The organism is Stenotrophomonas sp. TWI587, assembly GCF_039674145.1.
GTDB lineage: Bacteria > Pseudomonadota > Gammaproteobacteria > Xanthomonadales > Xanthomonadaceae > Stenotrophomonas > Stenotrophomonas maltophilia_AY.
The window spans coordinates 282757-340427 of the sequence record NZ_JBDJMW010000001.1 but is presented as its reverse complement, the minus strand read 5'-3'; the positions used below and the strand labels follow the sequence as shown (position 1 = coordinate 340427).

The window sequence follows — 57671 nt, the reverse complement described above, 5'->3', positions numbered from 1 at the left end:
CCCCAGCACCACGCCCGCCAGCCCATAGGGCGGCGGCAGCACCATCGCGAAGGCGATGCCGGCCAGAATCGCCTGGGTGGTGGCAATCCCGTTGATCCCATCCATGAAGTTCCAGATGTTGATCAACGAGGTGATAAACAACAGCGCCAGCAGGGCCTGCCAGGGATTGCCCGTGGCATGCAGCACCAGGCCGGCCAGCAACGCCGCGGCGACAAGATGCACCAGCAGACGGCGGATCGCGGGCAGCGGGCGATGGTCGTCCCACCAGCCGATGCCGGCCACGAGCACCAGACCCAGCGCGAACACCGCCAGCGCGCCCCAGGCCTTGGGCCAGATCACAGCCGCCACGACCGTCGCCAGCAGCAGGGTCAATACAATTGCAATGCCACCGCCGCGCGGCGTCGCCACCCCGTGGCTGCGGCGCTCGCCGGGCTCATCCAGCAGATTGCGCCGCAGCGCATAGGCGCGGGCGCCCCAGGTAAGCCCCGCCGATACCGCCAGCACTGCCAGCAGACCCGCCATCCACGCGACCATCATGGTTCAGAGCACCGCGTAGTTGAGCAGCGGCTTGACGGTGCCCCATTCCTTGCAGCTCGGGCACTGCCAGTGATGCGTGCGCGCGCCGAAGCCACAGCGGGTGCAGCGGTAGGCCGGGTTGCGGACCAGCAACTGATCGGTGATGTGCTTGAGGTCGTGCAGGGTCGCGGTCGAATCCGCGCCCTCGGCCAGGGTCAGGTCGATCAGCGCCGACTCACCACGCACCGACGGACGATCCTTGAGCTGACGGCCGAGATAGGCGCGTGCCGGGGCGACGCCCTCCTGCTCTTCCATCAGCTGGGTCAGGGCCAGCACCGGGGCGATGCCGCGATAGTGCTCGGTCATCTCCGACAGGAACGCGCGCGCGCCACCCAGGTCACCGACCTTGCGGTAGTTCTGCATCAGCGACTGCAGCACTTCGGGCAGATACTCGGGATCGTTGCGCGCAGCGCGTTCATAGGCACGCACGGCCGCTTCGGCATTCCCGGCGTCGTTCTCCAGGCGCCCCTCGATGATGCCGGCGCGCACCGACATCGCATCGGCCTGGTAGGCACGCGCGATCGCCGCGCGCGCTTCCTCGATCTTGCCGGCACCGCGGTAGCGCTCGGCCAGCTCGCACTCGAACTGCCCGATCAGCTTGCCCATCGGCTCGCCGGTGACTTCTTCGAAGCGGCTGGCGTTGTCGATCGCCTTTTCCCAATCGCGCTCGGCCTGGTAGATGCCGATCAGATGCTTGAGCGCCTGCGGGGCACGCTGGTCGATCTGGGCCAGCTCGGTGAACACGGTTTCGGCGCGATCGAGCAGACCGGACTTCATGTAGTCCTCGCCCAGCGCCAGCAGCGCCTGGACACGCTGCTGATCGGTCAGGTCGGCGCGGTTGACCAGGCCTTGGTGCAGGCGGATCGCACGATCCACCTCACCGCGGCGGCGGAACAGGTGGCCCAGCGCGACCTGGGTCTCGAAGGTTTCCTTGTCCAGCTCGGCGATGTGCAGGAACAGCTCGATCGCCTTATCCGGCTGCTCGTTGAGCAGATAGTTCAGGCCACGGAAATACGTACTGGACAGATGACTGACCTGGTTGTCGCCATGGCGTTGACCGCCGCGACGCCCGATCACCCAGCCGGACAGCGCGGCCAGGGGCAGGAACAGGAAGAACCAGAACCACTCGGAGACAAATTCCATCGGCGCTCAGCGTCCGTCGAATGTAGAAGAAGAAGGGGGAGCCACGACCACGGCAGGCGCGGCCTTCTGCGCACGGCGCAGTTTGGCGTACAGCGGGATCACCATGCTGGCCAGCACGAGGCCGCCGCCGATGAGCGCACCGGACAACAAGGCGATGATGATCGCCACGCCGGTGGTGGAATTGATCTGGGTAAAGCCCAGGCTGATGATGATCGGCTGCGAGTTGAGGGCACCGATGATCAGACCCACGACCAGAACCGCCAGCAGGATCAGCAGACGTACGATGTTCATGCAGCAGCTCCAGTTCCGTAGGGCTCAAGAGTAGCGGACTAACGCTCCGCTCTACCAGCCGACTCCGTGGAAATCACGCATCCGCCCCTTGGCGGATGGACACTCAGGCAGGATCGCTTTCCAGCGGCACCACGGCGCTGACGCGCTCACGCAGTTCCTTGCCCGGCTTGAAGTGCGGGACATGCTTGCCCGGCAACGCGACCGATTCCCCGGTCTTGGGATTGCGCCCCAGCCGTGCAGGCCGGTAATGCAACGAAAAACTGCCGAACCCGCGGATCTCGATGCGATCCCCGCCGGCCAGCGCCCCACCCATCATTTCCAGCAACGACTTCACGGCCAGATCGACATCGTCCGACTTCAAATGCGCCTGTCGGCGCGCCAGGATTTCGATCAGCTCGGATTTGGTCATTACGGGCTCTTGGGGAGGAACTCAGACCCTGAAACGGCCCGGACTGATGTCCGGGCCGCCCAGGAAACTACGACAGCGACAGACCGATTACTCGGACTTGTTGCCGTTCAGCTGTGCACGCAGCAGCGCGCCGAGCTGGGTGGTGCCGCTGGAAGCCGAAGAGGACTGGTATTCCTCCAGCACTTCGCGCATTTCCGCGTCGTCCTTGGCCTTGATCGACAGCTGCAGGGTACGACCCTTGCGATCCATGCCCACGAACTTGGCTTCGACCTTGTCGCCGACCTTCAGGAACTGGGTCGCGTCGTCAACGCGCTCGTTCGCAACGTCGCGAGCGGCCACGTAGCCTTCGATGCCGTCAGCCAGTTCGATGGTAGCGCCCTTGGCGTCCACTTCCTTGACCACGCCTTCGACCTTCGAACCCTTCGGGTTGGCAGCCATGTACTGACCGAACGGATCCTGCTCCAGCTGCTTGACGCCCAGGCTGATGCGCTCGCGCTCCGGATCGACGGCCAGGACGACGGCATCCAGGTTGTCGCCCTTCTTGTAGTTGCGGACCACGTCTTCGCCGGTGGTGTTCCAGCTGATGTCGGACAGGTGCACCAGGCCATCGATACCGCCGTCCAGGCCGATGAAGATGCCGAAGTCGGTGATCGACTTGATCTGGCCCGACACCTTGTCGCCCTTCTTGTGGATGGCAGCGAAGGTTTCCCACGGATTGGCGGCAACCTGCTTCATGCCCAGCGAGATGCGGCGACGCTCCTCGTCGACGTCCAGGACCATGACTTCAACTTCGTCACCGACCTGCACAACCTTGGACGGGTTGACGTTCTTGTTGGTCCAATCCATTTCGGACACGTGCACCAGACCTTCGACGCCCGGCTCGATCTCGACGAATGCGCCGTAATCGGTGACGTTGGAGACCTTGCCGAAGACGCGGCTGTTGGCCGGGTAACGACGGGCGATGTTGTCCCACGGATCCTCGCCCAGCTGCTTCAGACCCAGCGAAACGCGGTTGCGCTCGCGGTCGAACTTCAGCACGCGCACGTCCAGCTCGTCGCCGACGTTCACGACTTCGGACGGATGGCGCACGCGCTTCCAGGCCATGTCGGTGATGTGCAGCAGGCCGTCGATACCGCCCAGGTCCACGAATGCGCCGTAATCGGTCAGGTTCTTGACGACACCCTTCAGGATCGCGCCTTCCTGCAGCTTGTCCATCAGCTGCTCGCGCTCTTCCGAATGCTCGCTTTCGACGACTGCACGACGGGACACAACGACGTTGTTACGCTTGCGGTCCAGCTTGATGAGCTTGAATTCCAGCTCCTTGCCTTCCAGGTAGGCCGGGTCGCGCACGGGGCGCACATCCACCAGCGAACCGGGCAGGAACGCGCGGACATCCTTGATGTCCACGGTGAAACCACCCTTGACCTTGCCGCTGATGCGGCCGGTGATGGTTTCGTTCTTTTCCAACGCTTCTTCCAGCTCGTCCCACACCATCGCGCGCTTGGCTTTCTCACGCGACAGGACGGTTTCACCGAAGCCGTTCTCGATGGAATCGAGGGCGACCTTGACGACGTCGCCTTCAGCAACGTCGATCTCGCCAGCGTCGTTACGGAACTGTTCGATCGGCACGATGCCTTCGGACTTCAGGCCGGCGTTGATCACCACGACATCGCCGCGGACTTCAACAACGACACCGCTGACGATCGAGCCCGGCTTCAGCTTGGCCAGATTGGCCTGACTGGCTTCGAACAGCTCTGCAAATGATTCGGTCATTAGATTTACTCTGTTGGACACATGGGCATTGGCCCCCGAGGGAACCGCTTACTGCCCGCCTGTTGGTCGACCCCGGAAACGCAGGTCGTGTGTTAAGTAGGAAAACCGCCACGCATCATTGCGGGACGGAGCTTTTGTTGCCTTGCGATGGTGCGACACCGTCGATGGATTGACGGTCCTCCTTTACAACGGATCAGGCACCCGAAACCGGAAGCAGATCCAATACCTTGGCAACGACAGCGTCGATGCCAATACCACTGGTGTCGATGACGACGGCATCGTCTGCCGGCTTCAGGGGCGCCACTGTGCGCTGTGCATCACGGGCGTCGCGGGCCATGATCTCGCGCAGGAGGTCGTCAAAGTTAACCGAAACACCCTTGTCTTTCAACTGCTTATGCCGGCGCTCGGCCCGCTCTTCGGCGCTGGCGGTCAAAAACACCTTGAATGGCGCGTCCGGGAAGATGACCGTGCCCATGTCCCGACCATCGGCAACCAGCCCGGGCTCCATCCTGAATGCGCGCTGGCGCTCTTTCAGCGCCGCCCGGACCTCGGGGATGGCGGCGATCGCCGAGGCCAGGGCTCCGGTGGTCTCCAGGCGCAGCTCGTCGGTGGCATCGGTCTCGTTGACCAGCACCCGCAGCCCGCCATCGGCCGATTCCACGAACCGGACGTGGGTGTCGAAGGTGCAGCGGACCAGCGCCGAGGCGTCGGAGGTGTCGATATCAGCCCAGCTGGCCGCCACGCCCACCGCCCGGTACAGGGCGCCCGAATCCAGGTAATGCCAGCCCAGGCGGCGTGCGACAATGCGGCTGACAGTGCCTTTGCCGGCCCCGGAGGGACCGTCGATGGTGAGCACGGAAGGAAGCTGATTCATGGGTTTCCCTGTAAAATTGACCGCCCATTCTAGCCCCTGCCCGGGGTGCCCCGAGACCTTTTTGGTGCAACCACTTGAAAGGATGGAAAAAAGCCCGGTAGAATGGCGGGCTTGAACGGGCGTCACCTGCCGATTGTCATCTGCATATCGCGGCCGCGCTCCAACCGAATCCAACGTTTACGCCGAGGTATGCAATGAAAGTCCTTTCTTCCCTGAAGTCGGCCAAGTCCCGTCACCGTGACTGCAAGGTCGTCCGTCGCCGTGGCAAGATCTTCGTGATCTGCAAGTCGAACCCGCGTTTCAAGGCTCGCCAGCGCTGAGCCGGCCGGCCTCGCGGCCGCCACCGGCCCCTCACCGGGCCGGGCGATGAACAAAAAGCCGCCTCCGGGCGGCTTTTTGCTGCCATTTTTGTTGTAATCGCCGGGTAGCCCACGGCCGTCGGTCATCAGACCTGTGACCCTGGGGCCTTCCGCATTCTTGACCACTGGGGAGTAGATCGAGATGAAGCGTTACCTGACCACCTTGCCGTTGCTGGCCGTACTGGCCGTTTCCAGCGCCCACGCCGACACGCTGCTCATCGATCGCAGCCGCGAAAAGCCTGCCGTCGCCCTGCCCGTCCGCGGCCAGAGCATGCAGCAGGTCCAGGCCCAGTTCGGTGACCCGGGCGAACGCCTGGAACCGCGCGGCGGGCAGAAGCGCCAATGGCCCACGATCAACCGTTGGGTCTACCCGAAGTTCACCGTCTACTTCGAAAAGCAGAAGGTGATCGACGTGGTAGCCAACCGCGCCGACGCCAACGAGATCGGGCCGAAACCGCCGATCCGCTGACCCCTTTCCCTTTGCCCGCCAGCCGGCGGGCCATCGCATCGAGATCATGAACGACACGCTCCGCTTTCCGGCCGAATGGGAATCCCAGTCCGCCATCCTGATCGCCTGGCCCCACGCCGACACCGACTGGGCAGATCGCCTGGGTGACGTCGAGGACACCTACATCGCGCTCGTCGCGGCCATCACCCGCTTCCAGCCGGTGGTGATCATCGTCGCCGACGACGACCTGGAGGCGTACGCCGATGCGCGCCTGCGCTCGAACCGGATCGACACGGACCGCGTACGGTTCGTCACCGCCCAGTACGATGACACCTGGCTGCGCGACTCCGGCCCGATCACGCTCAAGCGTGCCGATGGCGGCTTCCGCCTGTTGGACTTCCGCTTCACCGGCTGGGGCGGCAAGTTCGACGCCAGCCTGGATGATCAGCTGGTGGGCGTGCTGCACGCGGCCGGCACCTTCGCCAACGCCGAGCTGCAGAGCATTCCGTTCGCGCTGGAAGGCGGCGGCATCGAGACCGACGGCGCCGGCACCCTGCTGACCACCTGGCAGTGCCTGCACGAGCGCCATCCGGACCGCAGCCGCGAATCGCTCAGCACGGACCTGGCCACCTGGCTGGCGCAGGACCGTGTGCTGTGGCTGGACCACGGCTATCTGGAAGGCGACGACACCGACGCCCACATCGATACCCTGGCCCGCTTCGCCTCGACGGACAGCATCGTCTACCAGGCCTGCGACGACGCCAGCGATTCGCATTACACCGAACTGCAGGCGATGGGTGCCGAGCTGGCCGCGCTGCGGACCGGCGATGGCCAGCCGTATCGCTTGTTCCCGCTGCCGTGGGCGCAGCCGGTGATCGACGAAGGTCGTCGCCTGGCGGCTTCGTATGCGAATTACCTGATCCTCAATGGCGCGGTGCTGATGCCGGCCTACGGCGATGCGGCCGACGAAGCTGCGCGTGCGGTGTTGGCCCAGGCCTATCCGGACCGCGAGATCGTGCCGGTGCCGTGCCGTTCGCTGATCTGGCAGAACGGCAGCCTGCACTGCATCACGATGCAGCTGCCGGCGGGGTTGCTGGGCTGACAGCACAGCACGCGGCCTGAAGGCTGCGGTGGCTGGGCTGGCGGGGGCGGAGGTGCGGGACGCGCCGTAAACCCATCCCTGGGGGCTCGTGGGCGCCATCCATGGCGCCCTGACGGTCCCGCACCTCCACCCCCGCCATCCCTTCGACAGTGCACTGGCGGCCAACGGAAGAGCGACGGGCCACGCCGATGCGCCTGGCCTGACCTCTGATGACCGGATCATTCTGCGGAGCCGGCCAGCGGCCGGCACTACGGACGCGCAGGTGGTGCCTGTTTAGCAGCCAGCACGCTGCGTGCACCCATCCGCGATAAACTGCGTTTTTCCCCTTGCAGGACCGTCTCCGGATGAGCTCACGCCACACCCTTTCCGTCGCCCTGATCCAGGAGCGCAACCACGGCGATGCCGAGGCCAATCTGGCCGTCATCGAGGCGCGCGTGGCTGAAGCGGCCGCTCAGGGTGCCAAGCTGATCCTGCTGCAGGAGCTGCACAACGGTGCGTACTTCTGCCAGCACGAGTCGGTCGATGAGTTCGATCTGGCCGAGCCGATCCCGGGCCCGAGTACGGAGCGCCTGGGCGCGCTGGCCAGGAAGCACAGCGTGGTGCTCGTCGGCTCGCTGTTCGAGCGTCGCGCGGCGGGGCTGTACCACAACACCGCGGTGGTCTTCGAGAAAGACGGCACCCTGCTCGGCAAGTACCGCAAGATGCACATCCCGGATGATCCGGGCTTCTACGAGAAGTTCTACTTCACCCCGGGCGATCTGGGCTTCACCCCGATCGATACCTCAGTGGGTCGCCTTGGCGTGCTGGTGTGCTGGGACCAGTGGTACCCGGAAGCGGCGCGTCTGATGGCGCTGGCGGGTGCGGAGCTGCTGCTCTACCCCACCGCGATCGGCTGGGACCCGGATGACCAGCAGGACGAACAGGGCCGCCAGCGTGATGCGTGGGTGCTGAGCCACCGCGGCCATGCCGTGGCCAACGGCGTGCCGGTGCTGAGCTGCAACCGCGTCGGCCATGAAGCCTCGCCGCTGGGCGCTTCGGGCATCCAGTTCTGGGGCAACAGCCACGTGCTGGGCCCGCAGGGCGAGTTCATCGCCGAAGCCGGTGGCGAGCCGACGGTGCTGGTCTGCGATGTGGACCTGCAGCGCAGCGAACACGTGCGCCGCATCTGGCCGTTCCTGCGTGATCGCCGCATCGATGCATACGGCGATCTGCTCAAGCGCTACATCGACTGACGGACCAGGACACCCCCACCGTGACCGTGCAGCTGCGCGACGCCACCGATGCCGATATCGCGGCCATCACCGCGATCTATGCGGTGGAAGTGACCGACTTCGTCAACACCTACGAGTACGACATCCCGGAGGCGGCGGAGATGCTCCGCCGCATGCAGGACATCATCGGCCGCGGCTTCCCGTACCTCGTGGCCGAGGTCGATGGCCAGGTGGCCGGCTATGCCTATGCCAATACCTATCGGGGCCGGATCGCCTACCAGTGGACCGTGGAGAATTCGGTCTATGTGGATGCGGCGTTCCAGGGCCGCGGCGTCGGCACCGCGCTGATGCAGGGCCTGATCGATGCCTGCGTCGCGCGCGGTTACCGGCAGATGGTGGCCGTGATCGGCGAGCCCACCAACACCGCCTCCATCAAACTGCACGAGCGTTTCGGTTTCCATACCGTCGGCGTTTTCCGCGGCCTCGGCCGCAAGCATGGCCGCTGGCTGGATACCGTCCAGATGCAGCGCGCGCTCGGCGATGGTGCCGACAGCGCCCCTTCGAATGAATGATGCAATGACCGATACCCTGATTGACGCCGGCGACACTCTGTTCGCCGGTCAGCCCGTTCGCGTTGTCGAACGCGATGGCGTGCGCTACACCCTGCTGGGCACCGCGCACGTCTCGCAGGCCAGCGTGGAAGCCGTGGAACGTGCGATCGAAAGTGGCCGCTTCGATGCGGTCGCGGTCGAGCTGGACGCGCAGCGCCTGCAGGCGCTGACCGATCCGGATGCGCTGGCCAAGCTCGACCTGGTCGAGGTGATCCGCAAGGGCCGCGTCGCTCTGTTCGCCGCCAACCTGGCCTTGGCCGCCTACCAGCGCCGCCTGGCCGAACAGCTCGAGATCGAGCCGGGTGCCGAGCTCAAGCGCGCGGTCACTCTGGCCAACGAACGCAACCTGCCCGTGCACCTGATCGACCGCGAGGTCGGGCTGACCTTTCGGCGTGCCTCCCAGCGCCTGGGCTTCTTCGGCAAGATCAAGCTGGTGATGGGCCTGGGCGCCGGCCTGTTCGCTTCGGAAGAAGTCGGCGAAGACGAGATCGAAAAGCTCAAGCAGGGCGACATGCTCGAAGCCAGCTTCGGCGAGTTCGCCAGCGAGAGCCCGGCCCTGTACGAAACCATCATCGGCGAGCGCGACCGCTATATGGCCACGCGCCTGCGCGAAGTGCACGACCCGGCCCAGCGCGAAGTGCTGGCGGTGGTCGGTGCCGGTCATCTGGCCGGTCTGGCCAAGTACCTGGAAACCGACACCGACGCGCCGGGTCCGCTGCGCGAGTCGCTGGAAGACGTGCCGAAGAAGCGCAACATCCCGTGGATCACGCTGGCGATCCTGGCCATCGTGCTGACCGGCATTGGCGTGGGCTTCTATCGCGGCGGCCTGGGGGTCGGCAGTGAGCTGCTGGCAGTGTGGGCGATGTACACCGGCGGTCTGGCCGGCCTGGGCTGCCTGTTGGCCGGCAGCCACCCGCTGAGCATCCTGACCGCGATCGTGGTCGCGCCGTTCAAGCCGTTCCGGCTGAGCATTCCGACCGGTGCGTTCTCGGCCCTGGTGGAGGCGCGCCTGCGCAAGCCGGCCTACGAAGACTTCCTGAAGCTGCGCGACGATGCGCAGAGCGTCAAGGGCTGGTACCGCAACCGGGTGACGCGCGTGGTGCTGACCTTCATGCTGACCAACCTGGGCAGCATGCTCGGGTTGTGGCTGACCGGGTTCCAGGTGTGGGGAAAGGTCGCGGGGTGATTCCCGCGCCGGCTGTGAATCGAAAGGCCACGCAATGCGTGGCCTTTTTTGTGCCCATGGGCGCCGCGGGTAGTGCCGGCCGCCCCACGTGCGGATCCCGCCATGCGTGGATGGCGCCCATACCCGCCTGCAGATCCACGCCTCGCGTGGATGCGGTTCGCCAAAAAAGGGAGGCCCGCCCAACGGACCTCCCCGCATCCTCAAACCGATTCCGCACCCGGCTCGACCACCGGGGCATCCACGCCACGGCCACGCGCGCGCCGGATGATCCGCGACACACTGGTGCTCATGTCATCGAGCATCGCGTAGATGGTCGGCAGGAACAGCAGGCTGACCACCGTGGAGAATGCCAGGCCACCCGCGATGGCGCGGGCCATCGGGTAGTACGGCGGGCCATTGCCCAGCAGCTGGGTGTCGGTCATCGAGATCGGAATCATCGCCAGGATCGCCGTGCCCATCGTCATCATGATCGGGCGCAGACGCTCGCGTGAGCCTTCCACCAGCGCCTGGGTCCGCCCCATGCCGCGGCGGCGCAGGTTGTTGATGTGCTCGATCATCACGATGCCGTTGTTCACCACCACGCCCATCAACACCAGGATGCCGATGAAGGACATGATCCCGAACGAGGTGCCGGTGATCCAGAACAGCCAGAACACGCCGAAGATCGAGAACAGCACGCCGCTCATGATCGCCGCCGGGAACAGCAGCGACTCGAACACCGCCGCCATCACCACGTAGATCATCACCAGCGCGATCACCAGATTGAACATCATCTGCGACATCGCCTTGTCGTCGTCGCCGTAGTCACCGCCGTCGAAGCTGAAGGTGTAGCCGGCCGGGAAACTCATCGGCTTGAGCATCTCTTCCATCGCCTTGCGCCCTTCCGGCACGGTCACCTTCTCGGCCAGATTGGCCTTGATGGTCAACGTCGTCTGGCGGTTGGTGCGACCGATCTGCGTGGCCGAGGGTTTGATCGCCACATCGACCAGACTCAGCAGCGGCACCGATCGACCGTCGCCGGTACGCACGGTGTAACTGGCCAGATCCTCCGGGCTGCTCTGCTCGGCACCGGCGAAGCGCACCCATACCGGCACTTCGCTGTCGCCGCGGCGGAACTCACGCAGCGGCGCCCCGCGCAGGGCCAGGCCGACGAAGCTGGCGACCTGCTCGGCATTGAAGCCAAAGGCGGCTGCCCGCTCGCGGTCGACGTGGATGGACAGCTCGCTGCCCTTCTCACCGTTGTCGATGCGCACATCGCGCAGTTCCTTGCGCTGGGCCAGCAACGGCACGACTTCCTCGCCGATCTCCTGCAACATCTTGGTCGAGTCGCCGACCAGTTGCACCTGGACCTGGTTGTTGCCGCCGCCCCCACCTTCGCCCGAGTTGCCCACCACGTAATCGGCACGCGCCGAGCGAGGCAGCCCCTTTCGCAGTGCTTCCTGCACGGCCGGCATGTTCTTGGCATGCTCGGTATCGAAGGTCACGATCGTGCTGCTGCCTTCCTGCTCGCTGTACCAGGAATACACCTGGGTGATGTGCAGGGCCTGGCGGTTGTCGTCCAGGTAGCGTTCGACGCGCGCCACTTCCTCGGACATCTGGCCGAAGGTGTAAGCGCCCTTCCAGTTGTAGCCGATGAACACCTCGTGGCCGCCCTCGCCCCCGAACATGTCGATCTTGGTCAACTTCATCGGCACCAGGCTGATCAGCACCACCATCAGGATGCCGAACACGCTCCAGCCACGGTGCTCCAGCGTCCACTGCAGGACCTTGGCATAGCGGCGCTGCAGGCGGGCGATCACGCCCGTTTCCGAATGCACCAGCTTGGGCGTCTGCATGCGCGCGGACAGCATCGGGATCAGGCTCACCGCGACCAGCCAAGAGGCCAACAGCGAGACCGAGATCGTGATCGCGATCTGCGCCATGAAGATGCTGATGTTGTTGGTCTCACCGAACAGGTTCGGCACGAACACGATGCAGTGGCACAGGGTGCCGGCGCTCAGCGCGATGGCCACGTTGCGGGTGCCGATGATCGAGGCCAGCCGCGGCTGGTCGGGCATGCGTTCGCGTTCCTGGTAGATGCTCTCCACCACCACCACGGCGTTGTCCACCAGCATGCCGACCGCCAGCAGCAGGCCCATCATGGTCAGGATGTTGAGGGTGACGCCGGCGAAGTACATGAAGCCCAGCGTGATCACGAAACAGATCGGGATCGCCAGGGTCACCATCAGCGTGGACGGCCAGTGGCGCAGGAAGAAGAACAGCACCGTGACCGACAACAGCAGGCCCACCGCACCGGCCTCGGCCAGCTCCAGCAGCGAGGACGTCACCATCTTGCCCTGGTTGTCGATCACCTTGATCTGCACATCGCGCATCGAGGGCTGCTTGCGGATCGCCTCCACTTCAGCCAGCGCGGCACGCGAGACCTCGACCAGGTTGGCGCTGCGCTCCTTGAAGATATCCAGGCCCACGGCCGGGTTGCCGTCCAGGCGGCGGCCGTAATTCATGCGGGTGGGCTTGAGCCGGATCTCGGCGATGTCACCCAGCCGCAGCCCCTTCGTATCGATCACCAGATCGCGCAGTTCCTGCAGGTCGGTGATCTCGCCCACCGGCTGGATGCGCACGCGCTGCCCGTTATCGTCGATCTGCCCGGCCGAGATCGAGAAGTTCAGCGTGCGCAGGCGGTCGCTGAGCTCGTTGATGCTCAGGTTGTGCGCGGTCAACCGGTCCGGGCTGATCGCGATCTCCACCTCGTTCGGCGGTGCGCCGGAGATGTTCACGCGCGCCACACCCGGGATGCGCTCGATCCGCCGCTTGAACTCGCGGTCGAGCATGTCGTACGCGCCGGTCAGATCGGTGGCACTGGCCAGGCGTACCTTAAGCACCGGGTCATCGCTGCTGGACCACTTGAACACGTTGTAGCGCTGCAGGTCGTCGGGCAGATCGCTTCGGATCGCATCGATGCGCTCACGTGCATCGGAGGCCGCGATGGCGATGTCGCGATCCCAGTCGGTGAACTCGATGAAGATGCTGGCGCCTTCGGAGGTGGCCGACGAGCGCATGCGCTTGATCCCGGTCATCGTGGCCAGTGCTTCTTCGGTCGGCCGGATGATGTTGCGCTCCACCTCCTCCGGGGTGGAGCCGGTATAGGGCACCTGCACGAACAGGAACGGCGCGGAGATGTCCGGCAGCGCCTCCAGCGGCAGCCGGAACGAAGCGATCAGGCCCACCACCGCCAACGATACAAAGCACATGATCGTGGTGATGGGCCGGCGGATGGAGAACTCGGCAATGCTCATGGCGGCTCCTGCGCAGCGTCGTGGTCCGTGCCGGACACGCGCGTTTTGAGATGGCGCCCGCGCTCGCGGTAGTAGGCATCGCCACGACGGTCCAGCAGGTCGTACACCACCGGGATCACCACCAGCGTCAGCAGCGTGGAGACCAGCAGGCCGCCGATCACGGTGATCGCCATCGGCGCGCGCACTTCGGCGCCCTCGCCCATCGCCACCGCCAGCGGCAGGAACCCGAACAGCGTGCACAAGGTGGTCATGATGATCGGGCGCAGACGGGAACGCGCGCCTTCCACCAGTGCCTCGCGTTTGGGCACACCGGCCTCGCGCAGCTGGTTGACCTTGTCGATCAGGATGATCGCGTTCTTGGTCACCAACCCCACGAGCAGGATCAACCCGATGAACACCACCACCGAAATCGGCTTGCCGGTCAGCATCAGCGCCAGGATCGCGCCGACCAGGGCCAGCGGGATGGTGAACAGGATGACGAACGGGTGCAGCAGCGATTCGAACTGCGAGGCCATCACCAGGTAGACCAGGAAGATCGCCAGGCCGAAGGCGAAGAGCAGCGAGCGCGCCGAATCGGCCAGCTCCTCACCCTGCCCGCCGATGTGCATGCCCACACCCGCACCCAGCGGCTGCTTGGCGACCATGTCCTGCACTTCACGCACGGCACCGCCCAGGTCGATGTCGCGCAGGTTGGCCGAGACCACCGCCACGCGGGTCTGGTCGGCGCGATGGATCTCGCTCGGGCCGTTGGTGGCCACCACCTCGGCGACCGCATCCAGCGTCACCGGCCGGTTGCTGCCCGGATTGACGATCAGGCGGCGGATGCTGTCCACGCTGGCCCGGTCACCTTCCTGGGCCCGCACCAGCACGTCGATCTTGCGGTCGCGGAAGCTGTAGCGCGTAGCCACGTCACCGCGCACCTTCTTGACCACCACATCGGCGATCTGCCGCGTGGTCAGGCCGAGGGCACCGGCGCGCTCCTGGTCGAAGCGGATCTGGATCTCCGGGAAGCCCTCTTCCACCGTGGATTTGACGTCAGCATAGTGCGGGTTGTTGCGCAGCATCGCGGCCAGCGCCTTGCCGGCCGTTTCCAGCGTGGCCATGTCCTGGCCGCGCAGTTCCACTTCCAGCGGGGTGGAGAAGCTGAAGAGCGCCGGACGGGCGAAATCGACCTGCACGCCGGGGTGCTGCTGCATCGACTCACGCAGACGCTCGGTGATCGCCGCTTCGGTGCGGGCGTTGCCGCCACCGGCCATCACCACGGTCAGTTTGCCGATGTTCTCGCCACTCTCGGTCGGGCTGGCATCCAGGCGGGTGCCGCTGCCACTGACGCCGTACAGCGAGGCGATGCTGTCGTCCTTGGCATGGGCCAGCTGCATCTCGCGGACCAGTGCATCGGTCTGCTTGAGCGGCGTACCGGCCGGCAGCTTGGCGGTCATTTCGAAGCGGTTCTGCGCCAGCTGCGGGATCAGATCCGCCCCCAGCATCGGCACCAGCGCCATCGTGCCGATGAACGCCAGCGCCGCCAGGCCCAGCACCTTGCCCGGGTGATGCAGTGCACCCGGCAGCAGCTTGAGGTAGCCACGTTCGGCACCGGCGTAGGGCTTCATCGCCAGATCGCTGGCCTTGCGCATCACCGGGCCCACGACGGCCACCAGGCCGCGCCAGACGCGGATCACCGACCAGGCCATCCCGAAGCAGACCCAGCGCACCAGCGTGCCCACGCCACGACGGCTGCCGGCGACCGGCTTCAGCCAGCGGCTGTCCGGCTGCCACGGCTGATGCGTGGGTTCTTCCGGGAAAGCCAGCGGCGGGCGGCCCTTGAGCGAGCTCAGCATCGGGATCAGGGTCATCGAGACCAGCAGCGAGATGGCGATTGCGATCGCCACGGTCAGTGCCTGGTCGCGGAACAGCTGACCGGCGATGCCATCCACGAACACCAGCGGCAGGAACACCGCGATGGTGGTCAGGGTCGAGGCGACCACGGCCATGCTGACTTCGCGGGTACCTTCAATCGCGGCCTGCAGAATGCTCAGGCCGCGCTCGCGTGCCTTGGCGATGCTCTCCAGCACCACGATGGAATCATCCACCACCAGGCCGGTGGCCAGCGCCAGACCGCCCAGCGACATCACGTTCAAGCTCAGGCCGAGCTGGCCCATGAAGAAGAACGTGGTAATGATCGAGACCGGCAGCGACAGGCTGATCACGAACGTGCTCCAGCCATCGCGCAGGAACAGGAAGATGATCAGGATGGCGAGGATGCCGCCGATCACCGCGTCTTTCTTGACGTCGCTGATGGCATGTTCGATGAAGCGCGACTGGTCTTCGATCGTGGTCAGTTCGGCATCGCCGGGCACCTGGCCCTTGATCTGCTCCAGACGCGCACGCAGCGCCTCGGCGGTCGAGACCGTGTTGGCATCGCCCTCCTTGTAGATCGCCAGCTCGACCGCTTCCTTGCCGCCGAGGCGGATGATCGCTTCGCGTTCCTTGTAGCCCTGGCGCACGGTGGCGACATCCTTCAGCCGCACCGGCACGCCATTGGCGATGTTGGTGGAGCTGCTGCTGGACGCGCTCTGCGCAGCCGAGGCGGCGGCGATGGCGGCATCCGAGCCGGTCGACGCGGCGATGGCGAACATCTGCTGCATTGCTGCATCGGCGGCACTGCCGTTGCTGCTCTGGGTCGTGACCAGCAGGTTGCGGATGTCCTCCAGATCGGCGAACTGGTTGACGGTGCGCACCAGGTAGCGCTGCGAGCCTTCCTCCAGGCGACCACCGGAGATGTTGATGTTCTCTTCCTTGAGCCGCTTGATGACGTTGTCGATCGGCAGGTTGAGCTGGGCCAGCTTCTGCTGGTCGATGTCGACCTGGATTTCATCCTCCAGACCGCCGCCGACCTTGACCGCCGCCACGCCGGTGACCGGCTCCAGTTTCTTCTTCAGGTCTTCATCGGCGTAGCGGCGCAGTTCGGTGAGCTGGCGCACGGCTTCGGCATCGCTGGACGGATCGGTCTTGGCCGAGATCACCAGGCGCATGATCGGCTCGGTGGACGGATTGAAGCGCAGCAGCACCGGGGACTTCGCCTCCAGCGGCAGGTTCAGCGCTTCCATCTTGTCGCGCACCTCCAGGCTGGCCTGGTCCATGTTGGTGCCCCAGGCAAACTCGAGCACCACATCGCTCTGCCCGGTGCGCGAGATCGATTTGAGCTTGCGCAGGTTCTTGACCACACCGACGGCCTCTTCGACCGGCTCGGTGATCAGGGTTTCGATTTCCGCCGGGGCCGCACCGGTGTACTCGGTGCGCACGGTCAGGGTCGGGTAGCTCAGGTCGGGCAGCAGGTTGACCTTGAGATTGCCCAGCGCGATGAAGCCGAACAGCATCAGCGTGACGGTGAACATCGCGATGGTGACGCGGCGGCGGGTGGCGAATTCCACCAGGCCGCCGCCATGGGCACCCGGGTGCTCGCCCTGGTGCGGATCCTTGCCGTGGTCGTTGCCGGCCGCTGTCATTGACGGCTCTCCGCCTTGGCCGGTGCCGGCGTGGCGACGGCGGTGGCAGCCGGCTTGGCGCCGATCACCTGCACCGCGGTGCCGTCACGCAGCGCCACTTTGCCAGCGGTCACCACCTGGTCACCGGCGGCCAGACCCTCGCGGATTTCCACCCACGGGCCTTCGGCATAACCGAGCTTGACCGGCACGCGCGCGGCCTTGCCTTCGCGCACGCGGAACACCGCCGGCTCGCCATCGTCGAGCAGTGCGATGCGCGGCACCACCAGGGCATCGGCACGCTGGTCGTAGTCGATCCGGATGCGGCCGAACATGCCCGGCTGCAGGCCGTCAGCATCTTCGCCGAACCCGCTCACCACGCGGAACGTGCCGCTGCCGGCATCGACCACCGGCGAGATGCGATCCACCGTGCCCGGGAAGGTCTTGCCCGGCAGCGCATCGGCGATCAGCGTCACCGGCTGGCCCGGGCGCAGCGTGGCCAGCTCGCGCTCGGGCACGTTGAGCGTGGCTTCCAGGCGCGAGTTGTCGACGATGCGGAAGATCGGTGTGTTGATCTGCACGAAGTTGCCGGTCTTGATCGAGCGCGAGGCGATCACGCCCGAGATCGGCGCGATAACCGTCGTGTAGGACAGTTCCAGCGTCGCCAGGCGGTACTGCGCGCGGGCGTTTTCCAGGTCGTACTTGATCTGGTCGACGTCCGAGGCGCTGACCATCTGCTGGCCGATCAGCTTCTGGGCGCGCTGGTAGTTGTTTTCCAGCTTGCGCATCTGCGCCTCGCTCTGGGCGACGGCCAGGCGCGCCCGGTCCGGATCCAGCCGCACCAGCGGCTGCCCGGCGCGTACCTGCTGCCCTTCCTCGACCAGCACCGCCAGCGCGACACCGGAGGTCTTGGCGACCACCTGCGACTCACCCCGCGGTTCCAGTGCGGCCGTGCCGGTGTAGCTGGCGGCGACCGCGCGATGGCTGGCGGCGACGGCTTCTACCGGTACCGCATCGACCTTCTTGTCGGCCTTGCCGTCTTTTTCAGCGGCATTGGCTTCGGCGGGGCCGGCACCACCGCAGCCGCTGAGCAGCAGGGTGGTAGTAATCAGCAGTGCAGCGGCGCAGCGTCCGGTGCGGCCGAGCAGGAAAGAATGTCGCGACATCGTCGTGTCCCTAAGGATGCGTGGGCAGGTGTGGTAGCAAAGTAATGCACCACGTCACGACCACACCATATCCCAAAGGTCATGGTGACCTGCGGCGATGGCTTTCCCGCCCCGGTTTCAGCTAGATGAAATGGCAGGCTATACTCGGCCCAGTTCCGTACCCCACGCCGGAACGACCAGACCCGTTTATCGGAAAAGGACATCATGCGCCCGCAGCCGCTCGCCGCTTGTCTCGCTCTGGCCGTCCTCCTGCCCCTCGGGGCCGCCGCACAGGCCGCAACACCCGCTCCTGCAGTACCCGCCACCCCCGCTCCGGCCGCCACCGCGCCGGCGCCTGCCGCCGTCACCGGCCGGTTCGACAATGGCCGGGTCCTGGCGTACACGTGCCAGGGGTGCCACGGCATCACCGGGTACAAGAACGCCTACCCCAGCTACAAAGTGCCCAAGATCGGCGGGCAGACCCGTGAGTACCTCAGCCAGGCGCTGACCGAGTACCGCCACGGCAAGCGCAAGCATCCGACGATGCAGGCGCAGTCGATGAGTTTCAGCGAACAGGAGATCGCCGATCTCGCTGTTTACCTGTCCACCGTCAAATAAGCGCGCTCATGTCGAAAGCCACGCCACTCCAGCGTTACGCCATCGCCCTGTCCGTTGCCCTGCTGATGACTGCGTGTTCGCAGTCACAGGTGGAGAACAGCGCAGATTCCGCCGCCGATCCGGGCCACGCCAGTGGTGAACACGGGTCCGGCTCCTCCGCCGGCCTGCCGACCGGTCGCATCGCCGCCGGTGAGGCACGTGCCCAGGTCAAGGGCAAAGCCACCGGCCAGAGCTGCATCGACTGCCACGGGGCGGACGGCAACAAGCCGATCGATCCGACTTACCCGAAACTGGGTGGGCAGTACGGGGATTACCTGGCGCACAGCCTGCAGGCCTATCGCGCGGGAGATCGCCAGCACGCGCTGATGACGCCGCAGGCGACCGACCTGAGCGATCAGGACATCGCCGATCTGGCCGCGTATTTCGGCTCACGGCCGACCCAGCTGCGGGATCTGCACGGGTTGAAGTGACGGCAGTAGAGCCGACCAACGGTCGGCTCTACACCGATCGCCCGATCAGGCGTCCAGCTCTTCCCAGCGCGCGTACGCGGCATCCAACTCGGCCTGCACCTTGGCGAGCTTCGCATTGTGCGCGGCCATGTCGGCGGCGCTGCGCTGATAGAACGCCGGGTCGTTCATCGCGGCGGTGAGGCCTTCGACGTCCTTCTCCAGCGTTTCGATCTTCAACGGCAGCTGTTCCAGCTCACGCGCATCCTTGTAGCTCAGCTTGCGCTTGGGCTCGGCCGGCGCCGCGGCAGCCGCGGCCGCCGCGGCCGCCGCAACAGGCTTGGCCGCCACCACCGGCGCGGCCGCCGCCGCAGCGGCCACGCGTGCGGCGTGGCGCTGCCAATCGGTATAGCCGCCCACGTACTCGCCGACTACGCCGTCGCCTTCCATCACCATCGTGGAGGTCACCACGTTGTCCAGGAAGTCACGGTCATGGCTGACCAGCAGCAGCGTGCCGGTGTAGTCGCTCAGCAGCTCTTCGAGCAGCTCGAGGGTTTCCACGTCCAGATCGTTGGTCGGTTCATCCATCACCAGCAGGTTGGACGGCTGCGCGAACAGCTTGGCCAGCAGCAGGCGGTTGCGCTCACCACCGGACAAACGGGTAATCGGCGCGCGGGCGCGTTCGGGCGAGAACAGGAAGTCCTGCAGGTAGGCATGCACGTGCTTGCGCTTGCCGTTGAACTCGATGAAATCGCGGCCCTCGGCCACGTTCTCGATCGCGGTCCAGTCTTCGCGCAGCACCGCACGGTACTGGTCGAAGTACGCGATCTGCAGGTTGGTACCGGCACGCACTTCGCCGCTCTGCGGCTGCAGGTCGCCGAGCAGCAGCTTGAGCAGCGTGGTCTTGCCGCTGCCGTTCGGCCCGATCAGGCCGATGCGGTCGCCGCGCAGGATGACGGTGCTGAAATCCTTGACCATCGTGCGCTCGCCGAAGGCGAACGAGATGTCCTTGACGTCGATGACCTTCTTGCCGGAGTTCTCCGCCTGCGCCGCTTCCATGCGCACGTTGCCGCCAAGTTCACGGCGCTGCGAACGATCGTTGCGCATCGCCTTGAGGCGGCGCACACGACCTTCATCGCGGGTGCGACGGGCTTTGATGCCCTGGCGGATCCAGATTTCTTCCTGCGCGAGCAGCTTGTCAAAGCGCGCGTTTTCCTGCGCCTGCGCGTTCATGCGCTCTTCGCGGCGGCGTTCGTAGTTGGCCCAGTCGCCCGGCCAGCTGGTGACCTGGCCGCGGTCGATCTCGACGATGCGGGTGGCCAGTGCACGCAGGAAACGACGGTCATGGGTGACGAACACCACGCTGCCGTTCCAGTTCTTGAGGAACATTTCGAGCCAGTCGATGGCTTCGATGTCCAGGTGGTTGGTCGGTTCGTCGAGCAGCAGCAGATCCGGCGAGGAGACCAGCGCGCGGCCCAGCAGCACGCGGCGCTTCATGCCGCCGGACAGGCGCGCGAATTCGGCATCACCGTCCAGGTCGAGCTTGGTCAGGGTTTCGCTGACGCGCTGATCCAGGCCCCAGCCGTTGGCGGCATCGATCTTGGCCTGCACGGCCGAGAGCGCATCGCCGTCGAAATCTTCGGCCATGCTCAGGTGGTGGAACTCGGCCAGCCACTGGCCCAGCTCGCCCAGGCCATCGGCAACCACGTCGAACACGCTGCCGGCGGCGCCGTGCGGCACCTCCTGTTCCAGGCGGGTGATGCGCACCCCCTGCTGCACGCGGACTTCGCCGTCATCGGGCTTGTGATCGCCGGACAGCAGTTTGAGCAGGGTCGATTTGCCGGCGCCGTTGCGCCCGATCAGGGCGATACGCTCGCCCGGCTCGATCGACAGTTCGGCTTTTTCCAGCAACAGGGGGCCGCCGACGCTGAAGTCGACGTTTTGCAGAGTAATCAGAGGCATCCGACCATTGTACGGTCTGGCGATGCGCGGCGTCGCTTACTGCTGACCGAACGCGTCCGCAGGCAGCCCCAGCAACGCCCCCAGCACCGGCGGCACCCGCTTGCCGGGATGGCGTACCAGCCACAGCTGGCGCGACATGGGCGGCAGCGGCGTGTTCACCACGGTCAGCGTCCCCAGCGCGAGCAGATCGGCCACCGCATGCCGCGACAGGCACGCCAGACCTAGCCCGGCTGCCGCCGCCTGTTTGATGGCCTCGGTGCTGCCCAGCTGCATGGCGCGGGCGAAGTGGTGCAGGTGCGGCAACAGCGCCTGCTCGACCGCCTCGCGGGTGCCCGAGCCCGGCTCGCGCAGCAGCCAGCGGGCCTGTGCCAGCACGTCAATCTCCATCCGGGCGGTCCCCGGCGCTGTCGCGGCCACGATGACCAGTTCATCGCGCTGCCACGGCAGCACTTGCAGGCCGCTTTCGTGGCACGGGCCTTCAATCAGGCCCAGATCCACCTCCAGCCGCTGGACCGCGGCGACGACGTCGGCGCTGTTGCCGATCCGCAGGTCGACCTGGGCCTGCGGGTTATCGGCCAGCAGCGCGGCGACGCGGGTCGGCAGCAGGTAGTTGCCGATCGTGGTGCTTGCCCCGAGCCGCAGCAGCAGTGGCTGCGCACCGGCTTTAATCTGCCCGACGCCGGCCAGCCGCTCCAGATCGACGGCGGCGGCCAGCAAGGCGCGGGCGGGATCCAGCAGTGCCCGTCCCTGCGCGTTGAGCACCAGCCGGCGCCCGATGCGGTCGAACAGCGGGCTGGCCAACTGGCCTTCCAGCTCATTGAGCGCCGCGCTGGTGGCCGATTGGGACAACGCCAGCTGCGCTCCCGCAGCAGCCGTCGTGCCGGCGTCGGCGATGGACACGAAAACCTGCCACTGGCGAAGGGTGAGGTGCATGCCGCCAATTAACGCACCAAACAGGTCGAAATGACTTGAACAATGCGTTTTACAGGTTCATCGCCAGCGCGCAGGCTGGCACTGTGCTCTGACTGGAGATACCCGTGAATACCTCTGCTGCCGCCCTGCCCTCACCCACAACTGCCCAGCGCTGGCGCGGCCGCCTCCCCGGGTTGCTGCTGACCGGCGCCGTTGCGGCTGCGGCCATGGGGCTGGCGCCGCTGCCGTGGTTGCAGGCGCACGGCATCAGCGCGCTGACCCTGGCCATCGTGCTCGGCATCGGCGTGGGCAACACCCTTTACCCTCGGCTGGCGGCCCATGCCGGCGCCGGGGTCGGCTTTTCCAAGCACTGGCTGCTGCGGGCGGGCATCGTGCTGTACGGCCTGCGCCTGACCTTCCAGGATATCGGCCAGGTGGGTGTGAGCGGGGTGCTGATCGATGCGCTGGTGCTGACCAGCACGTTCGCGCTGGCCTGGTGGGCCGGCACGCGGTGGTTCGGGCTCGATCAGCAGAGCGCCCTGCTGATCGGCGCCGGCAGCTCGATCTGCGGTGCGGCGGCGGTGATGGCGGCCGAACCGGTCGTGCGCGGGCGCGCGGAACAGGTGACCGTGGCGGTCTCCACCGTGGTGGTGTTCGGCACGCTCGCGATGTTCCTGTACCCGGCGCTCTACCAGCTCAACCTCACGCACGGGTGGATCGCGATGAGCGCGCAGACGTATGGCGTGTTCACCGGCTCGACCGTGCACGAGGTCGCCCAGGTGGTTGCCGCCGGTCGCGCGGTGAGCGAGCCTGCCGCCGACACGGCCGTGATCGCCAAGATGGTGCGGGTGATGATGCTGGCGCCGTTCCTGATCGCACTGTCGATGCTGCTGGCGCGCGGTGGTACGCCTGGCGCGGCCGGCCAACGCGCGAAGATCGTGGTGCCCTGGTTCGCGTTCGGCTTCGTGGCGGTGGCCGGACTCAATTCGCTGCAGATGCTGCCGGCGGCCGTTGTCAGTGCGGCGATCGATCTGGACACCGTGCTGCTGGCGATGGCGATGGCCGCGCTCGGTCTGACCACGCATGCCTCGGCGCTGCGCAGGGCCGGGATGAAGCCGCTGCTGTTGGCGCTGCTGCTGTTCGGCTGGCTGCTGGTGGGTGGGCTCGGGATCAATCTGGGCGTGCACGCGCTGCTGGGCTGAGGCACGCCGGGCGGACTTCTGCGACACTACCGCATGTCTGAATTCTCCTCCCTGCCGCTGAAACCAGCGCTGCTGCCCGGCATCGATGCCATGGGCTATACCTCGCTCACCCCCGTGCAGGCCCAGAGCCTGCCGGCCATCCTTGAGCGCCGCGATGTCATCGCACAGGCCCCGACCGGTAGCGGCAAGACCGCCGCGTTCGGCCTGGGCCTGCTGCAGGCGCTGGACCCGTCCGTGACCCGCGCCCAGGCGCTGGTGCTGTGCCCGACCCGCGAACTGGCCGACCAGGTCGGCAAGCAGATCCGCAAGCTGGCCACCGGCATTCCCAACCTGAAACTGCTGGTGCTGACCGGCGGCATGCCGCTGGGCCCGCAGCTGGCCTCGCTGGAAGCACACGACCCCCAGGTCGTTGTCGGCACCCCCGGGCGCATCCAGGAACTGGGCCGCAAGCGCGTGCTGCACCTGGGCGGCGTGACCACGCTGGTGCTGGATGAAGCCGACCGCATGCTCGACATGGGCTTTGAAGAGCCTATCCGCGAGATCGCCGGACGCACCAGCAAGGACCGCCAGACACTGCTGTTCTCGGCGACCTTCCCGGATGAGATCCGCGAGATCGCCCGCGTGCTGCTGCGCGACCCGGTGGAAGTGACCGTGGAAGGCGCCGATCATGCCCCGGCGATCCGCCACCTGTTCTGCGAGACCGAGCTGGCACTGAAGCAGAAGGCGCTGGCCGGCCTGCTGCTCAAGTACACGCCGGAATCGGCCGTGGTGTTCTGCAACACCCGCCGCGATGTCGACGATGTGGCCATTTCGCTGCAGCAGTTCGGCTTCTCCGCACTGCCGCTGCACGGTGAGATGGAACAGCGCGACCGCGACGAAGTGCTGGTGCGCTTCGCCAACCGCAGCTGCAACGTGCTGGTCGCCAGTGACGTCGCCGCGCGCGGCCTGGATGTGCAGGACCTGGCCGCGGTGATCAATTACGAGCTGCCGACCGATATCGAAACCTACGAGCATCGCGTTGGTCGTACCGGCCGCGCCGGTGCCACGGGCCTGGCGATCAGCCTGGTGACGCATCGCGAGCGCAACCGCGCCGATGCACTGGAAGCCGCACAAGGCAAGCCGCTGGACTGGCAGAAGACGCCGCTGGCGACCGCACGCCCGCCGGTATTGCCACAGGCAGCGATGACCACGCTGCGCATCGATGGCGGCAAGACCGACAAGCTGCGCCCCGGCGACATCCTCGGCGCACTCACCGGCGATGCCGGGCTGGCGGCCAAGTACATCGGCAAGATCGACATCTACGCCACGCGCTCGTACGTGGCCATTGCGCGCGAACATGCCGGCCGGGCGATCGCCCAGCTGGAAGCGGGCAAGATCAAGGGCCGCCGGTTCCGCGTCCGCAAGATGGATGTCTGAGCGGTAGAGCCGACCGTTGGTCGGCTGCACTTTCGTCGGGGCGTCTGAGGTGCCGGCCAGCGGCCGGCACTACCGGTGGCGGTAGGCCCGCGCGGATTTCCGGCTCAATAGGCCAGGTTGGCCAGCAGCGGGACGTCACTCGTCCAGCGCTCGCGGCCACCGAGGCCGGCCAGTTCCACCAGCACGGCCGCACCGACCACCTCGACCTGCAGCTGACGCGCCAGCGACAACGCCGCCAGCAGGGTGCCGCCGGTGGCGAGCACATCATCGACCACCAGCACGCGTGCGCCGGCCGGCAAGGCATCGGCGTGCACTTCAATGCTGTCGGTGCGGTATTCCAGGGTGTAGTCCTGGCGCAGCACCTTGCCGGGCAGCTTGCCCGGCTTGCGTACGGGCACGAAGCCCACGCCCAGCACCCGCGCCATGGCTGCGCCGAGGATGAATCCGCGCGACTCGATCCCCATCACGGCCTGCAGATCGGCATCGCGCCAGGGCGCGACCATCGCATCGATGGCGGCCGCGAAATCCGGGCCGTCGGCGAGCAGCGGCATGATGTCCTTGAACAGGATGCCCGGCTTGGGGAAATCGGCGATGTCGCGCAGGCGGCCGGCCCAGGCGGGCGTGGCGGAAGACTCGGTCATGGGTCTGGAAACAAACAGGGTGGCATAGGGTAACCGAGGCCTGCGCAGCAGCGCCTTACACGCCTGTGCCCGCGGCAGAACGGTTCATCCCGCCCTGACCGCGCGCGCGGGTCAGGAGCTGCAGGACAGCATCGAGCAGCCGGCCTTTACACGTGCCCACTCGGGCCGCTTGGCCGCGAAGTGCTCGCGCCCGGGCTGCACGTCATACGGGCGCCGCAGCACCTCCAGCAGCGTGTGCACGCCGCTGAGATCACCCTGCTCCGCCTGCTCGATCGCCTCCTGGGCGAGCCAGTTGCGCAGCACGTAGACCGGATTGGCCCGACCCATCTGCTGCTGACGCGCCTGTGCACTCAGGCCATCGCCGCGCAGGCGCACCGCGTACTGCTGCAGCCATGCCTGCAGCGACGGCAGCACCGCGTCGCGACGGGCCGGGCTGTAGAACGCCTCCTCCAGTACCGCCACGGAAGGCGATGCGGGATCGAGCGCCATCAGCCCACGGAAGGCCAGGGTCATGTCCATCTCGCCCTCGTGCAGAATCTCCAGCCACGCCGCCATCAACGCCACATCGTCATCGCGGCAGGTGTCCAGCCCCAGTTTCGCAGCGATATCGGCGCGCTCGCAGTCCGCGTGCACCTGCTGGAAACGCGCCAGCCCGTCATGCAGCGGGGTGACATCCTCGAACAGCGGCGCCAAGGCCTGCGCCAGCCGGGTGAGATTCCAGTACGCCACCTGCGGCTGGGTGCCGAAACGATAACGTCGTCCCTGCGCGTCAGTGGTGTTGGGGGTCCACTCAGGATCGTAATCCTCGACCCAGCCATACGGTCCGTAATCGATGGTGAGCCCGAGAATGGAGAGGTTGTCGGTGTTCATCACGCCATGCACGAAACCCACGCGCATCCAATGCGCGACCAGCACTGCGGTGCGCTCGCAGATGTCGGCGAACCAGCGTGCGTGGCGTGCCTCGCCCGCCTCTGCCAGCGCAGGAAAATCGCGCGCGATGCAGACATCGGCCAACTGCCGCAGCAACGCGGTGTCGCCGCGCGACGCCGGCAGTTCGAACGTGCCAAAGCGGATGAAGGACGGCGCGACCCGACACACGATCGCGCCGGGTTCGGCTTCAGGGTGACCGTCGTAGAACATGTCGCGCACGACGGCATCGCCGGTGCCGACCAGACTCAGCGCGCGCGTGGTCGGCACGCCGAGGTGATGCATCGCTTCGCTGCACAGGAACTCGCGGATGGACGAGCGCAGCACCGCACGCCCGTCGGCGCCCCGCGAGTACGGTGTGCGCCCGGCGCCCTTCAACTGCAGCTCCCAGTGCGCACCGTCCGGGGTGAGCAGCTCGCCCAGCGAGATCGCGCGGCCATCGCCGAGCTGCCCCGCCCAATGGCCGAACTGATGGCCACCGTAGTTGGCCGCCCACGGTGCCATCCCGGCATAGAGCGCATTGCCGCCGAACACCCGCGCGAAGTCCTCGCTCTCGATCAGGTCCTCGCCCATGCCCAGCAGCGTGGCCACCTCAGGCGAGTATGCCAGCAGCCGTGGCGCGGCAACCGGCGTCGGCATGACCGAGGACCACGCTGCCTCGCGCACCTCCCGCACGCGCGGGCCGATTTCCGGGTCGCCGGGCAGGTCACGGATGAAACGGTTGTCGAAACGCAGGGGCTGGGTGCTCATCGGTATGAAATGGGGGCAGACCGGCTGCCCCGCAAGTTCAGCGCGAACCGCCGCCGAGGTTCAACGGACCGCCGCGCTCCACCGCACGCTGGTACGCCGGGCGCTGCTCGATCCGGGCCAGGTACGCCTGCAGCCGTGGGTAGGCGGCCATGTCGCCACCGCGCGCGGCGGCGGCCTGGATCGGGAAACTCATCTGGATATCGGCAGCGGTGAAGCGTTCACCGGCAAACCACGGCGCCTGGCCGAGCTCGCGTTCCATCCAGTCCATGTGCAGCTTCACCTGCGGACGCACGAAGCCGTTGAGCGCCTTGTCGGCGATGGAGCGCGCGATCGGCTTGGCGAAGAACGGCATCGGCGCGTTGCGCAGCCGCGAAAACACCAGGGTCATCACCAGCGGCGGCATCGCCGAGCCTTCGGCATAGTGCATCCAGTAGCGGTAACGCACGCGTTCGGGCACCTGCGCCGGCATCGGCTCGGGGGAGAGCTGGCGGCCGCTGTCGTAGCGGTCGGCGAGGTATTCCAGAATCGCGCCGGATTCGGCCAGGACCAGCGCGTCGTCCTGCAGCACCGGCGACTTGCCTAGCGGGTGCACGTCGCGCAGCGCCTGCGGTGCCAGCCAGGTCTTCGGATCGCGCTGGTAGTTGACGACCTGGTACGGCAGGCCCAGTTCTTCGAGCATCCACAACACGCGCAGCGAGCGCGAGTGGTCCAGATGGTGCACCTTGATCATCGAGGGTTCCGCAGGGTCAAAGCGGCATCGTAACCGGGCTACCGGCACGATGACGTCTTCAACGTGTGCTGCGTCGACGATGGCCGAACGCCGCCCAATAAAAAACGCCGGAAGCTTTCGCTTCCGGCGTTTTAGGCGACCTTACGGTTGCGGGGGGTCGATTAGACCGCCTGCACCTGGTCAGCCTGCATACCCTTCTGGCCCTGCACGGCGACGAAAGTCACCTTCTGGCCTTCCTGCAGCGACTTGAAGCCGGTGCCCTGGATCGCGCGGAAATGCACGAAGAGGTCCGGGCCGCTTTCCGGGGTGATGAAGCCGAAGCCCTTGGCGTCGTTGAACCACTTCACGGTGCCCTGCTGACGATCAGACATGTACTAACTCCTGAAACAATAGTTGAAATAATCGCGGCCGCCGCGTATCGGAGCCGAGACTGAGTTGCAGGCGTTGGTAAAGCGGATCGATGAGCAGATCGTGAGATCAACTGCACCAGGCCACGATTCACGGTGACCCTAGCAAACACAGTGTGGGTGACGATACTCGTGTTTTACCGAAAAAGCGATAGCTGGTTTATTCAGCCATCCCCCCTTCCCGCCTGACAGGACAAGGGGTCGGGCGATCCTACACGAAATCGCAGCCCCTATTCAGATTTTTCCTACCTTAAGATCAGCCAAATGACTGACGTACCGACCCCTAAAGTTCACATCTGGGTGGACGCCGACGCCTGTCCGGCCGTCATCAAGGAGATCCTGTTCCGGGCCGCCGAGCGTGCCGGAGTCGGGATGACCCTGGTCGCGAACCACTGGCTGCGGACCCCTCCGTCCCGTTTCATCCGCTCGATCCAGGTTGCACCGGGCCTGGACGTGGCCGACAGCGTGATCGTCGAACGGGTCCAGCCGGGCGATCTGGTCGTCACGCAGGACATCCCGCTGGCGGCCTTGGTGTTGGACAAGAAGGCCGTCGCATTGAACCCGCGCGGCGACCTGTACACCCCGAACAACATGGCCGAGCGGCTGTCGATGCGCAATTTCATGGAGGAACTGCGCGGCTCCGGTATCCAGACGGGTGGCCCTGCGCCGCTGCATGCGCGCGACAGGCAGGCCTTCGCTGCGCAGCTGGATCGTTGGCTGCCCAACCGTTCGGCAAGATGAACGGACGGATGGCGGATCGAGGGCCCGGCGTGGCGGAGAGTCGCGGCCCGGTAGTGCCGGCCGCCGGCCGGCTCTACAGGTGGAGCGACAGGCCGCTGGTGAACGTGCGCCGCTGCCCGCTCAGCGGGTCATCGAACGCCAATCCCTTGGCCAGCAGTTGCAGCGGCGCGTCCGCCGGGGCATCCACGAGCAGCTCCGGGTACAGATCGTCCCCCAGGATCGGCGCGCCCAGCCCCGCCATGTGCACGCGCAACTGGTGTTTGCGGCCACTGACCGGATGCAGCCGGTAGCGCCAGACCGGGCCGGCCGCCTCGATCACTTCGATGCGGGTCCGCGCATTGGGCTCGCCGGGCACTTCGGCCATCCGGAAGAACGGCTCACCGGGAACCAACCGCGTATGGCGCTCCAGCGGGAACGCCCGCTGCGGCAGCGGCGGTGCCAGGGCCTCGTACACCTTCTCAATGCGCCGCTCGCGGAACAGGCGCTGGTAGGCATCTCGGGTATCGGGCCGGGTCGAGAACAGCACCAGCCCGGCGGTCAGCCGGTCCAGGCGGTGCAGCGGCACCAGATCCCGGTTACCGGTGCGCGCCACCAGCCGGGCCAGCAGCGTCTCGCGCACGTAATCGCCGGCGGGCGTGACCGGCAGGAAGTGCGGCTTGTCGGCCACCAGCAGGTGCGCATCCTGATGGACGATGGCCTCGGCGAAGGGAATCACCGGCTCATCGGCCACTTCACGGAAATACACGATCTCCAGCCCCACCTGCCAGACCTGATCCGGCGCGAGCGCCCTGCCCTGCGCGTCCTGCACCCGCCCCCGGGCAAAGCGGTCTGCCCACTGCGCGCGGTCGATGCGCGGAAAGCGCGCGCACAGCCCGTCCAGCAAGCTCGGCCAGTCGCCGGGGGGCAACTGCAGGCGGCTGGGTGCGGGGGCAGCGAGGATCGGATCGGACGGGCTCATGGCGAACCATTATCATGGCGCTCTTTGTTTCAGGTATCCCCATGGCCCTCACCGCCACCATCCGCAAGGCCGAACTGCAGATCAGCGACATGGATCGCGGCTATTACGCCAGCCATACGCTGACGCTGGCCCAGCACCCGTCCGAGACCGACGACCGCCTGATGGTGCGCCTGCTCACCTTCGCCTTGAACGCCGATGACCGGCTGGAGTTCGGCCGCGGCCTGAGCGTGGACGACGAGCCGGACCTGTGGCGCCGCGACTACACCGGCGACATCGAGCTGTGGATCGAACTGGGCCAGCCCGACGAGTCGCGCCTGCGCAAGGCCGCCGGCCGCGCGCGTGCGGTGCAGCTGGTCACCTACGGCGGCCGCGCCGCCGATATCTGGTGGGACCGCAACGCCTCCGCGCTGAAGAAGCTGTCCACGCTGGAGGTCATGGACCTGCCGGGCGAGTTCGTCACCGAATGGGGCGCGCAGATTGAACGCACGATGCAGTGGGACGTGCAGATCCAGGACGGCGAAGTGCAGTTGACGTCGGACAAGGCGCAGCTCAGCGTCATCCCCACCTGGCGCAAGCAGAAGCCGCAGGCGTGAGTGTGATCCGCTGTGATGTGCTGGTCATCGGGGCCGGCGCTGCCGGACTGATGTGTGCGATGACCGCAGGCAAACGCGGGCGCCAGGTGCAGGTGATCGACCATGCCAACAAGGTTGGCAAGAAGATCCTGATGTCCGGCGGCGGGCGCTGCAACTTCACCAACACCGGCACCACGGCGGCCAATTTCCTGTCGGCCAATCCGCACTTCTGCAAATCCGCGCTGGCGCGCTATACGCCGTGGCATTTCATCGAGATGGTGGAGCGGCACGGCATCGCGTATCACGAAAAAGAGCTGGGCCAACTGTTCTGCGACATCTCCTCCAAGCAGATCGTGAAGATGCTGGTGGACGAATGCCAGGCCGCCGGCGTGCAGATCCGCACCGACTGCGGGGTTCAGAAGGTGGAGCGCGGCGCGGACGGCTTCCACGTGCACACCGCGCAGGGGCACTTCCATGCCGCCTCGCTGGTGGTGGCCACGGGTGGTCTGTCGATCCCGAGCATGGGCGCGACCGGCTTCGGCTATGAACTGGCCCGCCAGTTCGGCCATGAGGTCCTGCCGACCCGCGCCGGGCTGGTGCCGCTCACCCTGAGCGGCAAGCACCAGGAGCGCTTCAACGACCTCAGCGGGGTGGCGCTGCCGATCGCGGCGCGCTGCAATGATGTCGAGTTCCGCAATTCCATGCTGATCACGCACCGCGGCATCAGCGGCCCGGCCATCCTGCAGATCTCCTCCTACTGGCAGCCCGGCGATGAGCTTCGGCTGGACCTGCTGCCGGGCCAGGACGCGCTGGAGTGGCTGCGCCGGATGAAGGCCGAGCGCGGTGCCGCCGAGCTGCGCACGGTGCTGTCGGAGGTGTTGCCGCGGCGGTTGGCGCTGCGCCTGTGCGAGCATTGGCTGCCGGACCGGCTGGTGCGCCAGATCGACGAGCCCCAGCTGCGCCAGGCCGCGGAACTGCTGCAGAATTTCCCACTGGTGGCCAGTGGCACCGAGGGCTACCGTACCGCCGAGGTGACGCTGGGCGGGGTCGACACCCGCAAGGTGTCCTCCAGTACCTTTGAGTCGCAATTGGTTCCCGGCCTGCACTTCATTGGGGAGGTGCTGGACGTGACCGGCTGGCTGGGGGGCTACAACTTCCAGTGGGCCTGGGCCTGTGGCCATGCCGCGGGCAGCGTGGCCTGAGCCGGAACGCACGTTCCGTGATCGGCTACCGTTTGCCGCATGGACGTAGTCACACGCATCGTGTATCAAGTTTGCAGTCCGGGGAGTAGTGAATGCAGAACGCGAATGACATGACGGTCCGCCTGCTGATCGTGGACGACAGCGGCGAGAACGCCGAGACCATCGTCAGCACGCTGCGCAACAGCGGCATCGCGGTGCGCCCGACGCGCCCGCAGCACAGCGAGGAGCTGGCCCAGGTGCTGGTCAGCCAGCCGATCGACCTGGTACTGGTTGCCGCCGCGCAGAGCATCCCGCTGCTGCAGGTGACCCAGCAGATCGCGACCAGTGGCAAGGACATCCCGATGATCCTGCTGGCCGAATCGATCGATGAGAACGAGTGGGTCGAGGCCGGCGCCAACGGCATCCGCGCCATCGCCCTGCGCCACCGCCCCGAGCACCTGCTGGCGGTGGTCCGCAACGAATGGACCGATCTGCATGCGCGCCGCGGGCTGCGCCGGATCGAGGCGCAGATGCGCGAGACCGAACGCCGCTGCGACGCACTGATCTCCTCCTCCCGCGACCCGATCGCCTACATCCACGAAGGCATGCACATCCGGGCCAACGAGGCCTACCTGGAAATGTTCGGCTACGAGACCTTCGACGACGTGGCAGGTATCTCGCTGCTGGACATGGTCGCCCCGCAGCACGTGGATGGCTTCAAGCAGCTGCTCAAATCCATGAGCAAGGGGGATGCCCCCCCGCCGCAGTACCAGGTGGACGCGCGCAACCAGGACGGCGCGGTGTTCGCCGCGACCATGGAATTCACCCAGGCCAGCTACGAAGGCGAATCCTGCCTGCAGGTGGTGTTCCGCCGCCGCATGGAGTTCGATCCGGAGCTGGCCCGCGAGGTCGAAGACCTGCGCCAGCGCGACCAGGTCACCGGCCTGCTCAACCGCCCGACCTTCATGCTGCATGTCGAAAACGCGGTCGCCCAGGCCGGCCGCAGCGAGGGCCAGTTCGGCCTGCTGCTGATCGAGCCGGACCATTACGCGCGCCTGCTGCCGGAGATCGGGCTGGATTCGGCCGATGCACTGATCGGCGCCCTCGCCCGCGTGCTGGCGCAGAGCGTGGGCGATGCGGCCCACGTGGCGCGCTTTGGCGAACACAGCTTCGCGGTGCTGACCGAGGCCGCGTACGCGCAGACCGTTGCCTTGGCCGACCAGATCCGCGAGGCGTTCGCCTCGCAGGTCTTCAGCATCGGCGAACGCTCGGCCACGGTCACCGTCAGCGTCGGCGGCGTGCAGGTGGGCGAGAAGATCGCAAGCATCGGCCAGGTGCTGGCCCGCGCGACCGAGTGCACCCAGGCCGCACTGGAACTGGGCAACACCACCCGCGTGTTCGATCCGGCCGCGGTGGACCGCGTGGAAGAGGAGCGCATCCAGCACTGGGTCACCCGCATCCGCCAGGCGCTGGACGGCGATGGCTTCCAGCTGCACTACCAGCCGGTCCTCAACCTGCAGGGCGAAGCACTGGAGTTGTACGAGGCCTACCTGCGCCTGGACCACAACGGCGAGCTGCTCAGCCCGAACGCGTTCCTGGGCATCGCCGAGGACCATGGCCTGCTGGCCGACATCAACCGCTGGGTGGTGACGCACGCGATCAGCACGCTCGCCGCGCGCAAGCGCGAGGGCCATGTCACCCACATGATGGTCAAGATCACCCCGGAGTCGTTCAACGACCCGCTGATGATCGCCACGCTCCGCCGCGAACTCGAGGCGCAGGGTGTGCCGGGCGAACAGCTGTGGCTGCACGCGCCGGAGGCCAAGGTGTTCACCCACCTGCGCAATGCCCAGCAGTTCCTCGCCGCCGTCGCGCCGCTGGGCTGCCGGATCGGCCTGGAGCAGTTCGGCTCAGGACTGGATTCGTTCCAGCTGCTGGCGCACTTCCAGCCGCAGTTCCTCAAGCTGGACCGCGACTTCACGTCGGACTTCGCCCGCACCCGCGAGCACAGCGAGAAGATCAGCGAAATCACCGCGCGTGCGCAGGCAGCCGACATCCGGACCATCGCCGAATTCGTCGCCGATGCCAACTCGATGAGCCTGCTCTTCAGCGCCGGCGTGGATTACGTGCAGGGCGAGTTCGTCGGCCCGGCCGGCCCGGTGATGAACTTCGATTTCAGCTGAGCGCCTGAGCGTCACGACCAACGGTCGTGACCTAAGGCTTCCCGGACATCCGGGTGCGCCGCATGGGCGTCACGGCGCGCCGCGCGGGCATCTGCGCGCGCCGCACCGGTAGATGCCGACCGTTGGTCGGCATCCCTCCTTCCGATCAGGCCATCTCGACCAGATTCGGAATCTTCACGTCGGTGGCAACATCGGCGTCGTAATCCACGCCTTCCACGCCGAACCCGAACAGACGCAGGAAGTCGGCCTTGTAGCCGGCCAGATCGCTGATCTCGTACAGGTTCTCGTTGGTCACCTGCGGCCACAGGGCGACCACTTCGCCCTGCACCTCTGGCGCCATTTCCTTGTAATCCGCGCGCAGGCGGCCGGCGTCATCGATCAGCTCAACCTGGCGGCCGCCATCGGTGACCAGATCGTGGCGCAGGCGCTCGGTTGCGGTGCCTGCGTCCTTGCCGCCGTAGAGGATGTCGTACAGCGTATCGAGCTGCTCGATGCAGCCTTCGTGCGTGCCCTTGGCCTTCATCACCTTGAACAGCAGCGACAGGTACAGCGGCATGGTCGGGATCGCAGAGCTGGCCTGGGTGACCACCGCCTTGAGCACCGACACGCGTGCATCGCCACCGATCGGGGCCAGCTTCTGGCGCAGGCCGACGACCTTCTCGTCCAGATCCTTCTTGGCCGCGCCGATGGAGCCGTTCCAGTAGATCGCCTGGGTGATTTCCTCACCGACGTAGGTGAAGGCCGTGGTGGTCGCACCTTCGGCGAGCACGTCAGCCTCGAGCAGCGCATCGATCCACATCTGCCAGTCTTCGCCACCCATCACGGCGACGGTGCCGGCGATCTCTTCCGGGCTGGCCGGCTCGATCGTGGTTTCGGTGATCACTTCCTTGTCGGTATCCAGGCCACGCAGCGTGATCGGCGCACCGATCGGCTTGAGCGTGGAACTGATCACTTCACCGGTCTTGGGATGCTTGCGGCGCGGCGCGGCCAGGCTGTAGACCACCTGGTCGACCTGGCCGAGGTCCTGCTTGATCAACTCGATGACCTTGGCCTTGACCTCATCGGAGAAGGCATCGCCATTGACGCTCTTGGCGTACAGACCGGCCTGCTCGGCGTACTTGTGGAACGCGGCGGTGTTGTACCAGCCGGCGGTGCCGGGCTTGGTCTCGGTGCCCGGGCGTTCGAAGAACACACCCAGCGTGGCGGCATCGCTGCCGAAGGCGGCGGTGATGCGCGCGGCCAGGCCATAGCCGGTAGAGGCGCCGAGCACCAGCACCTTCTTCGGGCCGTTGGCGATCTTCGGCTTGGACTGGATGTAATCGATCTGCTGCTTGACGGCCGCATCGCAGCCGACGGGATGGGTGGTGACGCAGATGAAGCCGCGCACACGCGGTTTGATGACCATATAAACCTCGAGGGGACTGGCGCAGGACGGACCGGCGCGATGAAAAGGGAGGTCGCGCGCCACCGGAGCGGCTGCGCGGAACGCAAGGGATCGTAGTGCGCAGCGCTGCTTAGTACAACCGACGGGGGTGTATGTTCCTAGTGGCCCGGGGCCGGTGAGGGCAGGTCGGGACGCGCCGTGAATCCGTCCGTGGAGGCTCGACACCCGCATCCCTGCGGGTGACGGTCCCGCCCTGCCCTCACCGACCCCTGCCCGACACAGGGTCGCTGCGGACGGAGAGCAGCCACGCATGGCGTGGCTCTACCTGCCACACCTGACGCTGTGACGAGTGCAGTGGATGCTGACTCTTGGAGATTGGCCGACTGTCGCCGAACCAGGATCGCGCGTGCAGAGAGTCACCAATGCCAAGGCCGATTCTTGCCCCACGTAGATCCACGCCAGCGCGGGTGCCGTTGCTTTGCTTTGCGTGGCTTTGCTTTGCGTGGCTTTGCCTTGCTTCGCTCTGCCCTACCAACCGCCATCCAGCCCCCTGTCTGGAGGGTGACGGATAGCGATGTGCAGGACCGTTGGAGCGCCATGGATGGCGCTCACGAGCCCCCAGGGATGGGTTTACGGCGGGTCCAGCACAGCGCTATCCGTCGCCCTCCAATAGTGAACATCCAAGGCGCCGCTCTGGCTGCCGCTCTGGCTCTGGCTCCGGCTCTAACTCTGGCGCTGGCCCTGAACAAAAAGAAAGGCCGCGCAATGCGCGGCCTTTCAGATGTTTCACACCACCAGAAACCTTACGGACGACGCTCCAACGCTTCCACGTCCTTGGCCTTCGGCAGCAGATCCTGCTTGGTCACCGCCAGTGCGCCCATCGTCAGCAGCGGGCAGGCAATGAAGATCGACGACAGCGTACCGATCACCGCACCGATCATCTGGCTCAGCGCCAGCCCCTCCAGCGAACCACCGCCGTACAGATACAGCGCCAGCACCGACAGGAAGAACACCAGCGAGGTGATGATCGTGCGCGACAGCGTCTGGTTGATCGAACGGTTCATCACTTCCAGCGGCTCCACACGCAGGCTGCGGAAGTTCTCACGCACACGGTCGAACACCACGATGGTGTCGTTGATCGAGAAGCCCATCACCGACAGCAGACCGGCCAGCACGGTCAGATCGAACTCACGGCCGCTCAGCGAGAAGTAACCCGCTACCACCAGCACGTCGAACAGGGTGGTGATGATCGCCACCATCGCGAACTTCCACTCGAAGCGGAAACCGATGTAGATCAGGAAGCCGATCAGCACGAACAGGGCCGCGTACAGACCGTTCAGGGCCAGCTCTTTACCGACCTGCGGGCCGACAAACTCGGCACCGACGATGGCCGCCTGGTTGCCCTCCACCGAGATCGCCTTCTGCACCGCTTCAGCGGTGCGGTTGTTGGCTTCACCGGCGTTCTCGCCTTCGGCCATCTCCTGCGGCTGCAGACGGATCAGCAGGTTGCTGCCGCTGCCGAAGCTCTGCACCTGGGCACCGGCATAACCGGCGCCTTCCAGATGCTCGCGCACGGCATCGACGTCAGCTGGCTTGTCGAAACGGACTTCGACCACGGTGCCGCCGGTGAAATCCAGCGCGTAGTTGAAGCCCTTGAAGGCAATGCAGCCAATGGCGGCAATGAACACCAGCGCCGCCAGACCGATGGCCACCCAGCGGGTGCGCATGAAGTCGAACTTGGTGTCGTTCGGGATCAGATGCAACGGGAAAAGTTTCATGGTTTCTATTCGCTTCCCGTCAGATGGCCAGGGTCTTGAGCTTCTTGCGGCGGCTGTAAACCAGCACGGCAAGGGCACGCGAGACGGTGATTGCAGTGAACATGGAGGCCAGGATGCCGACGATCATGGTCACGGCGAAGCCCTTCAGCGGGCCAGTACCGAACGCATACAACGCCACACCCGCCAGGATGCCGGTGAGGTTGGCGTCCAGGATGGTCCCGGAAGCCTTCTCGTAACCGGCCACGATGGCCGCCTTGGGCGGCATGCCGGCCCGCAGCTCTTCACGGATACGTTCGTTGATCAGCACGTTGGCGTCGACCGACAGGCCGATCGACAGCGCCAGGCCGGCGAAGCCGGGCAGCGTCATCGTCGCACCGAACAGCGACATCACCGCCACCACGATCAGCAGGTTGAACAGCATCGCCACCGAGGTGATCACGCCGAACATCCGGTAGTACACGGTGAAGAAGACCAAGGTGAACAGGAACGCGAAGCCGACCGCGGTCACGCCGCGCTCGACGTTCTCCGCACCCAGGCTCGGGCCGACGATGCGTTCTTCAACAAAGTCCATCGGCGCGGCCAGCGAGCCGGATTTCAGCAGCTTGGCCAGGTTGTCCGCCTCGAGCTTGTCCAGGCCGGTGGTCTGGAAGTTCTTTCCGAACACGCCGTTGATGTTGGCGACCGAGATCACCTCTTCCTTGACGCGGAAGCTGCGCACTTCCTTGCCGTCGACCACGTTCACGGTCGGGATGCGCTCGGTGTAGACCACCGCCATCGGCTTGTTCACGTTGGCGCTGGTGAAGTCGAACATGCGCTGGCCGCCGACGTTGTTCAGCGTCACGCTCACCGCCGCCGAACCGTTCTGGTCGGTGGTGGCCTGCGCGGCGACCATCTGGTCACCGGTCACGATCACGCGCTTGTTGAGCAGGATCGGGCCGCGGTTGTCGCGCTGCTGGTAGACCTTGGCCTCCGGCGGGATGCGGCCACTGGCGATCGCGTCCTGGGCATTGCCTTCGACCACGGCGCGGTATTCCAGCGTCGCGGTGGCACCGATCATGCGCTTGGCTTCGGCGGTGTCCTGCACGCCGGGCAGCTGCACGACCACGCGGTCGGCACCCTGGCGCTGGATGATCGGCTCGGCCACGCCGAGCTGGTTGACGCGGTTGCGCAGCGTGTTGACGTTCTGCTCGATGGCGCCGTTGGCGATCGCCGTCAGCTCCGTCTCCGGCATGCTCACGGTGATGCGGTTGCCCGCCACCTCGTAGCCCAGCGTCGGCTGCGCCTTGACCATCACTTCCCGGGCACGCGTGGCAGCATCGGCACCGGCGGACGGGCTGATGGTGGCCACGATGGTGTTGTCGCCACGGCGTTCAACCGACTGGTAGGCGATGCGGGCATCGCGCAGGCTGGTCCGCACGTCTTCGGCGTAGGCGTCCAGACGCTTGTCCAGTGCGGCCTTCTGGTCGACCTGCAGCACGAAGTGCACGCCGCCCTGCAGATCCAGGCCCAGCACCATCGGCTTGGCGCCGAGGTCGCTCAGCCAGTCCGGCACGGTGGAGGCCAGATTCAGGGCCACCACGTAGTCCTCGCCCATCTCGTCGCGCAGGGCGTCGTTGGCAGCAGTCTGCGCCTGCAGCGTCGGCAGGCGCACGATCAGGCTGTCGCCTTCCTTGGCCACCGACAGCGGCTCCACGCCGGCCTGCTTGAGGTCACCCAGCACGCGGTCGCGCAGGGCGTCGTCGATCTGCCCGCCACGGTTGGCGGTGATCTGCACGGCAGGGTCCTTCTGGTAGATGTTGGGCAGTGCGTACAACGCACTGACCGCCAGCACGATCAGGATGAGGAAATACTTCCAGCGTGGAAATTCGAGCATTGCTTGGGTCCCGCGCGGTGCCCGTCCCGGCACCGCGGTTGAACGGAAAGGAGGTGGATCAGTTGGCCGACTTCAGCGTGCCGGTCGGCAGCACATTGCCCACGGCGCCCTTCTGCACGCGGATGCGCACGTTTTCGGCCACTTCGATGGTGATGAAGTTGTCGCCGATGTCGGTGACCACGCCGGCGATGCCGCCGTTGGTCAGCACTTCGTCACCGCGCTTGACCTTCTCCAGCATGGCCTTGTGTTCCTTCTGGCGCTTCATCTGCGGGCGGATCATCAGGAAGTACATGATCGCGATCAGGATGATCGGGAACAGCAGGGTGGTCAGACCCATGCCCTGCGGCTGGCCACCGGCGGCCTGGGCGTTGGCGGTGGGAATCAGGAAGGCAAGCAGGTTCATAGTGTGTCCTTGGGTTGGGAGGCGCCCTGCCCCCTTGGAGGGTCAGGGAGTCGCCGCGAAACGGGGGTCAGCCTCGAAGTATGCCATGGCCCCGGGAGTTCGTCCTTGGGCCGTTTGGCAGGGTCGGCGCGCCGGAGCGGCCGGCCGGGGTCACTTTACAGCGCGGGGGTGACCGCACCACGGGCCGCGTAGAAAGACTCGCGGAAGGCGGTAAAGGTTCCCGCTGCGATCGCGGCACGCATGTCGGCCATCAACTTCTCGTAGTAATAGAGGTTGTGGATGGTGCCCAGCATCGGCGCCAGCATCTCATTGCAGCGGTCCAGGTGGCGCAGGTACGAGCGCGTATAGCCGCTGGTGCAGGCGTGGCAGCCGCAGCCCGGCTCGATGGTGTCCATGTCGCGCTCGTAGCGGGCGTTGCGGATGCGCACGGTGCCGAACGAGGTGAAATAGTGGCCGTTGCGCGCATTCCGGGTCGGCATCACGCAATCGAACATGTCCACGCCGCGGGCGACGCCTTCGACCAGGTCTTCCGGGCGGCCCACGCCCATCAGATAGCGCGGGCGATCGGCCGGCAGGATCGGGTGCATGTGGTCGAGCATGGCGTTGCGTTCGTGCTCGGGTTCGCCCACGGCCAGGCCGCCGATGGCGTAGCCATCAAAGCCGATCTGCTGCAGGCCCTCGGCCGAGCGGCTGCGCAGGTCGTGATGGACACCGCCCTGGACGATGCCGAACAGCGCCGCGTCATTGCCCAGTTCATCGTGCGCGTTGCGGCTGCGCTGCGCCCAGCGCAGGCTCAGTTCCATCGAGGTGCGCGCGACCGGCTCGGTGGCCGGGTACGGGGTGCACTCGTCGAAGATCATCACCACGTCCGAATCGAGCACCTTCTGGATGCGCATGCTCTCTTCCGAGCCCAGGAACACGCGGGCGCCGTCGGTCGGCGAAGAGAAGGTCACGCCCTGCTCGGTGATCTTGCGGCGGTGGGCCAGCGAGAACACCTGGAAGCCGCCGGAGTCGGTCAGGATCGGGCCGTTCCAGCGCGCGAAGCCATGCAGGCCGCCGTGGTCGGCGATCACGTCCAGGCCCGGGCGCAGGTACAGATGGAAGGTGTTGCCCAGGATGATTTCCGCACCCAGCGCACGGATCTGCTCCGGCAGGATGCCCTTCACCGAGCCATAGGTGCCCACCGGCATGAAGGCCGGGGTTTCCACGGTCCCGCGCGGGAAGGTCAGGCGGCCGCGGCGGGCGCGGCCGTCGGTGGTCTGGAGCTGGAACTGGAGTCGGGACATGGAGCGGTCATTCGGGCAAATAGTCTGCCATTGTCGCCGAAAACGGCCGCGCCTGCCCCGCTGCCCTCATTCCCCCTGCGGGAACAGCAGCATCGCATCGCCATAGCTGAAGAAGCGGTACTTCTCCGCGATCGCAGCCTGGTAGGCCTCGAACACCCGGGACTGGCCGGCGAAGGCCGAGATCATCATCAGCAGGGTGCTTTCCGGCAGATGGAAGTTGGTCACCATCGCGTCCACGCTGCGGATCCGGTACCCCGGGGTGATGAATATCTGGGTTTCACCGGCGTACGGCAGCAATTCGCCCTCGCGCATGGCGCTTTCCAGCGCACGCACCACCGTGGTCCCGACACCGATCACACGGCCACCCGCAGCGCGGGTGCGGCGCACCTGCTGGACCAGCTCGGCGCCGACGTTCAGCCATTCGCGGTGCATCACGTGCTCTTTCAGATCGTCCACGCGGACCGGCTGGAAGGTGCCTGCGCCCACGTGCAGGGTCACGTGACCGAAGTCGACGCCCTTGTTCTTCAACGTGGCCAGCAGGGCCTCATCGAAGTGCAGGCCGGCGGTCGGGGCGGCCACCGCGCCGATCTCGCGGGCGAACACGGTCTGGTAGCGCTCGCGGTCGTCCACGCCCGGCTCGCGCTGGATGTACGGCGGCAGCGGCAGCCGGCCGGCATGCAGCAGCCATTGCTCCAGGGCCTCGGGCACATGGAACTGCAACACATAGAACTCCCCATCGCGGCCCAGCACCTCGGCCTCGCCACCGGCGTCGAGCGCGATGCGGCTGCCCGGCTTGGGCGATTTACTCGCGCCGACCTGGGCACGCGCCTGCTGGCCACCGAGCAGGCGCTCGATCAGGATCTCGACACGGCCGCCGCTGGCCTTCTGGCCGAACAGACGGGCCGGAATCACGCGCGTGTCGTTGAAGACCAGCAGGTCGCCGGGCTGCAGCAGGTCGGGCAGGTCGCGCACCTGGCGGTGTTCGAAGGCGGCCGGGGCCGGCGGCACCACCATCAGGCGGCTGGCCGAGCGTTCGGCAAGGGGCGCCTGGGCAATCAGTTCAGGCGGGAGGTCGTAGTTGAAATCGGACTTCTTCAAGGCAGCGCACGGCAACGTGTAGGCAATGTCGGCCATTGTACGACTGGCCCTCGGTGGCAACGCAGGATTCGGCGAACGTCGCGCAAAATGCTGCTATGCAACAGCGTTTCGCGGGGTTATCGCGCGAAAAACCGCGTGCTAGCATCGAGCCGGAAGTCTGATGCACGAGCAGGAATGCCCGAAGCGCGCGCGAATAGACGCGCGTTTTGCTTTTCCGCCGTGCCGCCAATCGTTTCAGGAGATCTGCAATGAGCTTCATCGAACGCCTCGCCCCCCTTCGCGCCCAGCCCGGCACCCGCCTGACCACCGGCCTGGATGACGCCACCCTTGAACGCCTGGCTGCGGGCCATCCCGCCCTGGTCGCCGCCATTGAGGCTGCCGCTGCGGAGTTCGACCGCGTGCGCGCCGATCTGGGCGATCTGCTGGCGCTGGACGAACGCGCCCAGATCGAGGCGATGCAGAACGGTTTCGTCAATTTCTATGCCGATGATGCGGTTACCCCGTACGTCGCCCTCGCCGCCCGTGGCGCGTGGGTCGTCACCTTGAAGGGCGCGGTGCTGTACGACGCCGGCGGCTACGGCATGCTCGGCTTCGGCCATACCCCCGAAGCGGTGATGGAGGCGATGGCCGCGCCGCAGGTCATGGCCAATGTGATGACGCCCAGCCTGTCCCAGCAGCGTTTCATCCAGGCCCTGCGCAAGGAAATCGGCCACCGTCGTGGCGGTTGCCCGTACAGCCACTTCATGTGCCTGAATTCTGGTTCGGAAGCCGTGGGCCTGGCCGCTCGCATCGCCGACGTCAACGCCAAGCTGCAGACCGATCCGGGCGCCCGCCATGCCGGGGCCAAGATCAAGCGCGTGGTGGTCAAGGGCAGTTTCCACGGCCGCACTGACCGCCCGGGCCTGTACTCCGATTCCAGCCGCAAGACCTACATGCAGCACCTGGCCAGCTACCGCGGCGAGGACACGGTCATCGCGATCGCCCCGTATGACGAAGACGCGCTCAAGCGCGTGTTCGCCGAGGCCGAGCAGAACCACTGGTTCATCGAAGCGGTGTTCCTGGAGCCGGTGATGGGCGAAGGCGATCCGGGCCGTTCGGTGCCGCCGTCGTTCTATGCGCTTGCGCGTGAACTGACCCGCCAGCACGGCAGCCTGCTGCTGCTGGATTCGATCCAGGCCGGCCTGCGCGCGCATGGCGTGCTCTCGATCGTGGACTACCCGGGCTTCGAAGGCCTGGACGTGCCGGACATGGAGACCTATTCCAAGGCGCTCAATGCGGCCCAGTTCCCGCTCTCGGTGCTGGCCGTGACCGAGCACGCCGCGCAGCTGTATCGCAAGGGCATCTACGGCAACACCATGACCTCCAACCCGCGGGCGCTGGACGTGGCCTGCGCCACGCTGTCGCTGCTGACCCCGCAGGTGCGCGAGAACATCCGCGTTCGCGGCGAGGAAGCCGTGCGCAAGCTGGAGCAGCTCAAGACCGAGCTGGGCGGGCTGATCACCAAGGTTCAGGGCACCGGGCTGCTGTTCTCCTGCGAGCTGGCCCCGCAGTTCAAGTGCTACGGCACCGGCTCCACCGAGGAATGGCTGCGCAACCACGGCATCAACGTGATCCACGGCGGTGAGAACTCGCTGCGCTTCACCCCGCACTTCGGCATGGACGGGGAGGAGCTGGATCTGCTGGTAGGCCTGGTCGGCCGCGCCCTGAAGGAAGGCCCGCGCCGGGAGCAGTCGCAGGCGGCCTGAGTCCGGCAGTACGAACAACGGCAGCCGACCATTGGTCGGCTGCCATCACCGGCGCCCGATTGGCCCCCGCGCCCGAAACGCGCGATAATGCGCCACCGCACCTGCGGAACGACACCCCGTCACGAGACCAGCACACCGGTCATCGGCGGGGCTTTTTCGTTTCCGGTCGCTATAGATTCGGACAACAGGAAGATCCAATGAAGTCGATTTGCGTTTACTGTGGTTCCAACCCCGGCAGCAAGCCGGTCTACACCGAGCGCGCCATCGCGCTGGGCGACCGCATCGCCCGCGACGGCCTGCGCCTGGTCTACGGCGGCGGCAACGTCGGCCTGATGGGCACCGTGGCCAATGCCGTGCTTGAAGGCGGCGGTGAGGTCACCGGCGTGATCCCGCAGCAGCTGGCGGACTGGGAAGTGGCCCACCGCGGTCTCACCGAGCTGGAAATCGTCGGCTCGATGCACGAGCGCAAGTCGCGCATGTTCGATCTGTCCGATGCATTCGTCGCCCTGCCCGGCGGCTTCGGCACCATGGAAGAAATCTTCGAGATGCTGACCTGGCGCCAGCTGGGCATCGGCAACAAGCCCTGCGCGTTCCTGGATGTGGACGGCTTCTACGCCCCGCTGATCGGCATGATCGACCGCATGGTCGAAGAGCGCTTCCTGCACCCGGCCCAGCGCGCGGACCTGTGGTACGGCTCGGACATCGACGAGATGCTGGCCTGGATGCGCGCCTACGAGCCGGCGCAGGCCTCCAAGTGGATCGACGAAAAGCGCGCCAACGCGCTGCGCTGATCCACCCGCTGCCGTAGCGGCTCAGGCCGCTGCGGCAGTGTCCATCGGCGCTGGCCGGCCGAGCAGATAGCCCTGGCCGTAATCGCAGCCGAGCTGCAGCAGCGTGTCGTACTGGGCCTGGGTCTCGATGCCCTCGCCCACCGTTTCGATGCCGAGCGTGCGCGCCAGCGACAGCACGCCCTGCACCAGCGCGTGCGTGCTCTGCATGTCCTGCCCGTGCAGCCCGGCAATGAAGGACTGGTCGATCTTCAACGTCGAAATCGGGAACCGGTGCAGGTAGGACAGCGCCGAGAAGCCCGTGCCGAAATCATCCAGCTGCACCAGCACGCCGCGCTCGCGCAGCGTCTGCAGGATGCGCAGCGTGCGTGGGCCATCGTCCAGCAACGCCACCTCGGTGATCTCCAGCCGCAACCGGTGCGGATCGGCACCAGCGGCTTCTATCAGGCCGAACAGACGCGTGCTGAAATCGGCCGAGCGGAAGTGCCGCGGCGACACATTGACCGACAGGTACCCGCGCCCACCGCGGGCCAACTGGGTGATCACCTGCTCATACAGCAGCCAGTCCACCTGTTCGATCAGGCCGCTCTCTTCGCCCAAATCCAGGAACGCACTCGGCAACAGCAGCCCGCGTCGCTCGTGCTGCCAGCGCAGCAGCGCTTCGTGGCCGACCAGCTCGCCATCGCTGAGCCGCATGATCGGCTGATAGAACGGCACGAAATCCCGGTTGATGATGGCCCGGCGCAGGTCCGCCTCCAGGTCCAGGCTGCGCAGCGCCTGCTCGCGCATGGCCTCATCGAACACGGCGCAGCGGTCGTTGCCCTGCGCCTTGGCGCGGTACATGGCCGCATCCGCATCGCGCACCAGCTCTTCGCCGTTGCGGTAGCGTGGGTTCCACATCGCAATGCCCAGGCTGCCGGACGGAAACAGCTCCCGCCCTTTCACCCACATCGACTCCTCCAGCGCGACCAGCATGCGCTGCGAGAACTCCAGCGCCGACGCCAGGCCATCGCCGCACTGGAGCAGGATCGCGAACTCATCGCCGCCCAGCCGCGCGACCAGGTCCTGGGCGGACATCATCGACACGATCCGCTTGGCCACCTCGACCAGCATCTGATCGCCCGCAGCGTGCCCGATGCTGTCGTTGACCAGCTTGAAGCGGTCCAGGTCCAGGAACAGCACCGCAAAACCATGCCCCTCGCTGCCACGCGCGCGCACGATGGCATCTTCCAGCCGATCCAGCAGGTGCAGCCGGTTGGGCAATCCGGTCAGCGCATCGTGCATGGCCTGATGCGTGAGCCGCTGCTCGGCACGCAGGCGCTCGCCGATCTGGCCCAGCAGTTTGTCGTTGACGTCGGCCAGCTCGCGGGTACGTTCGTCCACGCGTTTTTCCAGGTCGGCATGCGCGTTGCGCAGCTGCTCCTGGTCACGCTGGCGCGCCAGGCCGTTGCCGATGTTCTGCGCGACAAAGGTCAGCAGGCGCTGGTCGTGTGCAGTGAACACCACTTCCGGGGAGTAGCTCTGCACTACGATCACGCCCACCACATCGTCATCGCTCAGCAGTGGCACACCAAGCCAGCACTGCGAACGCGCGCCGAACTCGCGGACAACCCCACTATCGCGCAGCGCATCGATACGCTCACGATTGGCGAGCAGCGGCTGGCGGTTGCGCACGATGAACTCGGTCAGCCCCTCACTGAACGGACGTGGCGCTCGCGAGGGGTTGTATTCGTCCACAGAGTAGACGAACTCCAATCCATCGCCGTCTTCATTGACCAGCGCGATATAGAAATTGCGCGCATCCAACAGCGTGCCGACCACGCCGTGCACCTGACCGTAGTACTGCGACAGCGACTCGGCACTCATCGCCAGCTCGGCGATGTTGAACAGCGCCATCTGCAGCTTTTCTGCGCGGCGACGTTCGACCACTTCGTCCTGAAGGTTGCGATTGGCCCGCTGCAGTTCCAGCGTGCGCCGCTCCACCTGGCGCTCCAGTTGCACCTGCGCCTGGCGCCGGTCCATGGCCGTGAGGATGTGCTGGGCGACATAGCCCAGCAGCGTGCGATCGGCCTCGCCATAGCGTGCGCGATGCTCGTAGCTCTGCACCACGATCGCACCGCAGACGCGGCCGTCGCGCAGCATCGGCACCCCCAGCCAGTCCAGGCTTTCCGGGCCGCGCTGCCCCTGCTCACCCTCCATTTCGGCCAGCAGCTCGCTGGACGGACCGCTCAACGGCTCGCCATGCCGCAACAGCGCAAAGGTCAGGCTGCGCGGCATTTCGTGTTCTTCGTAACTACGGTCCGGATCGGCGACGAAGTCGTCCTTCTGATCGGCGAAGTACAGGAACCGCACCCGGTGCCGGATGTCGTCGTACTCGACGATGAAACAGTTCTGCGCGTACATCAGGGAATTGAGCACGCGATGGAAATGCCGCAGCATCTCGCCCATTTCCAGATCCGCACCGGCCAGATCGGCGATTTCATACAACGCTTGTTGCAGGCGCTTGGATTCCTCCAGCGAGGCGATTTCGCGGCGCTGCCGGGCCAGTGACAACGCGCCCTGGAACATACTGCGGGCGGCCGTCCACCAGCTGTCGGCAGGCGCGTTGCCGGAGGGCAGCGTCACGCTCAGGGTCAGCTCGGCGCCGAGATGCGTCCAGGATTGCTGCGACGCCATCCCGGCGGCGATGCCATGACGGGGTGCCAGGGTTGGACCTGCGCCTGGGGCATCCCCTTCGGGATGGCACTGGGTGCCCTCACCGAGCACTGGATCCGACCAGGCCAGCGCAACCACGGCGCCACCCGGCAGCAGGGCGCACAACGACCTGGCGATGGCGGCCGGGATCACCGTATCACCATCGCGTTGCACTGCAGAGGTCACCATCTGACTGGACACGTTGCTCATCCCTACGGGTACCGGCTGCCCGGCACCTCCCCTTCCTGTGAGCATAACGCGCCGACCGGGGGGCAATGGAAGAGCATCAACCCCATCGGCCGCCGATGGACGTTGTTCCTGTTGTCTCCCAGGCCCTCTTCATGCCCCCCAGTAACGCCATCCGGCTCCCCATCGACTATGCGAACACCCCCGCAGCGCTTACTCTGTGCGGCGTGGACGCCCTTGCCCTGCCGACCGATGAAGCACTGATGCTGGCCTGGGCCGGTGGCGACCTGCGTGCGTTCGAGGCACTGTATGGCCGTCACCGCAGCCGCCTGTACAGCTTTCTGCTGCGCCAGCTGCGCGATGGCGCGCTGGCCGACGAGATGTTCCAGGATGTCTGGCAGCGTGTGATCGCCGCCCGTGCGGGCTGGCAGCCGGAGGCCGCCTTCACCACCTGGCTGTTCCGGATCGCCCACAACCGCCTCAACGATCACTGGCGCGCCGCACGGCACCGGCCGTCGGCGCCGATCGACGCCGATGAGCGTGTCGCAGCGATCACCGATGCGCGGACGCCGGAAACCCAGCTGTCCGAGTTCGAGCAACGCCGCCAGCTGCAGTTGGCGATGGAGCAGCTGCCGCCGGAGCAGCGCGAGGTGCTGCAACTGCGTCTGGAACAGGAACTGAGCCTGGAAGAGATCGCCGAGATTACCGGCGTCGGCCGTGAGACGGTCAAATCACGACTGCGCTATGCCATGGACAAACTACGTGCGGGGTTGAGCGGATGAACCGCCCGGATCCGCTGACACCAGAAGAACGCGAACTGGCCCGGCTGCTGGGTCGGCCGAGCGCGACCGGTCCCGGACCGGCGATCGACGAGGCCGTACTCGCGGCCGCTCGCACTGCCGTTGAAGCACCGGCGGTGGACGGCGCCACCTGGACGCTGCCGCCGGCTGCGCCGGTGCGGACAACTCGCCCGCGTTCGCGCCTGCCTGCGGTGTTCGGCCTCGCCGCCTCGGTGATCTTCGCCGTGGGCATCGCCTGGCAGCTCAAGCCCGAGGATCCGCCTGCGCCGCCGCTGGCCGAACCGGTTGCCGCACCCGCACCGGGCGCCGCCGCATCAAGCACCGCAGGGACGGAGGCGGCGTCGGCACTGGACGCCGCACCAGCACCGGCCCCGGTCGCTGCACCGCCCGTGGTCCAGCAAGAGCGCATTGCGAAAGACACAGCGCCGTCCGCCGCGCCCGCCTCGGCGCCTGCCTCGGCGCCTGCGCCCGAGCATGCGCGGACGGCCGCCCCGCCCCGCCCGGAAGTGATCACCGCGCCGCCGCCGTCTGTTCCCGCGCCACCACCGGCGCAGGCACCGGCACCGATGATGTCCGCCCCGGCACCGGAGGCGCAATCGGCCGCTGCCCTGCAGGCGAACGAACCGGCGCTGGACAGCGTGGTGGTGACCGGCTCCACGATGGACCGCGCAGCACCGCGTGCGGCGCTCAAAAGTGCCGCGCCGGCCAAGACCGCGCCCAGCGCCCCCGGCGTGATGCGGCGCGCCGCTGCACCGATGGCGGCACCCGCCGCTTCCGACGATGCCGTGCGCGCTCTGCATCAAGCGGTCGCTGCCGATGCCAGCCTGCCGCGCAAGCAGTGGCTCAAGCGCATCCGCGAGCGACGTGATGCCGGCGATGTCGATACCGCGCGCGCCAGCCTGGAGCGCTATCTGCAGCAGTACCCGGAAGTGCGCATCCCGCGCGATCTGCGCCAGCTGCTCGAGAACTGACGCGCGGCGTACGGTGATCGGGCATCCCCACTAGAATGATGGGAATGCCCGATACGCTCGCCACCGCCGTCAGCCACAGCCTGGACATCAAGCACAGCCGCTTCATCGCGCATGCCGCGCCGATCCAGCATGCGGCGGCCGCGCTGGAGTTCCTGGCGGAGGTCGTGGTGGTGGATGCCACCCACAACTGCTGGGCGTACCGCTACGGCAACGAGTACCGCTCCAGCGACGACGGCGAGCCGTCCGGCACCGCCGGGCGCCCGATCCTGGCCGCCATCGATGGCCAAGGGTTTGATCGGGTCATGGTGGTGGTGACGCGCTGGTACGGTGGCATCAAGCTTGGCGCCGGCGGCCTGGTCCGCGCCTATGGCGGCACCGCTGCCGAGTGCCTGCGGGTGGCACCGCGGCTGCCGCTGATCGCCATGGCCGAGCTGGACGTGCAGGCCGGCTTCGAGGATCTGGGCCCGCTGCATGCCGCACTGGGCGCCCATCTGGCCGAAAAAGTGGACGAAGCGTTCACCGCCGACGGGGTGAACCTGCACCTGCGCTTGCCGGCCGATCAGGTCGAGCCGTTGAAAAACCGCCTCCGCGACGCCACTCGTGATCGTGTCCGTATTGAATCCCGCAACGAACCAGGCCCATCGAATGACTGACGCACCCGCTCCGCACGACACGCCGATGCGCCGATTGGGCAGCTTGAACACGCTGTGGCCGTTCGTCCGACGGCACGTCGGGCTGTTCAGTGCCTGGCTGGTGGCCTTGGCGGTGTCCTCGGTGGCCACCCTGAGCCTGCCGGTCGCGGTGCGGCAGATGATCGACCACGGCTTCACCAGCGGCGGCCAGATCAACAAGGCGTTCGCGCTGCTGTTCCTGGTCGCGGTGGTGCTGGCCCTGGCCACGGCCGCGCGCTTCTTCTTCGTCTCCCTGCTGGGCGAAAAGGTGGTCGCCGATCTGCGCAGCCGGTTGTACGCCCACCTGATCACGCTTGGCGCGGGCTTCCACGACCGCAGCCGCAGCGGCGAGCTGGTCTCGCGCCTGACCGCCGACAGCGAACTGCTGCGCAGCGTGATCGGCTCGACGATGTCGGTGGCCCTGCGCAGCAGCGTGACCGTGGTCGGCAGTCTGGTGATGCTGTTCGTCACCAGCCCGCATCTGGCGGCATGGTCGCTGGTCGGCATCCCGCTGGCGGTGCTGCCGATCATCATCGGCGCCCGTCGCCTGCGCAACATCGCCCGCGCCAGCCAGGACCGCATCGCCGATGCCAACAGCCTGGCCTCGGAAACCCTCGGCGCGGTGCGCACCGTGCAGGCCCATGCGCGTGAGCCGTATGAACGCGGCCGCTTCAATGCCGCGCTCGGTGATGCGATCGGTGCCGCGCGCCGCCGCATCCGTGCCCAGTCGATCGTCACCGCCAGCGCGATCGTGCTGGTGTTCGGGGCCATCGTCGGCGTGCTGTGGCTGGGCGCGCACGAGGTGATCGACGGCAACATGAGCGCCGGTACGCTGGGCCAGTTCGTCCTGTACGCGCTGATCGGCGGCGGTTCGGTCGGTGCGCTGGCCGAGGTCTGGAACGAGTTGCAACGTGCGTCCGGTGGCATGGGCCGCATCGCCGAGCTGTTGCGGGAAGACGTGGAGATCACCGCCCCCGCCCATCCCACCCCGCTGCCGCAGCCACTGCGCGGCGAGATCCGTTTCGAGGATGTGGTGTTCCACTACCCGCAGCGCCCGGATACCGCTGCGATGGATCATGTGGACCTGCACGTGCGCCCGGGTGAGACGGTCGCGCTGGTCGGCCCGTCCGGTGCCGGCAAGAGCACCATCCTGTCGATGCTGCTGCGTTTCCACGATCCGGCGGCCGGTCGCATTCTGGTCGATGGCGTGGATCTGCGCGAGGTCGATCCGGCACAGCTGCGTGAGCAGCTGGCGCTGGTGCCGCAGCAGCCGACTCTGTTTGCCAGCAGTGCGTTCGAGAACATCCGCTACGGCCGCCTGGAAGCGACCGACGAAGAAGTGCAGCGCGCGGCAGAAGCCGCCGAGGCCGATGAGTTCCTGCAGGCCCTGCCCGAGGGCTATGCCAGCGAGCTGGGCGAGCGCGGTGCGCGTCTGTCCGGCGGCCAGCAGCAGCGCATCGCCATCGCCCGCGCCCTGCTCAAGAACGCGCCGATCCTGCTGCTCGACGAAGCCACCAGCGCGCTGGATGCCCAAAGCGAGCGCGCGGTGCAACAGGCGCTGGAGCGGTTGATGGCCGGCCGCACCACGCTGGTGATCGCGCACCGCCTGGCCACCGTGCTGAAGGCTGACCGCATCGTGGTGATGGACCACGGCCGCATCGTCGCCCAGGGCACGCACGCCGAGCTGCTGGCCGAGGGTGGTCTCTACGCCGAACTGGCGCGCCTGCAATTCATCGATTGATGACGGGCCGGTAACACCGGCCATCGCATCCTGCAGCCCTCACTCGATGCGCTGCAGGAGGTGTTTCATGTCGTTCCGACAGTTCCCCGCCACCGACGCCAACGGCGACGATTACGTCATCATCGAATTCAAGGATGAGCAGGCCGATGCCTCTGCAGGCAACGGCCAGAGTGCGCGCTATGAGCTGGCCGATGGCCGCCACTTGATCCGCGACGGACGGGAATTCCGCACGGCAGGGGGCGAGCTTACTCTCGTCACCTGAGGCGTTGAAAAAAAGTTACGCGGATGTTGGTCAATTTTTGACCAAGCATCTTGACAGCCTTTTACCGTAAGGCGCGTACGTACTTATCCACATGTTTGTGCGCAGATCATCCACACCCCCTGTGGATGAATGCTGCAGCGCACCGTGTCAGCGCAACAGAACGCGGCCGATACCGGAGGCATCAATCTCGATCGCCGCCGCCTGCAGTGCGAGGGCATCGCTGCCGACCACGAATCCCACCCGGAAGTGCACCTCGCCGGCCGGCGTCCGCGAGGAATGGATCGAGGCCAGGCTGACCCCGTGCCGCTCGAACACATGCAACAACTCGCGCAGTGAACCGGGCCGGTCTTCGGGCAGATGCACGCTGATCGCGTTGCGCTCGGTCAGATCGGCCAGCAGGTAGCCGACCCGTTCGAAGGTGTAATTGCCGTCGGCCAGCACCTGCGCGCCCATGCTGTCACGGTTGTCCAGCAGCAACTGCTGACGGAAGGCGGCGCGCGCCGCGTCATCGCCCCGCTCCAGCTGTGCCCGCAACTGCTGCAACTGCGCCAACAGGCGATCCAGCATCGGCGCCACATGCGGGTTGCCGAACTGGATGTCTTCGTAGATCGCCGGATTGAGCGAGAGGATGCGCGCGATGATCGCGGTGTCCAGCTCGAACGAGGCCGAGCGGTACGGCATCAGTGCCGGCAAGGCGCCGAGGAGCGGCGCGTATTCGCGCAGCACACCGGCCTGGGCCAGATGCGTGGCATGCACCATCGCCTGCACCAGCGCCATGACCTGGTCATGGTGCTCGGGCGTGGCACGTACGCATTCCGCTTCCAGTGCCCCGCACAGCTGCTGCACGAACGGCTGCCACCGCGACAGACGCGCCTCGCAGACCACCATCACCCTGCCCTTCAGCGTCGGCGCCTTGGGCGGGGCTGTCATCGGATGCAGACCCACCACCTCCGCCTGCGAGGCAAGCATCGCCTCCACCGGGGCCGATTTGACCGAGGTGACATCCAGCCACAGGCGGCCGGCTTCGCGACCGGCCGAGCGCGCAACGTACTCGGCGATCAACGCAGACGTGTGCCGGATCGGTGCGGAGAAGATCAACACCTCGGCGCGCTCGAGAAGTGTTTCCGGGCTGTCCGACGCTGCGTCGGCCGGGTCATGGCCGATCACGTCCAGGCCGAGGCGTTGCTCCAGGAAGCGGCGCAGCCAGCGCCCATACGCACCGTCGCTGCCGACGATGCCGACCACCGGTTTCAGACTCACGCCAGGCGCTCGGCGACGAAGCGATCCGGCAGTGCCAGTGCCGCCGGCGCTGCGGCCAGTACATCGAACTCCTCATGCCCGTTGGCCAAGGTTGTCTCCAGCGCGACGTGCACGCCGGCGATGGCGCGCGAGATCGCCTGTTCGAAGGATTCCCCACGCAGCAGGAAGGCGACCAGCAGCGACATCAGCACGTCGCCCGTGCCCGCCACGTCCACCGGCAGATGCGGCGAGGACCAGCGCCAGATGGCATCACGGCTGACCGCCAGCGTGACCAGCTGGCCCGGATCGCCACCGACGCTGTGCGCCAGCACCCACTCCGGCCCGCGCGCCAGCAGCGCCTGAGAGGCAGCGATTGCATCATCCTGGGCCAGGCTGGGCATGCCGGTCAGGCGGCCGAGTTCAAAGGCATTCGGCGTGACCAGCCAGGCATGCGGCAACAAACGCTCGGCGAAGACTTTTTCCAGGCCCGGCTCGACATAAGGGCCGGTGTGGGTGTCGCCGATCACCGGGTCCAGGCAGTAACGCAGCTGCGGCGAGGACGGCAGGACCGCATCGAGCCAATCGGCGAAGGCCGCCCCGTTGCCGACGCTGCCGAAATAGCCGGACACCAGCATCCGCGCCCGCTGTGGCAGGCCGCGCTCACCCGCGCCGAGCAGCAGATCGGCGAACCAGTCCGAGGGCAGCACGCGGCCGCGCGTGGTCTCGTAGAACGGCGCATTGCTGAGCAGCGTGGTGGGGATTTCGGCCACGCGCACGCCCAGCGCGCGCAGCGGCGGCACCGCCGCGCTGTTGCCGGCATAGCCGTACACCAGCTGCGACTGCACCGAGATGACGTCGACCGGCGACGGACCGTCCGGGCGCTGGCGGCGGCCGTGGACCAGGTGGCTTTCGAGGGATTCGTTCATGCCGACATTTTACGCCTGCGAGTCTCTCCAGGCGCGGAAGGTGGGTCGAGCGGTGGTCCGCGCACAAAAAAGCCCCCTGTTTCCAGGGGGCCTTCAGTAGTTCACAGGAACCCGTGACGCTTACGACGTCATCCGGTCCCAGAAGCCCTTCACGCCATCGATGAAGGTCGCCGACTTCGGCGAGTGCTTGCGCGCTTCCTCACCGGTGAAGGTGGTCTCGAACTGTTCCAGCAGCTTGCGCTGCTCCGGGGTGAGATTGACCGGGGTCTCCACCACCACGCGGCAGTAAAGGTCGCCTTCGCTGCGGCTGCGCACCGAACGCACGCCCTTGCCGCGCATCCGGAACAGCTTGCCGGTCTGGGTCTCGGCCGGGATGCGGATTTCGGCGTAACCGCCCAGCGTGGCCACACGGACGGTGTCGCCCAGTGCCGCCTGCGAGATGCGGATCGGCACTTCGCAGTGCAGGTCGTCGCCGTCGCGCTGGAAGATCGCGTGTTCGCGCACGCGCACTTCCACGTACAGATCGCCCGCCGGGGTGCCGGCCGGACCGGCCTCGCCTTCACCGGACAGACGGATGCGGTCGCCGGTGTCGACGCCCGCAGGCACCTTGACCGACAACACTTTGTCTTCCTCGACACGGCCATTGCCGTGACAGGTCTTGCAGGGGTTCTGGATGATCTGGCCACGGCCGTTGCAGTGGTGGCAGGCCTGCTGCATCGCGAAGATGCCGCGCTGGATGCGCACCTGGCCCTGGCCACGGCAGACCGAGCAGGTCTCGACCTTGCCATCTTCCGAACCGCTGGCATTGCAGTCATCACACTCGACCAGACTCGGAATCTCGATGCGGCGCTCCACGCCCATCACCGCTTCTTCCAGGTCCAGCTCCATCACGTAGCCGATATCGGCACCGCGACGGGCTTGGCGCGGGCCACCACCGCCGGCGCCACCGCCGAAGATGTTGCCGAAGATGTCACCGAAGATATCGCCCATGTCCGGGCCGCCCGGACCACCGCCACCGCCGCCCATGCCGTGCTCGAATGCCGCATGGCCGTGAGCATCGTACATACGGCGCTTGTTGCCGTCGGACAGGGTTTCGTAGGCTTCCTTGCATTCCTTGAACGCAGCCTCGGCCTCGTTGTCACCCGGATTGCGGTCCGGATGGTATTTCATCGCGCAACGGCGATAGGCCTTCTTCAGTTCTTCATCGCTGGCGGTGCGGGACACGCTCAGCACTTCGTAATAATCGCGCTTGCTCATAGCTTGAATCGGGTTCCGGAAGTCGGGATTCGTCAAAGCGGAAGAGCGGCACCAGGTCCGCTCTTTCGCCGGGCGCCCCGACAGGCCGGGATACGGCTGTCAGGACCAGAAGGGGATATGACAACGGGACGCTGCCTGCGCAACGTCCCGTGCCGTGTCCGGATCAGGACTTCTTGTCGTCCTTGACTTCGGTGAACTCGGCGTCGACCACATCGTCGTGCGCGCCGCTATTGCCACCGGCATCCGGACCCGGTGCCGCGCCGCCCTGCTCGGCCGCCGCGGAGGCCGCGAACAGGGCCTGGCCGGCTTCTTCCAGCACCTTCGACTTGGCTTCGATCTGTGCCTTGTCGTCGCTCTTCATCGCGGTTTCCAGATCGGCCAGGGCCGACTCCACCTTGCCGATCACGTCGCCACCGACCTTGCTGCCGTGCTCGGTGATCGCGGTACGGGTACCGTGGATCAGCGCGTCAGCCTGGTTGCGGGCCTGGACCAGCTCATGGAACTTCTTGTCTTCTTCGCGGTTGGCTTCCGCGTCGGCGACCATGCGTGCGATCTCGTCCTCGGACAGACCCGAACCGGCCTTGATCTCGACCTTCTGTTCCTTGTTGGTCTTCTTGTCCTTGGCCGACACGTGCAGGATGCCGTTGGCATCGATGTCGAAGGACACTTCCACCTGCGGCAGACCGCGCGGCGACGGCTCGATGCCGGACAGGTCGAACTTGGCCAGCGACTTGTTGAAGCGGGCCTGCTCGCGCTCACCCTGCAGCACGTGCACGGTCACGGCCGACTGGTTGTCCTCGGCGGTGGAGAACACCTGCGAGGCCTTGGTCGGGATGGTGGTGTTCTTCTCGATGATCTTGGTGAACACGCCACCCAGGGTCTCGATGCCCAGCGACAGCGGGGTCACGTCCAGCAGCAGCACGTCCTTGACGTCGCCGCCCAGCACGCCGCCCTGGATCGCAGCACCCAGTGCCACGGCTTCGTCCGGGTTGACGTCCTTGCGCGGTTCCTTGCCGAAGAACTCGGTCACGGCCTGCTGCACCTTCGGCATACGGGTCTGACCGCCGACCAGGATCACTTCACCGATGTCGCTCGAACGCAGGCCGGCATCGTTCAGCGCGATGCGGCACGGCTCGATCGACTTCTTGATCAGGTCTTCCACCAGCGCTTCCAGCTTGGCGCGGGTCAGCTTGATGTTCAGGTGCTTCGGGCCCGACGCGTCAGCGGTGACGTACGGCAGGTTCACTTCGGTCTGCTGGCTGGTGGACAGCTCGATCTTGGCGCGCTCGGCGGCGTCCTTCAGGCGCTGCAGGGCGAGCGGATCCTTGCGCAGGTCGATGCCCTGGTCCTTGTTGAACTCATCGACGAGGTACTCGATGACGCGGTTGTCGAAATCTTCGCCGCCCAGGAAGGTGTCACCGTTGGTGGCCAGCACTTCGAACTGCTTCTCACCGTCGACGTTGGCGATCTCGATGATCGACACGTCGAAGGTGCCGCCGCCCAGATCGTACACAACGATCTTGCGGTCACGGCCGTCACCCTTGTCCAGGCCATAGGCCAGGGCAGCAGCGGTCGGCTCGTTGATGATGCGCTTGACTTCCAGACCGGCGATGCGGCCTGCGTCCTTGGTGGCCTGGCGCTGGCTGTCGTTGAAGTAGGCCGGCACGGTGATCACAGCCTCGGTGACGGTCTCACCCAGGAACGCTTCGGCGGTCTTCTTCATCTTCTCCAGCACGCGGGCGGAGATTTCCTGCGGGGCCATCTTCTTGCCGTCGCTGGTCTGCACCCAGGCATCGCCATTGTCATGGGCCAGGATGCCGTACGGCACGTGCGCGATGTCCTTCTGGACTTCAGCGTCGGTGAACTTGCGGCCGATCAGGCGCTTGACGGCGTAGAAGGTGTTCTTGGGGTTGGTCACGGCCTGGCGCTTGGCCGAGGCGCCGACCAGGACTTCGCCGTCCTTGGTGTAGGCGACGATGGAGGGCGTGGTGCGATCGCCTTCCGCGTTTTCGATGACGCGGGCCTTGCCGCCGTCCATGATCGCCACACACGAGTTGGTGGTGCCGAGGTCGATACCAATGATCTTGCCCATGAGGGAGACTCCTGAAAGTTCTGGGTGCATCCGGCAGCTGCCGGGTTATGAATGGGATGTGTGGGACGCTGCGAACACTTTCAAGCCGTCCATCAAACACAGTGTCCGATGGCGACCCAACGCGTTCAGCGTCCGGTCGACGCGCCGGGCCATGCCCGGCTGAGCAACCCGTCGATCAGTCGCGGGCCACCACGACCAGCGCCGGCCGCAGCAGGCGGTCGTTGAGCAGGTAGCCCTTCTGGAACACCTGGACCACGCTGCCGGGCGCCGCGCCGGGCGCGTCGACCTGGCTGATGGCCTGGTGGTGGTCCGGATTGAAGGTCTGGCCGGTCGGGTCGAGCAGGGTCAGGCCATTGTCGGCGGCGACCTTGAGCAGCTGCTTGTAGGTCAGCTCGAGACCTTCGCGCAGCGGGCTCGGCTCACTGCCGGCGGCGTTGAGGCCAGCGTCGAGGCTGTCGAACACCGGCAGCAGCTCGCCGAGCAGCTTTTCATTGGCGAAGCGGCGCGCCTGTTCCACGTCGCGGGCAACGCGCTTGCGCTGGTTGTCCAGGTCGGCGCGCTCGCGCAGCGACTCCGAACGCAGCAAGGCCAGCTCGTTGTGCAGGCTGTCCAGCTGCTGCTGCAGGGACGGCTCCGCGGCCGGCTCACCGGCGGGATTCTGGGATGCGATATCTGACTGATCTTGGTTCATTTCCGGATCCTTGGCGGTGACTCTCCGCCTCCACCCACCCCTATGTGGGCGCGGCTACGGGATTCAAGAGTCCAGGCCCGCTTTATGCGCGATCGCGGGACAATCCGCCGCCAGCGGGGGACCCCAGCGCGGCCCCCAGCACCTGGGCGGTGGCCTCCACCAGCGGGATCATCCGGTCATAGGCCATCCGCTTGGGGCCAATCACCCCCAGCACGCCCAGCACCTGGCCATCGG

The 57671-nt window shown here is 66.5% G+C and carries 50 protein-coding genes (2 of these 50 only partly in view); 21 read left to right on the top strand and 29 right to left on the bottom strand.

All coding sequences use genetic code 11. The annotated features are described in order from the left end of the window. The 6 genes from ABE464_RS01640 to cmk all read right to left on the bottom strand — a co-directional run. Positions 1–522, bottom strand: the 5' portion of a protein-coding gene (locus ABE464_RS01640; RefSeq protein ID WP_346470448.1) for a glycosyltransferase family 4 protein. 438 nt of this gene lie to the left of the window's left edge; 522 of the gene's 960 nt are visible here — the first part of the coding sequence; it begins with the start codon at positions 520–522; its stop codon lies beyond the left edge, outside the window. Positions 523–540: 18 nt separating this feature from the next. Beyond that, complete coding sequence (gene lapB / locus ABE464_RS01635) at positions 541–1719, bottom strand: lipopolysaccharide assembly protein LapB (protein WP_346470447.1); 1179 nt, start codon at positions 1717–1719, stop codon at positions 541–543. Between the two features lie 6 nt (positions 1720–1725). Continuing rightward, a complete protein-coding gene (locus ABE464_RS01630) occupies positions 1726–2010 on the bottom strand; it encodes a LapA family protein (RefSeq protein WP_123729054.1) in 285 nt (94 codons plus the stop codon). Positions 2011–2113: 103 nt separating this feature from the next. Next, positions 2114–2419: an integration host factor subunit beta gene (locus ABE464_RS01625; RefSeq protein WP_019183098.1), complete on the bottom strand. Its 306-nt coding sequence runs from the start codon at positions 2417–2419 to the stop codon at positions 2114–2116. Positions 2420–2506: 87 nt separating this feature from the next. After that, complete coding sequence (rpsA, locus tag ABE464_RS01620) at positions 2507–4192, bottom strand: 30S ribosomal protein S1 (protein WP_121042136.1); 1686 nt, start codon at positions 4190–4192, stop codon at positions 2507–2509. A 193-nt stretch (positions 4193–4385) separates the two neighbouring features. Further along, a complete protein-coding gene (cmk, locus tag ABE464_RS01615; protein ID WP_046273768.1) occupies positions 4386–5066 on the bottom strand; it encodes a (d)CMP kinase in 681 nt (226 codons plus the stop codon). A 194-nt stretch (positions 5067–5260) separates the two neighbouring features. Between cmk and ykgO the strand changes: the two genes are divergently transcribed. From ykgO to ABE464_RS01585, 6 genes are all read left to right on the top strand, one after another. Beyond that, entirely contained in the window at positions 5261–5386 is a 126-nt protein-coding gene (ykgO, locus tag ABE464_RS01610) for a type B 50S ribosomal protein L36 (RefSeq protein ID WP_017355593.1), read from the top strand. A 181-nt stretch (positions 5387–5567) separates the two neighbouring features. Next, positions 5568–5894, top strand: coding sequence for a hypothetical protein (locus tag ABE464_RS01605; protein ID WP_346470446.1), 327 nt, complete (start codon positions 5568–5570; stop codon positions 5892–5894). A 46-nt stretch (positions 5895–5940) separates the two neighbouring features. Next, entirely contained in the window at positions 5941–6975 is a 1035-nt protein-coding gene (locus tag ABE464_RS01600; RefSeq protein WP_346470445.1) for an agmatine deiminase family protein, read from the top strand. 344 nt (positions 6976–7319) lie between these two features. Continuing rightward, positions 7320–8207, top strand: a complete 888-nt coding sequence (locus ABE464_RS01595) for a carbon-nitrogen hydrolase (RefSeq protein WP_346470444.1) — start codon at positions 7320–7322, stop codon at positions 8205–8207. Between the two features lie 20 nt (positions 8208–8227). Further along, positions 8228–8758: an N-acetyltransferase family protein gene (locus ABE464_RS01590; RefSeq protein ID WP_346470443.1), complete on the top strand. Its 531-nt coding sequence runs from the start codon at positions 8228–8230 to the stop codon at positions 8756–8758. 4 nt (positions 8759–8762) lie between these two features. Beyond that, positions 8763–9983: a TraB/GumN family protein gene (locus ABE464_RS01585; RefSeq protein ID WP_346470442.1), complete on the top strand. Its 1221-nt coding sequence runs from the start codon at positions 8763–8765 to the stop codon at positions 9981–9983. A gap of 200 nt (positions 9984–10183) precedes the next feature. Here ABE464_RS01585 and ABE464_RS01580 read toward each other — a convergent pair whose 3' ends face one another. From ABE464_RS01580 to ABE464_RS01570, 3 genes are read right to left on the bottom strand one after another with little or no spacing between them, the layout of a single operon-like run. Continuing rightward, complete coding sequence (locus tag ABE464_RS01580) at positions 10184–13279, bottom strand: efflux RND transporter permease subunit (RefSeq protein WP_346470441.1); 3096 nt, start codon at positions 13277–13279, stop codon at positions 10184–10186. Next, positions 13276–16785 (bottom strand): efflux RND transporter permease subunit, encoded by a 3510-nt coding sequence (locus ABE464_RS01575; protein WP_346470440.1) that lies wholly within the window; start codon positions 16783–16785, stop codon positions 13276–13278. Before ABE464_RS01575 ends, ABE464_RS01580 begins: the two co-directional genes overlap by 4 nt. After that, positions 16782–17927 carry an efflux RND transporter periplasmic adaptor subunit gene (locus tag ABE464_RS01570; protein WP_346470439.1) on the bottom strand — a complete coding sequence of 382 codons (1146 nt, stop codon included), beginning with the start codon at positions 17925–17927 and terminating at the stop codon, positions 16782–16784. The genes ABE464_RS01575 and ABE464_RS01570 overlap by 4 nt, the downstream gene beginning before the upstream one ends. Before the next feature lie 204 nt (positions 17928–18131). On the opposite strand from ABE464_RS01570, the gene ABE464_RS01565 reads away from it, so the two are divergent. Further along, a complete protein-coding gene (locus tag ABE464_RS01565) occupies positions 18132–18524 on the top strand; it encodes a c-type cytochrome (protein WP_346470438.1) in 393 nt (130 codons plus the stop codon). 8 nt (positions 18525–18532) lie between these two features. Next, positions 18533–18994, top strand: a complete 462-nt coding sequence (locus tag ABE464_RS01560) for a cytochrome c (RefSeq protein ID WP_346470437.1) — start codon at positions 18533–18535, stop codon at positions 18992–18994. A 45-nt stretch (positions 18995–19039) separates the two neighbouring features. Here the strand turns inward: ABE464_RS01560 and ABE464_RS01555 are convergent, their stop codons facing one another. Together ABE464_RS01555 and ABE464_RS01550 are read right to left on the bottom strand one after the other, a co-directional pair. Beyond that, a complete protein-coding gene (locus ABE464_RS01555; protein ID WP_346470436.1) occupies positions 19040–20932 on the bottom strand; it encodes an ATP-binding cassette domain-containing protein in 1893 nt (630 codons plus the stop codon). A gap of 36 nt (positions 20933–20968) precedes the next feature. Continuing rightward, on the bottom strand, positions 20969–21865 hold the full coding sequence (locus ABE464_RS01550) for a LysR family transcriptional regulator (RefSeq protein WP_346470435.1): 897 nt from the start codon (positions 21863–21865) through the stop codon (positions 20969–20971). A 104-nt stretch (positions 21866–21969) separates the two neighbouring features. Here ABE464_RS01550 and ABE464_RS01545 point away from each other — a divergent pair, with 104 nt between their 5' ends. After that, on the top strand, positions 21970–23046 hold the full coding sequence (locus tag ABE464_RS01545; protein ID WP_346470434.1) for a YeiH family protein: 1077 nt from the start codon (positions 21970–21972) through the stop codon (positions 23044–23046). 33 nt (positions 23047–23079) lie between these two features. Continuing rightward, positions 23080–24462, top strand: coding sequence for an ATP-dependent RNA helicase DbpA (dbpA, locus tag ABE464_RS01540; protein ID WP_346470433.1), 1383 nt, complete (start codon positions 23080–23082; stop codon positions 24460–24462). A 104-nt stretch (positions 24463–24566) separates the two neighbouring features. Here the strand turns inward: dbpA and ABE464_RS01535 are convergent, their stop codons facing one another. The 4 genes from ABE464_RS01535 to ABE464_RS01520 form a co-directional block, all read right to left on the bottom strand. Next, a complete protein-coding gene (locus ABE464_RS01535) occupies positions 24567–25103 on the bottom strand; it encodes an adenine phosphoribosyltransferase (protein WP_346470432.1) in 537 nt (178 codons plus the stop codon). A gap of 111 nt (positions 25104–25214) precedes the next feature. Further along, entirely contained in the window at positions 25215–26780 is a 1566-nt protein-coding gene (locus tag ABE464_RS01530; protein WP_346470431.1) for a protein adenylyltransferase SelO, read from the bottom strand. Positions 26781–26817: 37 nt separating this feature from the next. After that, entirely contained in the window at positions 26818–27510 is a 693-nt protein-coding gene (locus tag ABE464_RS01525; RefSeq protein WP_346470430.1) for a glutathione S-transferase, read from the bottom strand. Between the two features lie 161 nt (positions 27511–27671). Then, complete coding sequence (locus ABE464_RS01520; protein WP_017356920.1) at positions 27672–27881, bottom strand: cold-shock protein; 210 nt, start codon at positions 27879–27881, stop codon at positions 27672–27674. Positions 27882–28181: 300 nt separating this feature from the next. Here ABE464_RS01520 and ABE464_RS01515 point away from each other — a divergent pair, with 300 nt between their 5' ends. After that, positions 28182–28658, top strand: coding sequence for a YaiI/YqxD family protein (locus ABE464_RS01515; protein ID WP_346470429.1), 477 nt, complete (start codon positions 28182–28184; stop codon positions 28656–28658). 73 nt (positions 28659–28731) lie between these two features. On the opposite strand, the gene ABE464_RS01510 is transcribed toward ABE464_RS01515, so the two are convergent. After that, on the bottom strand, positions 28732–29616 hold the full coding sequence (locus ABE464_RS01510) for a pseudouridine synthase (protein ID WP_346470428.1): 885 nt from the start codon (positions 29614–29616) through the stop codon (positions 28732–28734). Positions 29617–29657: 41 nt separating this feature from the next. On the opposite strand from ABE464_RS01510, the gene ABE464_RS01505 reads away from it, so the two are divergent. The 3 genes from ABE464_RS01505 (at position 29658) to ABE464_RS01495 (ending at position 33552) form a co-directional block, all read left to right on the top strand. Beyond that, entirely contained in the window at positions 29658–30209 is a 552-nt protein-coding gene (locus ABE464_RS01505) for a YaeQ family protein (RefSeq protein WP_088433134.1), read from the top strand. Then, the gene (locus ABE464_RS01500; RefSeq protein WP_346470427.1) at positions 30206–31390 is read left to right on the top strand and encodes an NAD(P)/FAD-dependent oxidoreductase; all 1185 of its coding nucleotides are present in this window, start codon (positions 30206–30208) and stop codon (positions 31388–31390) included. Before ABE464_RS01505 ends, ABE464_RS01500 begins: the two co-directional genes overlap by 4 nt. 92 nt (positions 31391–31482) lie before the next feature. Continuing rightward, positions 31483–33552 (top strand): EAL domain-containing protein, encoded by a 2070-nt coding sequence (locus ABE464_RS01495; protein ID WP_346470426.1) that lies wholly within the window; start codon positions 31483–31485, stop codon positions 33550–33552. A gap of 145 nt (positions 33553–33697) precedes the next feature. Here ABE464_RS01495 and fabV read toward each other — a convergent pair whose 3' ends face one another. The 6 genes from fabV to queA form a co-directional block, all read right to left on the bottom strand. Continuing rightward, complete coding sequence (gene fabV, locus ABE464_RS01490) at positions 33698–34957, bottom strand: enoyl-ACP reductase FabV (RefSeq protein ID WP_346470425.1); 1260 nt, start codon at positions 34955–34957, stop codon at positions 33698–33700. 782 nt (positions 34958–35739) lie between these two features. Continuing rightward, entirely contained in the window at positions 35740–36714 is a 975-nt protein-coding gene (secF, locus tag ABE464_RS01485) for a protein translocase subunit SecF (RefSeq protein ID WP_346470424.1), read from the bottom strand. Positions 36715–36733: 19 nt separating this feature from the next. Continuing rightward, complete coding sequence (secD, locus tag ABE464_RS01480; RefSeq protein WP_346470423.1) at positions 36734–38587, bottom strand: protein translocase subunit SecD; 1854 nt, start codon at positions 38585–38587, stop codon at positions 36734–36736. Positions 38588–38645: 58 nt separating this feature from the next. Then, a complete protein-coding gene (gene yajC / locus ABE464_RS01475; protein ID WP_019183141.1) occupies positions 38646–38990 on the bottom strand; it encodes a preprotein translocase subunit YajC in 345 nt (114 codons plus the stop codon). A gap of 155 nt (positions 38991–39145) precedes the next feature. Further along, positions 39146–40276 carry a tRNA guanosine(34) transglycosylase Tgt gene (gene tgt, locus ABE464_RS01470; RefSeq protein WP_346470422.1) on the bottom strand — a complete coding sequence of 377 codons (1131 nt, stop codon included), beginning with the start codon at positions 40274–40276 and terminating at the stop codon, positions 39146–39148. 66 nt (positions 40277–40342) lie between these two features. Further along, complete coding sequence (queA, locus tag ABE464_RS01465) at positions 40343–41410, bottom strand: tRNA preQ1(34) S-adenosylmethionine ribosyltransferase-isomerase QueA (protein ID WP_346470421.1); 1068 nt, start codon at positions 41408–41410, stop codon at positions 40343–40345. A gap of 212 nt (positions 41411–41622) precedes the next feature. On the opposite strand from queA, the gene ABE464_RS01460 reads away from it, so the two are divergent. Next, positions 41623–43119 (top strand): aminotransferase class III-fold pyridoxal phosphate-dependent enzyme, encoded by a 1497-nt coding sequence (locus ABE464_RS01460; RefSeq protein ID WP_346470420.1) that lies wholly within the window; start codon positions 41623–41625, stop codon positions 43117–43119. A gap of 197 nt (positions 43120–43316) precedes the next feature. Beyond that, entirely contained in the window at positions 43317–43910 is a 594-nt protein-coding gene (locus tag ABE464_RS01455) for a TIGR00730 family Rossman fold protein (RefSeq protein WP_123729018.1), read from the top strand. A gap of 21 nt (positions 43911–43931) precedes the next feature. On the opposite strand, the gene ABE464_RS01450 is transcribed toward ABE464_RS01455, so the two are convergent. Further along, positions 43932–46811, bottom strand: coding sequence for an EAL domain-containing protein (locus ABE464_RS01450; protein WP_346470419.1), 2880 nt, complete (start codon positions 46809–46811; stop codon positions 43932–43934). A gap of 203 nt (positions 46812–47014) precedes the next feature. Here ABE464_RS01450 and ABE464_RS01445 point away from each other — a divergent pair, with 203 nt between their 5' ends. From ABE464_RS01445 to ABE464_RS01425, 5 genes are all read left to right on the top strand, one after another. Further along, positions 47015–47569 carry an RNA polymerase sigma factor gene (locus ABE464_RS01445; protein ID WP_259260448.1) on the top strand — a complete coding sequence of 185 codons (555 nt, stop codon included), beginning with the start codon at positions 47015–47017 and terminating at the stop codon, positions 47567–47569. After that, on the top strand, positions 47566–48558 hold the full coding sequence (locus tag ABE464_RS01440) for a hypothetical protein (protein ID WP_346470418.1): 993 nt from the start codon (positions 47566–47568) through the stop codon (positions 48556–48558). The genes ABE464_RS01445 and ABE464_RS01440 overlap by 4 nt, the downstream gene beginning before the upstream one ends. A gap of 44 nt (positions 48559–48602) precedes the next feature. Beyond that, entirely contained in the window at positions 48603–49211 is a 609-nt protein-coding gene (locus ABE464_RS01435) for a YigZ family protein (RefSeq protein ID WP_346470417.1), read from the top strand. Next, complete coding sequence (locus tag ABE464_RS01430; RefSeq protein ID WP_346470416.1) at positions 49204–50970, top strand: ABC transporter transmembrane domain-containing protein; 1767 nt, start codon at positions 49204–49206, stop codon at positions 50968–50970. The genes ABE464_RS01435 and ABE464_RS01430 overlap by 8 nt, the downstream gene beginning before the upstream one ends. 67 nt (positions 50971–51037) lie before the next feature. Further along, the gene (locus ABE464_RS01425; protein WP_346470415.1) at positions 51038–51232 is read left to right on the top strand and encodes a hypothetical protein; all 195 of its coding nucleotides are present in this window, start codon (positions 51038–51040) and stop codon (positions 51230–51232) included. Positions 51233–51379: 147 nt separating this feature from the next. On the opposite strand, the gene ABE464_RS01420 is transcribed toward ABE464_RS01425, so the two are convergent. The 6 genes from ABE464_RS01420 to hrcA form a co-directional block, all read right to left on the bottom strand. Continuing rightward, positions 51380–52492, bottom strand: coding sequence for a prephenate dehydrogenase (locus tag ABE464_RS01420; protein ID WP_346470414.1), 1113 nt, complete (start codon positions 52490–52492; stop codon positions 51380–51382). Continuing rightward, positions 52489–53397, bottom strand: coding sequence for a pyridoxal kinase (gene pdxY / locus ABE464_RS01415; RefSeq protein WP_346470413.1), 909 nt, complete (start codon positions 53395–53397; stop codon positions 52489–52491). The genes ABE464_RS01420 and pdxY overlap by 4 nt, the downstream gene beginning before the upstream one ends. A gap of 120 nt (positions 53398–53517) precedes the next feature. Continuing rightward, on the bottom strand, positions 53518–54654 hold the full coding sequence (gene dnaJ / locus ABE464_RS01410) for a molecular chaperone DnaJ (protein WP_346470412.1): 1137 nt from the start codon (positions 54652–54654) through the stop codon (positions 53518–53520). Between the two features lie 163 nt (positions 54655–54817). After that, on the bottom strand, positions 54818–56746 hold the full coding sequence (gene dnaK / locus ABE464_RS01405) for a molecular chaperone DnaK (protein WP_123729010.1): 1929 nt from the start codon (positions 56744–56746) through the stop codon (positions 54818–54820). Positions 56747–56921: 175 nt separating this feature from the next. Continuing rightward, a complete protein-coding gene (grpE, locus tag ABE464_RS01400; RefSeq protein ID WP_176989744.1) occupies positions 56922–57437 on the bottom strand; it encodes a nucleotide exchange factor GrpE in 516 nt (171 codons plus the stop codon). An 82-nt stretch (positions 57438–57519) separates the two neighbouring features. After that, positions 57520–57671, bottom strand: partial view of a heat-inducible transcriptional repressor HrcA gene (gene hrcA, locus ABE464_RS01395; RefSeq protein WP_088433152.1) — the 3' portion only. It continues 916 nt past the right edge of the window; the window shows 152 of its 1068 coding nt (coding positions 917–1068); its start codon lies beyond the right edge, outside the window; it ends in the stop codon at positions 57520–57522.

Excerpts from the sequence above, each read along its gene's own strand:
- ABE464_RS01435 (WP_346470417.1), top strand. The coding sequence starts at position 48,603 with ATGCCCGATACGCTCGCCACCGCCGTCAGCCACAGCCTGGACATCAAG.
- ABE464_RS01600 (WP_346470445.1), top strand. The coding sequence starts at position 5,941 with ATGAACGACACGCTCCGCTTTCCGGCCGAATGGGAATCCCAGTCCGCC.
- rpsA (WP_121042136.1), bottom strand. The coding sequence starts at position 4,192 with ATGACCGAATCATTTGCAGAGCTGTTCGAAGCCAGTCAGGCCAATCTG.
- ABE464_RS01530 (WP_346470431.1), bottom strand. The coding sequence starts at position 26,780 with ATGAGCACCCAGCCCCTGCGTTTCGACAACCGTTTCATCCGTGACCTG.
- pdxY (WP_346470413.1), bottom strand. The coding sequence starts at position 53,397 with ATGAACGAATCCCTCGAAAGCCACCTGGTCCACGGCCGCCGCCAGCGC.
- tgt (WP_346470422.1), bottom strand. The coding sequence starts at position 40,276 with ATGTCCCGACTCCAGTTCCAGCTCCAGACCACCGACGGCCGCGCCCGC.
- ABE464_RS01520 (WP_017356920.1), bottom strand. The coding sequence starts at position 27,881 with ATGTCTGATCGTCAGCAGGGCACCGTGAAGTGGTTCAACGACGCCAAG.
- ABE464_RS01430 (WP_346470416.1), top strand. The coding sequence starts at position 49,204 with ATGACTGACGCACCCGCTCCGCACGACACGCCGATGCGCCGATTGGGC.
- ABE464_RS01440 (WP_346470418.1), top strand. The coding sequence starts at position 47,566 with ATGAACCGCCCGGATCCGCTGACACCAGAAGAACGCGAACTGGCCCGG.
- ykgO (WP_017355593.1), top strand. The coding sequence starts at position 5,261 with ATGAAAGTCCTTTCTTCCCTGAAGTCGGCCAAGTCCCGTCACCGTGAC.
- ABE464_RS01625 (WP_019183098.1), bottom strand. The coding sequence starts at position 2,419 with ATGACCAAATCCGAGCTGATCGAAATCCTGGCGCGCCGACAGGCGCAT.
- ABE464_RS01505 (WP_088433134.1), top strand. The coding sequence starts at position 29,658 with ATGGCCCTCACCGCCACCATCCGCAAGGCCGAACTGCAGATCAGCGAC.
- dnaK (WP_123729010.1), bottom strand. The coding sequence starts at position 56,746 with ATGGGCAAGATCATTGGTATCGACCTCGGCACCACCAACTCGTGTGTG.
- ABE464_RS01510 (WP_346470428.1), bottom strand. The coding sequence starts at position 29,616 with ATGAGCCCGTCCGATCCGATCCTCGCTGCCCCCGCACCCAGCCGCCTG.
- secD (WP_346470423.1), bottom strand. The coding sequence starts at position 38,587 with ATGCTCGAATTTCCACGCTGGAAGTATTTCCTCATCCTGATCGTGCTG.
- grpE (WP_176989744.1), bottom strand. The coding sequence starts at position 57,437 with ATGAACCAAGATCAGTCAGATATCGCATCCCAGAATCCCGCCGGTGAG.
- ABE464_RS01495 (WP_346470426.1), top strand. The coding sequence starts at position 31,483 with ATGCAGAACGCGAATGACATGACGGTCCGCCTGCTGATCGTGGACGAC.
- ABE464_RS01565 (WP_346470438.1), top strand. The coding sequence starts at position 18,132 with ATGCGCCCGCAGCCGCTCGCCGCTTGTCTCGCTCTGGCCGTCCTCCTG.
- ABE464_RS01425 (WP_346470415.1), top strand. The coding sequence starts at position 51,038 with ATGTCGTTCCGACAGTTCCCCGCCACCGACGCCAACGGCGACGATTAC.
- ABE464_RS01630 (WP_123729054.1), bottom strand. The coding sequence starts at position 2,010 with ATGAACATCGTACGTCTGCTGATCCTGCTGGCGGTTCTGGTCGTGGGT.
- fabV (WP_346470425.1), bottom strand. The coding sequence starts at position 34,957 with ATGGTCATCAAACCGCGTGTGCGCGGCTTCATCTGCGTCACCACCCAT.
- ABE464_RS01580 (WP_346470441.1), bottom strand. The coding sequence starts at position 13,279 with ATGAGCATTGCCGAGTTCTCCATCCGCCGGCCCATCACCACGATCATG.
- cmk (WP_046273768.1), bottom strand. The coding sequence starts at position 5,066 with ATGAATCAGCTTCCTTCCGTGCTCACCATCGACGGTCCCTCCGGGGCC.
- dbpA (WP_346470433.1), top strand. The coding sequence starts at position 23,080 with ATGTCTGAATTCTCCTCCCTGCCGCTGAAACCAGCGCTGCTGCCCGGC.
- ABE464_RS01575 (WP_346470440.1), bottom strand. The coding sequence starts at position 16,785 with ATGACAGCGGCCGGCAACGACCACGGCAAGGATCCGCACCAGGGCGAG.
- ABE464_RS01555 (WP_346470436.1), bottom strand. The coding sequence starts at position 20,932 with ATGCCTCTGATTACTCTGCAAAACGTCGACTTCAGCGTCGGCGGCCCC.
- ABE464_RS01450 (WP_346470419.1), bottom strand. The coding sequence starts at position 46,811 with ATGAGCAACGTGTCCAGTCAGATGGTGACCTCTGCAGTGCAACGCGAT.
- ABE464_RS01595 (WP_346470444.1), top strand. The coding sequence starts at position 7,320 with ATGAGCTCACGCCACACCCTTTCCGTCGCCCTGATCCAGGAGCGCAAC.
- lapB (WP_346470447.1), bottom strand. The coding sequence starts at position 1,719 with ATGGAATTTGTCTCCGAGTGGTTCTGGTTCTTCCTGTTCCTGCCCCTG.
- ABE464_RS01550 (WP_346470435.1), bottom strand. The coding sequence starts at position 21,865 with ATGCACCTCACCCTTCGCCAGTGGCAGGTTTTCGTGTCCATCGCCGAC.
- ABE464_RS01605 (WP_346470446.1), top strand. The coding sequence starts at position 5,568 with ATGAAGCGTTACCTGACCACCTTGCCGTTGCTGGCCGTACTGGCCGTT.
- ABE464_RS01460 (WP_346470420.1), top strand. The coding sequence starts at position 41,623 with ATGAGCTTCATCGAACGCCTCGCCCCCCTTCGCGCCCAGCCCGGCACC.
- ABE464_RS01560 (WP_346470437.1), top strand. The coding sequence starts at position 18,533 with ATGTCGAAAGCCACGCCACTCCAGCGTTACGCCATCGCCCTGTCCGTT.
- ABE464_RS01515 (WP_346470429.1), top strand. The coding sequence starts at position 28,182 with ATGACTGACGTACCGACCCCTAAAGTTCACATCTGGGTGGACGCCGAC.
- secF (WP_346470424.1), bottom strand. The coding sequence starts at position 36,714 with ATGAAACTTTTCCCGTTGCATCTGATCCCGAACGACACCAAGTTCGAC.
- ABE464_RS01535 (WP_346470432.1), bottom strand. The coding sequence starts at position 25,103 with ATGACCGAGTCTTCCGCCACGCCCGCCTGGGCCGGCCGCCTGCGCGAC.
- yajC (WP_019183141.1), bottom strand. The coding sequence starts at position 38,990 with ATGAACCTGCTTGCCTTCCTGATTCCCACCGCCAACGCCCAGGCCGCC.
- ABE464_RS01525 (WP_346470430.1), bottom strand. The coding sequence starts at position 27,510 with ATGATCAAGGTGCACCATCTGGACCACTCGCGCTCGCTGCGCGTGTTG.
- dnaJ (WP_346470412.1), bottom strand. The coding sequence starts at position 54,654 with ATGAGCAAGCGCGATTATTACGAAGTGCTGAGCGTGTCCCGCACCGCC.
- queA (WP_346470421.1), bottom strand. The coding sequence starts at position 41,410 with ATGGCCGACATTGCCTACACGTTGCCGTGCGCTGCCTTGAAGAAGTCC.
- ABE464_RS01585 (WP_346470442.1), top strand. The coding sequence starts at position 8,763 with ATGACCGATACCCTGATTGACGCCGGCGACACTCTGTTCGCCGGTCAG.
- ABE464_RS01455 (WP_123729018.1), top strand. The coding sequence starts at position 43,317 with ATGAAGTCGATTTGCGTTTACTGTGGTTCCAACCCCGGCAGCAAGCCG.
- ABE464_RS01570 (WP_346470439.1), bottom strand. The coding sequence starts at position 17,927 with ATGTCGCGACATTCTTTCCTGCTCGGCCGCACCGGACGCTGCGCCGCT.